The sequence below is a fragment of the Bacteroides zhangwenhongii genome, assembly GCF_009193325.2.
In the GTDB taxonomy this organism is placed as follows: Bacteria; Bacteroidota; Bacteroidia; order Bacteroidales; family Bacteroidaceae; genus Bacteroides; species Bacteroides zhangwenhongii.
The window spans coordinates 2304930-2362600 of the sequence record NZ_CP059856.1 but is presented as its reverse complement, the minus strand read 5'-3'; the positions used below and the strand labels follow the sequence as shown (position 1 = coordinate 2362600).

51 protein-coding genes, 2 tRNA genes and 1 pseudogene (1 of these 54 only partly in view) are annotated in these 57671 nt (G+C 41.6%); 25 read left to right on the top strand and 29 right to left on the bottom strand.

Annotated elements, in window-relative coordinates; translation table 11 throughout:
- The 3 genes from GD630_RS09620 to rho form a co-directional block, all read right to left on the bottom strand.
- Window positions 1-1518 carry the 5' portion of a sensor histidine kinase gene (locus GD630_RS09620; RefSeq protein WP_143866572.1) on the bottom strand. It extends 330 nt beyond the left edge of the window, so the window shows 1518 of its 1848 coding nt (coding positions 1-1518); its start codon is at window positions 1516-1518; the stop codon falls past the left edge of the window.
- 84 nt (window positions 1519-1602) lie between these two features.
- A complete protein-coding gene (locus GD630_RS09615; RefSeq protein WP_182505746.1) occupies window positions 1603-3075 on the bottom strand; it encodes a sulfatase family protein in 1473 nt (490 codons plus the stop codon).
- A 255-nt stretch (window positions 3076-3330) separates the two neighbouring features.
- The gene (rho, locus tag GD630_RS09610) at window positions 3331-5526 is read right to left on the bottom strand and encodes a transcription termination factor Rho (RefSeq protein WP_143866570.1); all 2196 of its coding nucleotides are present in this window, start codon (window positions 5524-5526) and stop codon (window positions 3331-3333) included.
- Between the two features lie 236 nt (window positions 5527-5762).
- Between rho and GD630_RS09605 the strand changes: the two genes are divergently transcribed.
- Complete coding sequence (locus GD630_RS09605) at window positions 5763-6599, top strand: 4Fe-4S dicluster domain-containing protein (RefSeq protein WP_143866568.1); 837 nt, start codon at window positions 5763-5765, stop codon at window positions 6597-6599.
- Here the strand turns inward: GD630_RS09605 and tilS are convergent.
- Complete coding sequence (tilS, locus tag GD630_RS09600) at window positions 6584-7864, bottom strand: tRNA lysidine(34) synthetase TilS (RefSeq protein WP_143866566.1); 1281 nt, start codon at window positions 7862-7864, stop codon at window positions 6584-6586. The genes GD630_RS09605 and tilS overlap by 16 nt on opposite strands.
- A 164-nt stretch (window positions 7865-8028) precedes the next feature.
- On the opposite strand from tilS, the gene feoB reads away from it, so the two are divergent.
- The 3 genes from feoB to GD630_RS09585 all read left to right on the top strand — a co-directional run bounded on the left by feoB (window position 8029) and on the right by GD630_RS09585 (window position 10853).
- Window positions 8029-10515: a ferrous iron transport protein B gene (gene feoB / locus GD630_RS09595; protein WP_143866564.1), complete on the top strand. Its 2487-nt coding sequence runs from the start codon at window positions 8029-8031 to the stop codon at window positions 10513-10515.
- Window positions 10512-10727, top strand: a complete 216-nt coding sequence (locus GD630_RS09590; protein WP_143866562.1) for a hypothetical protein — start codon at window positions 10512-10514, stop codon at window positions 10725-10727. Before feoB ends, GD630_RS09590 begins: the two co-directional genes overlap by 4 nt.
- A gap of 51 nt (window positions 10728-10778) precedes the next feature.
- Window positions 10779-10853: transfer RNA gene (locus tag GD630_RS09585), tRNA-Cys, on the top strand.
- Between the two features lie 44 nt (window positions 10854-10897).
- Here GD630_RS09585 and GD630_RS09580 read toward each other — a convergent pair.
- Window positions 10898-11380, bottom strand: coding sequence for a GNAT family N-acetyltransferase (locus GD630_RS09580; RefSeq protein WP_029425791.1), 483 nt, complete (start codon window positions 11378-11380; stop codon window positions 10898-10900).
- Window positions 11381-11566: 186 nt separating this feature from the next.
- On the opposite strand from GD630_RS09580, the gene GD630_RS09575 reads away from it, so the two are divergent.
- Window positions 11567-12445 (top strand): DMT family transporter, encoded by an 879-nt coding sequence (locus tag GD630_RS09575; RefSeq protein WP_143866560.1) that lies wholly within the window; start codon window positions 11567-11569, stop codon window positions 12443-12445.
- Window positions 12446-12509: 64 nt separating this feature from the next.
- Here the strand turns inward: GD630_RS09575 and GD630_RS09570 are convergent.
- A tRNA-Thr gene (locus tag GD630_RS09570) sits at window positions 12510-12583 on the bottom strand.
- Between the two features lie 102 nt (window positions 12584-12685).
- On the opposite strand from GD630_RS09570, the gene GD630_RS09565 reads away from it, so the two are divergent.
- Window positions 12686-13288: a TlpA family protein disulfide reductase gene (locus tag GD630_RS09565; RefSeq protein WP_143866558.1), complete on the top strand. Its 603-nt coding sequence runs from the start codon at window positions 12686-12688 to the stop codon at window positions 13286-13288.
- Window positions 13289-13385: 97 nt separating this feature from the next.
- Here GD630_RS09565 and GD630_RS09560 read toward each other — a convergent pair whose 3' ends face one another.
- Entirely contained in the window at window positions 13386-14117 is a 732-nt protein-coding gene (locus tag GD630_RS09560; protein ID WP_143866556.1) for a class I SAM-dependent methyltransferase, read from the bottom strand.
- Between the two features lie 96 nt (window positions 14118-14213).
- On the opposite strand from GD630_RS09560, the gene GD630_RS09555 reads away from it, so the two are divergent.
- Window positions 14214-14399 (top strand): hypothetical protein, encoded by a 186-nt coding sequence (locus GD630_RS09555; RefSeq protein WP_143866554.1) that lies wholly within the window; start codon window positions 14214-14216, stop codon window positions 14397-14399.
- Window positions 14400-14456: 57 nt separating this feature from the next.
- On the opposite strand, the gene GD630_RS09550 is transcribed toward GD630_RS09555, so the two are convergent.
- From GD630_RS09550 to GD630_RS09525, 6 genes are all read right to left on the bottom strand, one after another.
- Window positions 14457-14834: a VOC family protein gene (locus GD630_RS09550; RefSeq protein WP_143866552.1), complete on the bottom strand. Its 378-nt coding sequence runs from the start codon at window positions 14832-14834 to the stop codon at window positions 14457-14459.
- A gap of 13 nt (window positions 14835-14847) precedes the next feature.
- Window positions 14848-15990, bottom strand: a complete 1143-nt coding sequence (locus GD630_RS09545) for a DUF4468 domain-containing protein (RefSeq protein WP_143866550.1) — start codon at window positions 15988-15990, stop codon at window positions 14848-14850.
- Between the two features lie 13 nt (window positions 15991-16003).
- On the bottom strand, window positions 16004-16735 hold the full coding sequence (locus tag GD630_RS09540; protein ID WP_143866548.1) for an MBL fold metallo-hydrolase: 732 nt from the start codon (window positions 16733-16735) through the stop codon (window positions 16004-16006).
- A 67-nt stretch (window positions 16736-16802) separates the two neighbouring features.
- Window positions 16803-17453 (bottom strand): pyridoxamine 5'-phosphate oxidase, encoded by a 651-nt coding sequence (gene pdxH / locus GD630_RS09535; RefSeq protein WP_143866545.1) that lies wholly within the window; start codon window positions 17451-17453, stop codon window positions 16803-16805.
- Window positions 17450-18154 carry a pirin family protein gene (locus tag GD630_RS09530; RefSeq protein WP_143866543.1) on the bottom strand — a complete coding sequence of 235 codons (705 nt, stop codon included), beginning with the start codon at window positions 18152-18154 and terminating at the stop codon, window positions 17450-17452. Before GD630_RS09530 ends, pdxH begins: the two co-directional genes overlap by 4 nt.
- A 60-nt stretch (window positions 18155-18214) precedes the next feature.
- Complete coding sequence (locus GD630_RS09525) at window positions 18215-19216, bottom strand: 2-hydroxyacid dehydrogenase (protein ID WP_007765742.1); 1002 nt, start codon at window positions 19214-19216, stop codon at window positions 18215-18217.
- A 210-nt stretch (window positions 19217-19426) separates the two neighbouring features.
- On the opposite strand from GD630_RS09525, the gene GD630_RS09520 reads away from it, so the two are divergent.
- Window positions 19427-20821, top strand: coding sequence for an OmpP1/FadL family transporter (locus tag GD630_RS09520; RefSeq protein ID WP_143866541.1), 1395 nt, complete (start codon window positions 19427-19429; stop codon window positions 20819-20821).
- 87 nt (window positions 20822-20908) lie between these two features.
- On the opposite strand, the gene GD630_RS09515 is transcribed toward GD630_RS09520, so the two are convergent.
- Window positions 20909-22198, bottom strand: coding sequence for a DcaP family trimeric outer membrane transporter (locus GD630_RS09515; RefSeq protein WP_143866539.1), 1290 nt, complete (start codon window positions 22196-22198; stop codon window positions 20909-20911).
- A gap of 163 nt (window positions 22199-22361) precedes the next feature.
- Here GD630_RS09515 and GD630_RS09510 point away from each other — a divergent pair, with 163 nt between their 5' ends.
- A complete protein-coding gene (locus GD630_RS09510) occupies window positions 22362-22868 on the top strand; it encodes an RNA polymerase sigma factor (protein ID WP_143866537.1) in 507 nt (168 codons plus the stop codon).
- A 132-nt stretch (window positions 22869-23000) separates the two neighbouring features.
- Here GD630_RS09510 and GD630_RS09505 read toward each other — a convergent pair whose 3' ends face one another.
- On the bottom strand, window positions 23001-23846 hold the full coding sequence (locus GD630_RS09505) for a hypothetical protein (protein WP_143866535.1): 846 nt from the start codon (window positions 23844-23846) through the stop codon (window positions 23001-23003).
- A 496-nt stretch (window positions 23847-24342) separates the two neighbouring features.
- Between GD630_RS09505 and GD630_RS09500 the strand changes: the two genes are divergently transcribed.
- The 5 genes from GD630_RS09500 (at window position 24343) to GD630_RS09480 (ending at window position 27595) form a co-directional block, all read left to right on the top strand.
- Window positions 24343-25023, top strand: coding sequence for a queuosine precursor transporter (locus GD630_RS09500; RefSeq protein ID WP_007765749.1), 681 nt, complete (start codon window positions 24343-24345; stop codon window positions 25021-25023).
- A gap of 9 nt (window positions 25024-25032) precedes the next feature.
- Complete coding sequence (gene queC / locus GD630_RS09495; RefSeq protein ID WP_143866532.1) at window positions 25033-25692, top strand: 7-cyano-7-deazaguanine synthase QueC; 660 nt, start codon at window positions 25033-25035, stop codon at window positions 25690-25692.
- A gap of 507 nt (window positions 25693-26199) precedes the next feature.
- Entirely contained in the window at window positions 26200-26655 is a 456-nt protein-coding gene (gene queF / locus GD630_RS09490; protein WP_143866531.1) for a preQ(1) synthase, read from the top strand.
- An 83-nt stretch (window positions 26656-26738) separates the two neighbouring features.
- Entirely contained in the window at window positions 26739-27041 is a 303-nt protein-coding gene (locus GD630_RS09485) for a DUF6922 domain-containing protein (RefSeq protein WP_238482980.1), read from the top strand.
- Window positions 26996-27595: a nucleotidyl transferase AbiEii/AbiGii toxin family protein gene (locus tag GD630_RS09480; RefSeq protein ID WP_143866529.1), complete on the top strand. Its 600-nt coding sequence runs from the start codon at window positions 26996-26998 to the stop codon at window positions 27593-27595. The genes GD630_RS09485 and GD630_RS09480 overlap by 46 nt, the downstream gene beginning before the upstream one ends.
- Window positions 27596-27612: 17 nt before the next feature.
- Here the strand turns inward: GD630_RS09480 and rlmH are convergent, their stop codons facing one another.
- A complete protein-coding gene (gene rlmH, locus GD630_RS09475) occupies window positions 27613-28086 on the bottom strand; it encodes a 23S rRNA (pseudouridine(1915)-N(3))-methyltransferase RlmH (protein WP_007765755.1) in 474 nt (157 codons plus the stop codon).
- A 128-nt stretch (window positions 28087-28214) separates the two neighbouring features.
- On the opposite strand from rlmH, the gene GD630_RS09470 reads away from it, so the two are divergent.
- The 7 genes from GD630_RS09470 (at window position 28215) to GD630_RS09440 (ending at window position 33392) form a co-directional block, all read left to right on the top strand.
- The gene (locus GD630_RS09470; RefSeq protein ID WP_143866527.1) at window positions 28215-28607 is read left to right on the top strand and encodes a DUF4783 domain-containing protein; all 393 of its coding nucleotides are present in this window, start codon (window positions 28215-28217) and stop codon (window positions 28605-28607) included.
- Window positions 28600-29448, top strand: a complete 849-nt coding sequence (gene nadC, locus GD630_RS09465; RefSeq protein ID WP_143866525.1) for a carboxylating nicotinate-nucleotide diphosphorylase — start codon at window positions 28600-28602, stop codon at window positions 29446-29448. The genes GD630_RS09470 and nadC overlap by 8 nt, the downstream gene beginning before the upstream one ends.
- 206 nt (window positions 29449-29654) lie before the next feature.
- Window positions 29655-30206, top strand: coding sequence for an RNA polymerase sigma factor (locus GD630_RS09460; protein WP_143866523.1), 552 nt, complete (start codon window positions 29655-29657; stop codon window positions 30204-30206).
- Entirely contained in the window at window positions 30190-31239 is a 1050-nt protein-coding gene (locus GD630_RS09455) for a porin family protein (RefSeq protein ID WP_143866521.1), read from the top strand. The genes GD630_RS09460 and GD630_RS09455 overlap by 17 nt, the downstream gene beginning before the upstream one ends.
- 11 nt (window positions 31240-31250) lie before the next feature.
- Entirely contained in the window at window positions 31251-31775 is a 525-nt protein-coding gene (locus GD630_RS09450; protein WP_029425789.1) for a DUF4943 family protein, read from the top strand.
- 38 nt (window positions 31776-31813) lie between these two features.
- On the top strand, window positions 31814-32419 hold the full coding sequence (locus GD630_RS09445; protein WP_007765767.1) for a DUF4858 domain-containing protein: 606 nt from the start codon (window positions 31814-31816) through the stop codon (window positions 32417-32419).
- A 37-nt stretch (window positions 32420-32456) separates the two neighbouring features.
- Window positions 32457-33392, top strand: a complete 936-nt coding sequence (locus GD630_RS09440; RefSeq protein WP_007765770.1) for an NAD(P)H-dependent flavin oxidoreductase — start codon at window positions 32457-32459, stop codon at window positions 33390-33392.
- A 170-nt stretch (window positions 33393-33562) separates the two neighbouring features.
- Here GD630_RS09440 and GD630_RS09435 read toward each other — a convergent pair whose 3' ends face one another.
- From GD630_RS09435 to GD630_RS09425, 3 genes are all read right to left on the bottom strand, one after another.
- Window positions 33563-34246: a WG repeat-containing protein gene (locus GD630_RS09435; RefSeq protein ID WP_143866519.1), complete on the bottom strand. Its 684-nt coding sequence runs from the start codon at window positions 34244-34246 to the stop codon at window positions 33563-33565.
- 317 nt (window positions 34247-34563) lie between these two features.
- A complete protein-coding gene (locus GD630_RS09430; RefSeq protein ID WP_143866517.1) occupies window positions 34564-35466 on the bottom strand; it encodes a helix-turn-helix domain-containing protein in 903 nt (300 codons plus the stop codon).
- A 7-nt stretch (window positions 35467-35473) separates the two neighbouring features.
- On the bottom strand, window positions 35474-36379 hold the full coding sequence (locus GD630_RS09425) for a helix-turn-helix domain-containing protein (RefSeq protein WP_143866515.1): 906 nt from the start codon (window positions 36377-36379) through the stop codon (window positions 35474-35476).
- 285 nt (window positions 36380-36664) lie between these two features.
- On the opposite strand from GD630_RS09425, the gene GD630_RS09420 reads away from it, so the two are divergent.
- Entirely contained in the window at window positions 36665-37741 is a 1077-nt protein-coding gene (locus tag GD630_RS09420) for an alpha/beta hydrolase (protein ID WP_238482979.1), read from the top strand.
- Between the two features lie 81 nt (window positions 37742-37822).
- Here the strand turns inward: GD630_RS09420 and GD630_RS09415 are convergent, their stop codons facing one another.
- The 3 genes from GD630_RS09415 to GD630_RS09405 are packed head-to-tail and all read right to left on the bottom strand — an operon-like array spanning window position 37823 to window position 45175.
- The gene (locus tag GD630_RS09415) at window positions 37823-39169 is read right to left on the bottom strand and encodes a RagB/SusD family nutrient uptake outer membrane protein (protein ID WP_143866513.1); all 1347 of its coding nucleotides are present in this window, start codon (window positions 39167-39169) and stop codon (window positions 37823-37825) included.
- Window positions 39170-39181: 12 nt separating this feature from the next.
- Entirely contained in the window at window positions 39182-42511 is a 3330-nt protein-coding gene (locus GD630_RS09410) for a SusC/RagA family TonB-linked outer membrane protein (RefSeq protein WP_143866511.1), read from the bottom strand.
- Between the two features lie 30 nt (window positions 42512-42541).
- Window positions 42542-45175 carry a zinc-dependent metalloprotease gene (locus tag GD630_RS09405; RefSeq protein ID WP_143866509.1) on the bottom strand — a complete coding sequence of 878 codons (2634 nt, stop codon included), beginning with the start codon at window positions 45173-45175 and terminating at the stop codon, window positions 42542-42544.
- Between the two features lie 186 nt (window positions 45176-45361).
- Here GD630_RS09405 and GD630_RS09400 point away from each other — a divergent pair, with 186 nt between their 5' ends.
- The 3 genes from GD630_RS09400 (at window position 45362) to GD630_RS09390 (ending at window position 50547) form a co-directional block, all read left to right on the top strand.
- Window positions 45362-47017 carry a M23 family metallopeptidase gene (locus tag GD630_RS09400; protein WP_182505745.1) on the top strand — a complete coding sequence of 552 codons (1656 nt, stop codon included), beginning with the start codon at window positions 45362-45364 and terminating at the stop codon, window positions 47015-47017.
- Window positions 47018-47040: 23 nt separating this feature from the next.
- Entirely contained in the window at window positions 47041-48678 is a 1638-nt protein-coding gene (locus tag GD630_RS09395) for a C69 family dipeptidase (protein WP_143866507.1), read from the top strand.
- 123 nt (window positions 48679-48801) lie between these two features.
- The gene (locus GD630_RS09390; protein WP_143866504.1) at window positions 48802-50547 is read left to right on the top strand and encodes a phospho-sugar mutase; all 1746 of its coding nucleotides are present in this window, start codon (window positions 48802-48804) and stop codon (window positions 50545-50547) included.
- Window positions 50548-50906: 359 nt separating this feature from the next.
- On the opposite strand, the pseudogene GD630_RS09385 reads toward GD630_RS09390, so the two are convergent.
- The 7 genes and pseudogenes from GD630_RS09385 to GD630_RS09355 all read right to left on the bottom strand — a co-directional run.
- A pseudogene (locus GD630_RS09385) lies at window positions 50907-51026 on the bottom strand (DUF418 domain-containing protein); the annotation flags it as partial.
- Window positions 51027-51136: 110 nt separating this feature from the next.
- Window positions 51137-51973 carry an NAD(+) diphosphatase gene (nudC, locus tag GD630_RS09380; protein ID WP_262890833.1) on the bottom strand — a complete coding sequence of 279 codons (837 nt, stop codon included), beginning with the start codon at window positions 51971-51973 and terminating at the stop codon, window positions 51137-51139.
- 47 nt (window positions 51974-52020) lie between these two features.
- Window positions 52021-53655 (bottom strand): ABC-F family ATP-binding cassette domain-containing protein, encoded by a 1635-nt coding sequence (locus tag GD630_RS09375; RefSeq protein ID WP_143866500.1) that lies wholly within the window; start codon window positions 53653-53655, stop codon window positions 52021-52023.
- A gap of 322 nt (window positions 53656-53977) precedes the next feature.
- A complete protein-coding gene (locus GD630_RS09370; protein WP_143866498.1) occupies window positions 53978-55351 on the bottom strand; it encodes an FAD-dependent oxidoreductase in 1374 nt (457 codons plus the stop codon).
- A 99-nt stretch (window positions 55352-55450) separates the two neighbouring features.
- On the bottom strand, window positions 55451-56032 hold the full coding sequence (locus tag GD630_RS09365) for a DUF417 family protein (protein WP_143866496.1): 582 nt from the start codon (window positions 56030-56032) through the stop codon (window positions 55451-55453).
- A gap of 88 nt (window positions 56033-56120) precedes the next feature.
- The gene (locus tag GD630_RS09360; protein WP_143866495.1) at window positions 56121-56960 is read right to left on the bottom strand and encodes an AraC family transcriptional regulator; all 840 of its coding nucleotides are present in this window, start codon (window positions 56958-56960) and stop codon (window positions 56121-56123) included.
- A gap of 2 nt (window positions 56961-56962) precedes the next feature.
- Entirely contained in the window at window positions 56963-57445 is a 483-nt protein-coding gene (locus GD630_RS09355) for a cytidine deaminase (RefSeq protein ID WP_143866493.1), read from the bottom strand.
- Between the last annotated feature and the right edge of the window lie 226 nt (window positions 57446-57671).

Below are 57671 nucleotides of genomic sequence, written 5' to 3'. Positions count from 1 at the left end.
TTGTTGTAATCTGGCATTGTCTGTGGTCAGTTGGAGTGATTGAAGGATAGAGGAGAAACGTACTTCTGCATTTGTTTGCTTAATCTTTTCAACCATATCGATTACATTCCTACATATTGCCACTGCGTCACATTGTTCGTAGTTGAATGCCATTTTACCTACCTCAAGATTAGACAGATCAATAACATCATTGATCAGTTTAAGTAGCAATTCGGAATTTTGTAAGATGATATCGCTGCATTGTTGCCGGGTTTCATTATCGATAGTTTCTTCTGTTAAAATAGAAGAGAAACCGGAAAGTGCGTTGAGTGGAGTACGGATTTCATGGCTCATATTAGATAAAAAAAGACTTTTGGCACGGATAGAGTTCTCTTCTTGTTTCCTGGCTATTTCCAGTTCTTGCTGTGATTGCTGCAACTTTTTGTTACTTCGTTTAATCGAAATGATGAATAATATAATAAGTATAACAATACACGAGATCATGAGCCAACTCCAATAGAGAATTGTTTTTTGCCTGTTTAGGTTGTCCAGTTCATTTTTATCAATTTGGTAAAGAGCATGAAGCGCATTGATTTGCCGGATATAATTCGTTGTATCCAACGAGTCTTTGAGTGTGTTAAGGGATTCGTAGGCTTGGCATGCCTCTTCATTCTTTCCCATCAATGCCAGTAACTGAGCTCGTTCTTGTAGTATGAGAAGAGATTTGTATGAACCGGCTGTTTGAGTGTGTGATAAAATCGTATCGAATATATTTAATGCTTTAGCGTATTCTTTTGATTCGGTATAGTAACAAGCATACAGATATTCAATCATTAAAAAGAAATAGGAATGTTGGCATTGTCGGTTTATAGACTCGGTTTGTTGCAAATAATTAAGGGCTTCAGGTAGGTGATGCGTCTGAATATTATAGAATGCCTGACAATAATTAAGATAAAAAACATCTCCTAGATTCTTGTCTTTGTTTGAAAGAGATTCCAATTGCTGGATATCTGCTTCTATATTTGTCATTTGCCGGAATTTAAGCTTTGTCAGAATAATACAAGTTAAAATCGTCTTGGCATATTGGTTTGCATCAGGTACTTTGGAGATGATCTCTAATGCTTCTTTATAAGATTCGATTGCCGCTAAAGGCGTTGATGAATTTAAGTAAGTATTTCCGATTGCTTGCAGCGAAAGTGCTGTTCCTAGTGGGTAACTCATCTCTTTCGCTTTTTGATACATCGAGTTCGCTTTGTCTATGGCCAAACTGAAATGACCTTCTGTAATCAATGCCCGGACAGTCAGTAGTTTTAGTTGGAATAAAAGTGAATAATGTTGTTGTTCTTCTAATTCGGGTTCCAGTAGTTTCTCCCATACAGTGATACTGTCGGTAGAAATCTCGGTACTGAATGGTGTATTGTATTTGAATAATGGTTTTAGCAGAAACAGGCGCTCTTGGTTGGTGTGTGCTGAATATAGGGTAACCGATATAAAAATGGCTACAGCTACTGCTATGATATGATGTTTGTGCTTATTCACTTAATAATTAGCTGCTTGCTCGTTAGTTCATCTGCAAAAGAAATAAAAAGAGCGAAGATTACAAAACAATCCTCGCTCTTTTTATTATTTTATTTTCTTTTTGAGAATTTCGCGTGCTCCGGGACCTTCGTGATTGGGATAACCTGGAGTATGTTTTCTGCAACGTGGGTCAGCGTCCACTTTCAGAGTACGGTAATCATCTTTGCTATGTTTGATATAGTCATTGAGCATTGCACGGTGTTCTGTAAGAACTTTGACATATTTAGGATCTTTAGCGAGATTTTGACGTTCTCCCGGATCTTTCTTCATGTCGTAAAGTTCTTCTCCGTTACCTTCCAAATAGTGGGTGTATTTGTATCTTGGTCCACGTACCATGCGTCCGGGAGTAGTGATATATTCATATTCGCTGTGCCATTCGGATACTACATACGGATGAGTTTTCATCTGCTTTTTTCCCTTTAATGTCGGGGCAAGGCTGATTCCTGCTTTTTCGGCTGGGACGGGAATTCCTGCTAAATCACAAAGGGTAGGCAAGAGGTCGAGTGTCGGTTGTGTGAGAAGATGGTCTACGGGCTTCTTCTGGTGTTTGATACCGGGTCCTGCAAAGATAAACGGAACATTTGTCATTTCATCGTAGAAACTGATGTGTTTAGTTACCATACGGTGGGAGGCCATTCCGTCACCGTGATCGGCTAAGATGACTATAATAGTATTCTTACCGGCAGGTGTGGAATAGAGTGCTTTTAAAACGCTGTCTACTTGCTTGGATACCATTTTTGTATAATGTTGGAAAGCGGCAATGTAATGACGGTAGTTTTCTTCACTCCAATGTGAGGCTTGTGTCATTCGTCGATGGCTGCAACAAATATATTGTACCGGAGTAGGTATGTTGTTCCAATCTTCTACGTCGAAATTGGCAGGTAGTTCGGGGAGAGTACCACTAATAGGACGATCGGTGTGTACTCCTTCGTTTGCTCCTACAAATCCGCATATATTGTGTGGATTTTGGAAATCGGCAATACAAATAAAAGGCTTTTGGGGAGGATTACTTAAATAGGCTACTGCATCTTCACAAGTTCCTACATCCAGGAAGCTGTCGTTGTTGACTGGAAATTCCGGATCGGTAAATGGCTTGGCTACCGGTTCTTTATGTTTAAAACCTCTTAGTGAGCCCATGTCGTGAGTCTTTCCAAAGTGTACTGCATCATAACCGTTTTCGGAGAAAAGGCTTCCTAATGTCGGTATGTTTTCCGGTATGCGTGTGTTGATAGGTTCACTGGAATTGGAACGTACATTTGTTTCGTGAGGCATCATACCACTCCATAACGCTGCACGTGAAGGTTGGCTGAGGGGACAGCCCACATAGGCATTGGAGAAGATCACTCCTCTGGAAGCAACTTCGTCCATAGGGAGGGTGCAACCTTGTGTTTGTCCGTAAGCTCCTACGACACGTTGTGTTAAATGGTCGCATTGGATAATCAGGAAATTGGGCTTTTCTTGTGCCTGAGCCGCTACGCTACATAAGGCTAATCCCATGAATGGATAAATCGTTTTCATTTCTGGTTAGAATTAAGTAATAATTGATTTGGAAGCAAAAGTAGCAAAAAAGAGAATGCAGAAAAGACTAGGGGAGCTGTTTTGGACGTCAGTGATAGTAATTTGTACAAAAATGGAATAGTGCCGAGTAGGGGAGAAGTAGAATGGGCTGTAATTAAAATGCAGATTAACACAGACTGGACAGATAATAAGAATTAATCTGCGGCAATCTGTGTTAATCTGCATTCTTAAGAATTATATTTGTTGATTCCCTTTTTAGCTGTTCATACTCATAAGGAATTCATCGTTGTCTCTGGTTTTTTCCAAACGGTCTTTTACAAAATCCATAGCTTCAATCGGATTCATATCTGCAAGGTATTTACGTAATATCCACATACGGTCAAGAGTTGTTTTGTCAAGTAACAAGTCGTCGCGACGAGTGCTGGATGCAGTGATGTTGACAGCTGGGAAGATACGTTTGTTAGACAGGTTACGGTCAAGCTGCAACTCCATGTTACCTGTACCTTTAAATTCTTCGAAGATAACTTCATCCATCTTAGAACCGGTGTCAATCAGGGCAGTAGCAATGATAGTCAGTGAACCGCCGTTTTCGATGTTACGCGCAGCTCCGAAGAAACGTTTCGGTTTGTGAAGTGCATTTGCATCAACACCACCGGAAAGTACTTTACCTGATGCTGGAGAAACTGTATTGTATGCACGTGCCAGACGGGTGATAGAGTCCAAGAATATTACTACGTCATGACCGCATTCTACCAAACGTTTTGCTTTTTCCAATACGATACCCGCAATTTTCACGTGACGTTCTGCCGGCTCGTCGAAAGTGGAAGCGATAACTTCCGCGTTTACACTGCGTGCCATGTCGGTTACTTCCTCCGGACGTTCGTCAATCAGCAACATAATCATGTATACTTCGGGATGATTGGCTGCGATTGCGTTGGCGATGTCTTTCATTAAGATAGTCTTACCTGTCTTAGGCTGAGCAACGATCAATGCACGTTGACCTTTACCGATCGGAGCGAAAAGATCTACTACACGGGCAGACATAGAATCAGAATAACCGCCTTTGCAGAGTTTGAACTTTTCATCCGGGAAAAGAGGGGTTAAGTGTTCAAAAGGAACACGGTCGCGGACGAAAGCAGCGTCACGTCCGTTGATTTTCGAGACTTTAACTAGCGGAAAATATTTTTCTCCTTCCTTAGGCGGACGAATCACTCCTTCTACTACGTCGCCTGTTTTCAAGCCAAATAATTTGATTTGAGATTGCGATACATAGATGTCGTCCGGAGAGGAAAGATAATTGTAATCGGACGAACGGAGGAAACCGTATCCGTCCTGCATAATTTCCAAAACTCCTACTCCGTTGAGGATGTCATCAAATTCGTAAGGTTTCTCACGCTCAATCACTTTACGCTCTTGCGGTTGCTGTGCCGGAAGGTTTTCGCTCGCATTGTTTTGCTGCGTAGCGCGTGGCATTGGCAAGCGTTGTTGGTGCTGATTCTGATTTTGGCCTTGATTTTGGTTGTTGTTACGCTGGAAATTATTATTAGCGTTATTGTTTGCATTGTTGTTGTCGCGTGGACGGACAATGCGTGGACGTTGTTGTTGAGATTGAGACTGTTGCTGCTGAGGTTGGGCTACTTGTTCGGGAGCTGATTGCACGGGCTCTGTCTTTGTTGCTTCAAACTTACCGAAGAGTTCTGTCGGAAGTTCAATCTTTTCAGACGGCAGATCTTCAATTGGAATGAAATCATCATCGTCAGCGCCGGTCAGGATATTACTTTCTTCGTCGATAACCGGTTCAGCTTTCTTTTGCGGTTTGGCAACCACCTTTTTTTCTACAGCTTTTTCTGCGGCGGGTTTATCTTTTTCCACAGCAGGTTTGCTAGGCTTTTCTTTCTTCTCGGTAGATTGTTGCTGCGCCGGAGCTGTTTTTTCCGTTGTTTCGGGGGCTTTCTCCGCAACTACAGGTTTCGCTTCGACACTGTTGGAAGCTACCTGCTTCGTTTCTTCAACTTCTTTTTTATCAGTTGTATCTGAATTTTTGCGCGGACGGCCTACTTTACGTTTAGGAGCAACAGCGTTTTCAGCTTTGGCTTCAACAGCAGGAGTTGCTTTTTCTTTGTTTGTTGTTTCTTCTTTGGGAGCTTGCTGGGCTTTTGCAGGAGCAGCTTCTTTTGTTTTTGTTACTTCTCCGGTCTTTGTTGCGGAAACCACTTTGTCCTCTTTTTTAGCCGGAGTTACACGTGAGCGCTTTTTCTTTTCTTCCTTGCGTTCTTCCTTGAGTTTGTCTGCGGCTACTTTCTTGGTGGCTCCTACAATAGCTTGTTCATCGAGTATTTTGTAAACAAGGTCTTCTTTCTTGTATGAGTCTGTTTTTTTTATGCCTAGTTCTTTGGCAATAATTTGAAGTTCCGACAGATCTTTGTCGTTTAATTGGATAATGTTATACATATAGTATGGTAAGTTATTAATATTTCTTTTTTGCTGAATTATGGACAGTATTGCTATAGCTCATGGCCATAGATATGCGAGCATATATGTTTGTTCTTTATTATGAATTAGGGATGTATATGTTGAATCGTAGAATGTTTCAACGGGGCAAAGATAATAATTTTTTTTGGATTCATATACAATCAACCGTTTTTTTCCACGTAAAAGTGTATCTTTGCTAGATAAAAGAAAATAGTATGACAGTAAATGAAGCTTATTTAATTTATTTTTCGCCCACCCATACTTCTAAACAAATAGCGGAAGCGATTGTTCAAGGGGCAGGCATAAAAAATATTTTTCCTATAAATGTAACTCAGCAAGTAGCGGAGGAAGTTGTGATTCCTACATCTGCATTAGCCATTGTGTCAGTTCCTGTATATGGAGGGCATGTCGCTCCTTTAGCGATGGAACGTTTACGGAACATTCGTGGTTTGGATGCTCCTACGGTGTTGGTGGCGGTCTATGGAAATCGGGCTTATGAAAAGGCTTTGATGGAGTTGGACGCTTTTGCCACACCTCATGGAATGAAGGTGATTGCCGGGGCTACTTTTATAGGGGAGCATTCGTATAGTACTGACAAGCATCCGATCTCAGCCGGACGTCCTGATGATTCTGATTTGGCTTTTGCTGCGGATTTTGGAAAAAAAATAATGGAAAAGGTGCAGGCTGCCGAGAATATGGATAAACTTTATCCGGTAGATGTGCGCGCCATCAAACGTCCGAGTCAGCCTTTTTTCCCTTTGTTCCGTTTTTTAAGAAAGGTTATTAAGTTGCGCAAAAGTGGTATGCCTCTTCCCCGTACTCCGTGGGTAGAAGATGAGAGTATGTGTACTCATTGTGGATTGTGCGTGACGCGTTGTCCGGTAGGAGCTATAACGAAAGGAGATGAATTGCATACGGATGAGACTAAATGTATCAAATGTTGTGCCTGTGTGAAAGCCTGTACTAAGAAAGCGCGAATCTATGATACTCCTTTTGCAGCTTTGCTGTCTGACTGTTTCAAAAAACAGAAACTTCCTCAGACCATTCTATAGATAATCACCCGTTTGGTTGTTTCGTCAATACGAAAGCGGTTATCTGTTCGTTCACCTATCAACCATGCGATGCGTTCTCCGCAGCAGAGTACCCATTGACGTTCCTTTTGGCTGATAGAAAACTTGCGGTCGGTCAGATAATCGCTTATTTTTTTCTTTCCTTTCATTCCGAAGGGCACAAAGGTGTCACCGGTCTGCCATTTCCGGCAACAGATTTCTTCATTCAGTTTGTCTGCATCGAAACAGGCTGTTTGTTTCTCTTGTGGAATCTGAAAGTCGGAAGTATATTCTTGTTCTTCTCTGATCAGTTGAAAAGGAGGAGTCGCTTTGTTTACAGATTGAACGGCTTCCAATAACAAGAATTCTCTATCTTTTATTATTTTCCATTCTTTACAGCAAAATTGCTTTCCCGGTTGACTGTGGAGCGAACTGGCGATGTCTTTTATTTGTGTAGAGTTGAAGCCTAATGGATGCAACACCTCAAAAAGGATTGCTTCGGGGGCTGGCTCTTTTAGCAGAGAACTGATCCGTATACCTTCTGCTGTAATGATTTTTGTCTTGGCTTCTTCTATATATTTATTATATAGAGTGGCTACATCATTTAAGTAATTGCTGGTTTCTATCAAGTTGTTTTTGACGGACGGATTGATCGTCTGCATGAGTGGAAGAAGGTTGAGGCGTATTTTATTGCGGGTGTATTCATCTTCCAGATTCGTGCTGTCGGTTACGTATTCCTGTTGGATACTTTGGAGGTAGTGAATGATTTCTTCCCTATTAATACAAAGTAAAGGGCGTACGACTACTCCGTTACGGGGACGGATTCCTAACAAACCAGTGATTCCTGTTCCTCTGATGAGATTCAGCAATATTGTTTCTACGCTGTCATCTTGATGATGGGCGACGGCGATGACATCCGCCTGGCAATCCTTCCTCGTTTTTTCAAACCAATTATAACGTAGTTCACGGGCGGCCATTTCGATGGAAATATGTTTTTCGGTTGCGTGTCGGGTAGTATCAAAATCAATGGTATGCAGGTTTATTTTATATTTTTCGCATAATTGGCGGACGAACTGCTCGTCTCGATTTGATTCTTCACCGCGCAGGTGGAAATTACAATGCGCAGCTTCACAACGGTAACCTGCTGTATGCAGGATGCATAACAATGCAACTGAGTCGGCACCACCGCTCAATGCCACCAGAATCTTATTTTCAGAAGAGAATAAACCTTCTTTTTCTATATATTGTGTAACCCGATGTTGTATCATATTTTGCAAAGATAATGGTTTATTGAAGTATCTCAAGTGAATGTCGCTTGTTTTTAATGGCAGATGGACATTTTGTGGATGAAAATATCTGTTATTTAAAAACAATCTAAATAATTTGCGTGCTCCAAAGTTATGAATTATCTTTGCCGAAAATTTTGAGAGTTATGCGTTTGTCCGAATTAAAAACAGGCGAAAAAGGTGTCATCGTTAAAGTATTGGGGCACGGTGGTTTTCGTAAACGTATTGTGGAGATGGGCTTCATTAAGGGAAAAACGGTTGAAGTGCTGTTGAATGCTCCACTAAGAGATCCCATTAAATATAAAGTTTTAGGTTATGAAATTTCTCTTCGTCGTCAGGAAGCCGAAATGATTGAGGTGGTCAGTGAAGAAGAGGCTAAGAAATTGGCTGAAGAGACTATTTACCACGAGGGACTGCCTGAGGATATTTCTGTAAAAGAAGAAGATATGAAACGGCTGGCGCTGGGTAAACGCCGTACCATTAATGTCGCTTTGGTCGGCAATCCAAACAGTGGCAAGACTTCTTTATTTAATTTAGCTTCCGGTGCTCACGAGCATGTGGGAAATTATAGTGGTGTGACCGTGGACGCCAAAGAAGGGTATTTCGATTTCGAAGGTTATCATTTCCGGATCGTTGATTTACCGGGAACATACTCTTTGTCTGCTTATACACCCGAAGAAATTTATGTCCGTCGCCATATTATCGACGAAACTCCGGATGTCATTATTAATGTGGTGGACTCTTCCAATTTGGAACGGAATTTATATCTGACTACCCAATTGATTGATATGAATGTCCGCATGGTCGTGGCTTTGAATATTTATGATGAATTGGAGAACAGTGGAAATACATTGGACTATCGTTTATTGAGTAAATTGTTCGGAGTGCCTATGGTGCCTACTGTCAGTAAGAAAAATCGTGGATTGGATACCTTGTTTCATGTCGTTATAAATCTTTATGAGGGAGTCGACTTCTTTGATAAACACGGAAATATGAATCCGGAAGTTCTCAAAGATTTGACTGAATGGCATGATTCTTTGGAAGACCGGAAACACCATGAAGAGGAACATCTCGAAGATTATGTGCGGGAACATCGGAAGACCGGACGTGTCTTTCGCCATATTCATATTAATCATGGTCCCGATTTGGAGAGGGCTATTGAGGCTGTGAAAGAGGAAGTATCAAAGAATGAATACATTCGCCATAAATATTCCACTCGTTTTCTTTCTATTAAGTTATTGGAGAATGATCCGGATATAGAACGTTTTGTACGTACTTTGCCGAATGCTGAAAGCATTATCGGTATTCGTGATAAGATGGTGAAACGCATACAGAGCACGATGAATGAAGATTGTGAGTCTGCCATAACAGATGCGAAATATGGTTTCATCAGTGGTGCATTGAAAGAAACATTTACTGATAATCATTTGGAACAGACGCAGACGACCAAAGTGTTGGATGCTATCGTTACTCACCGTATTTGGGGGTATCCTATTTTCTTCCTGTTTATGTATTTGATGTTTGAAGGGACATTTGTACTCGGCGAATATCCTATGATGGGGATTGAATGGCTGGTTGAGCAGATTGGTGATTTGATTCGTAATAATATGTCTGAAGGGCCATTGAAAGATATGCTGGTTGATGGTATCGTTGGCGGAGTAGGAGGTGTGATTGTTTTTCTGCCGAACATCTTGATTCTGTATTTCTGTATATCGTTGATGGAGGACTCCGGATATATGGCACGTGCTGCATTTATAATGGATAAGATCATGCATAAAATGGGGCTGCATGGCAAATCGTTTATTCCGCTCATTATGGGGTTCGGATGTAACGTGCCCGCTATTATGGCTTCCCGTACGATAGAGAATCGAAAAAGTCGGCTTATTACCATGTTGGTTAATCCGTTGATGTCTTGCAGTGCTCGTCTGCCTATCTATTTATTATTGGTAGGAGCATTTTTCCCGAACAATGCGAGTCTGGTCTTGTTGGGTATTTATGCAATAGGTATATTTTTGGCGGTCTTGTTAGCGAGACTGTTTAGTAAGTTTTTGGTGAAAGGGGACGATACTCCGTTTGTGATGGAGCTTCCTCCGTACCGGATGCCGACAGCAAAATCTATCTTCCGTCATACATGGGAGAAAGGGGCGCAATATTTGAAAAAGATGGGAGGAATTATTATGATTGCTTCTATTATCATTTGGTTTCTGGGATACTATCCGAATCATGATGCGTATGAGACGGTAGCCGAACAGCAGGAAAATTCATATATAGGTCAGCTTGGGCGTGCGATAGAACCGGTGATTAAGCCTATGGGGTTTGATTGGAAACTGGGTATCGGTCTGATTTCGGGAGTAGGAGCGAAAGAGTTGGTGGTAAGTACTTTGGGGGTTTTATATGTGGATGATCCGGAGGCTGATGAGGCTAGTTTGGCTGAACGGATTCCGATAACACCGTTGGTTGCATTCTGCTATATGTTGTTTGTTTTGATTTACTTTCCATGTATTGCGGCATTGGCAGCTATCAAACAGGAATCCGGAAGTTGGAAATGGGCGCTTTTTGCAGCTTGCTATACTACGGTATTGGCATGGATTGTGTCATTTACTGTTTATCAGATTGGAGGATTGTTTGTATGAATAATTGGCAGGAATGGATAGTGGGAGTACTGGTTGTACTCTGCATTGCCCGATTGGTATATGGTATTTATACTTTTTTTCGTCGTACGCGAGATAGTGGAAATCCTTGTGACAGTTGTGTAAGTGGCTGTGAACTAAAGGATATGATGGAAAAGAAAAGAAAGGAGTGCGGTGTAAAGAAAAAAAGTACAAAGAAAAATTGCTGTGGATAGTTGGTAGTTTCAAAATTTGTACTACCTTTGCAACCGCAAACGAGAAAAGACGGTTCCTTGGATGAGTGGCTTAGTCAGCGGTCTGCAAAACCGTGTACGGCGGTTCGAATCCGCCAGGAACCTCCAATTGGAGAAGGATTAGAAAGTAATTTCTAGTCCTTCTTTGTTTTTTAAGCATTCAAGGTCTTTTGCATCCAAAAATTAGTCAGACTTAATTTATTAGCCTGTCGTTTCTGCTCCTTTTCCACAGTATACCCTTGTCTTTCGAAGAATGGGCGGGCAGTTAAACTCACTTCTGATGTAATTCGTTCCATTCCCTGTTCAATAGCATATCGTTCTATTTCTTTCAAAAGTATAGTCGCAATGCCTTTACCTTGAAAGTCTTTGTGAACGAACATTGAATGTAGATATCCTTGCGAAGTGATAGAAGAGAAACCTACGATTTGTAATTGCTGGTCAACGGCAACAATAAAGTAATGGGTTTCTATCATTTTCTCTATTTTAGAAAGATCATTTCCGCATGAAGCCCAGTCTTCAACTTCTTCCTGTGAATAATCACGTCTGTTTATTATAAGTACGGTATTTTTGTACAAATCTCTTAGTTCAACACTGTCGGATTGTCGGGCTGTTCTGATCGTAAAGTTCGTTTTCATATTGCATCTCAAATTCATTTTTCCTATATTAGTCGTCGCAAATATAGGAAAATAAACAATACAGTCTATCATGCCATCAAGAAGAAAATAAAGTCAATCTTTCCGTTTTATCTTTGCACTTAAAGAAATATCAGTCTATCTTTGTAGTTGTAAATAAACGATTAAAACAGAATAGTTAAAAACCTCATGAATCGCATAAAAGGTATACTCTATGCGGCGGTATCTTCCTCCACTTTTGGGCTGGCTCCGTTCTTTTCCATCACTTTGTTAATGATTGGATTTTCAGCTTTTGAAGTACTTTCCTATCGTTGGGGGGTAGCATCAATTGTGCTGACTGTGTTAGGCTTATTTTCCGGGTGTAACTTCCGCTTATCCGTAAAAGACTTCAAAGTTGTCTTTGGCTTAAGCCTATTGCGGGCGATCACTTCATTCAGTCTGATTATTGCCTATCAGAATATAGCCAGTGGTGTGGCTTCCACCATTCATTTTATGTATCCGTTGGTGGTTGCTCTGGCAATGATGTTTTTCTTTCGGGAGAAGAAGTCGCTTTGGGTTCTATTTGCTGTTTTGATATCTTTGTTAGGTGCGGCTCTGCTTTCATTAGGAGAGTTGGACGCAAATAATGGTAATGCGATGGTTGGCTTAGTGGCAGCTTGTGTTTCTGTATTCTCATATGCGGGGTATATCATCGGAGTGCGGACCACACGAGCTGTGAGAATTAATTCTACTGTATTGACTTGCTATGTCATGGGGCTGGGAACTCTTTTTTATCTGATAGGTGCTTTTACCACTTCCGGTTTTCGTTTGGTAACAGACGGATATATATGGCTGATTATTCTAGGACTTGCATTACCGGCTACGGCTATTTCCAATATCACTTTAGTACAGGCAATAAAGTATGCAGGGCCTACTTTGACATCTATTTTGGGTGCTATGGAACCGTTGACAGCCGTCGTGATCGGTGTTTTTGTATTTGAGGAGTTTTTCACTGTCAACAGTGCTATTGGGATTATCCTGATTTTGATAGCTGTTAGCTTGGTTGTATTCCGAAAGCAAAAAAACTAGAAAAGAATTTTCTTTAATGAAAGAAGCTGCTTATCGGTATGATAAACAGCTTTTTACTTTGAAGAGCCTCTTGTCGGATTCGAACCAACGACCCCGAGATTACAAATCACGTGCTCTGGCCAACTGAGCTAAAGAGGCGTTATTTTCTTTTGCGGGTGCAAAGGTATGAATTTATTTTAAAAATGCAAATACGTCATGTGCTTTTTTTATATTTGCAATCTCACTAATGATTATACGAAGATGAAAAAGAAAATTATGAATGTGTGTGGTATGGCTTTCTTAGCCATAAGTGTATTGGCGTGCTCCGGTCAGAAAAAAGGAGCGACGGATACTGTGGTTTCGGCAGATAGTACAAAAGTGATTGCTGATGTAATGACTTCGGAAGCAGATAGTACAGGATATATTGTTCGGGTAGGAGAGACAGCTCCGGATTTTACAATCACACTGACTGATGGAAAACAAATGAGTCTGTCTTCTCTCCGTGGCAAGGTCGTAATGTTGCAGTTTACAGCAAGTTGGTGCGGTGTTTGTCGTAAAGAAATGCCGTTCATAGAAAAAGATATTTGGTTGAAACATAAAGATAATGCGGAATTTGCATTGATCGGCATTGACCGGGATGAGCCACTTGATAAAGTCCTTGCTTTTGCCAAATCTACCGGAATCACTTATCCGTTGGGATTAGATCCGGGAGCTGATATTTTTGCAAAGTATGCTTTGCGCGACTCCGGAATAACAAGGAACGTATTGATAGATAAAGAGGGAAAAATAGTAAAACTAACTCGTTTGTATAATGAAGAAGAATTTGCTTCTTTGGTGCAAATGATTAATGAAATGCTGAAATAAATAGAGAATTTATAAAAAGGGGAATGAGGGTATGTTGAAACGCAAATTTACGCTGATTATGATTCATTACGACATACCCCGTGTTTTTGTGAGTTTTCTAAGCAAGGCTGAGTTTTACCAGGTAATCGTAGTGTTTTCCTTCTTTTACCAATTCAGCCTTGAAACCGTATTCGGAAGCATATAAGTTAAGTGTTTGGAAATCTACATATAACCAGTCGAAAGTATCTCCTTTTATATCCTTATATTGCATCTGAAAATCAATTTCTCCGTAATAATCTCCTGCCAAGTCGATAACTATACTTCCGTCTTCTTCTTCAAAAAGATAACGTAAGTCGCTTGAATCCATCAGTATACACCCTTTAGGACGGAGCATGCGCTTCATTCGTTGGAAGAAATCCGGCATATTGTTTAGTTTTCCGATAATGCCGGAACCATTCATTAGCATTAAAATCGTATCGAACGTCTCATCGAATGTTTCGTCAAACAGATTGGTAAGACGAACATCATTTACTCCACGTTGTTTCATTACTTCGACAGATAGCGGAGAAATATCAATGGCACACACCTCCTTTTTCATCGCTTGGAGGGCCAAGACATGACATCCACTTCCTGCTCCTACATCCAATATCCGTCCTGTAGCCATTTCTAAGGCTGTGCGTTCCAATGCGGGCATAGATTGAATCGTACGGAATAACTCTTTGACAGGAATTTCATCCTCCTCAAATTGAGAAGAAAATACTCGTAAGCGATCGGCTTTGTGATGAGTGAAATAATCATAAATAGCGGCTCCCATCGGATCCTTTTCTGCAGGAAGAATTGTTGTTGCCATTAGTGGTTACGTATTGTTTTGGTTGGCAAAGATAAATAAATCCGTAGAAAAGGATTATATTTGTAGCCGGAAAAGTGAATATTAATAAATGATTGTATGAGTATAGAAGAAGCAATACAGGGCGGAATCGTCTTTAAAGGCAAGAAAGATAAGCCTAAGGAAGAGGTAAAGGTGAAAACGAAAGCGAAGAAGGCAACCTATATTCGTGGACAGCATGGTTCGGGTGCCGCAAAGATGAAAGCGGATATCCGGAGAAAAAGGGCAAATCGACATAAAAAATAAGTCTATCATAAAAAAGACGGGGCAGGATGATTATCCTGCCCCGTCTTTTTTATATGCTTACTTTTGTGGAAGTATCTCAATCCAATAGTCATCCGGGTCATTGATGAAATACAGCCCCATAGCTGTATTCTCGAAACATACACAATTCATTTCTTTATGATAAGCTCTGACGGCATCATAGTCACCGGCCACCCGAAAACAAAGATGACTTTCATTCTCCCCAAGTTCATAAGGAGCGGCATGGTCTTTTAGCCATGTCAGTTCCAGAAGAAATCCTGTTTCATTGTCTGTTAGGTAAACCAGCGTGAACGAACCGTCGGAAGCCTCTTTTCGATGGTGTTCTTTCAAACCGAGCGCTTTTTCATAAAAGGCAATACTCCGTTCCAAGTCCGTGACATTGATATTGAAATGGTCAAATTTACTTTTTATTTCCATTGTTGTAATCTTCTTATTTTTTCATTAAGAGCTTCACAATCTCTCCGACGTATGTGCGGGGTTGTCCGGCTTGCGGAGTAGTCTGTGAAGGCAATTTCTTACATTCTATAACAGCCGAAGGAGTTGTTTGGTTCGGAGCATAGAGTTTCAGCGTATAATTGTCCGCTTTTTCTATGGCATCATAAGACTGATCGGGGGAAAGAGTGCAATAAGCTACAGCCTTACCGGACTGATATCCCAACGCACCACCAGCGTTTGCAGTCATATTGGTCATGTTAAACTCGTCCTTTCCGATACTGATAACCAGCTTGCCGCTTCCCATCAGAGCATATACCTCACCCGGAATTTGCTTCAAGTCAATTTCTACGTAACCCGGCATATCCGATGAAGCTTTACCAACCGGAGTAGCGGGAGTAAGAGTGGCAGCAGGAACTGTATTGGCAGGTTCGGCAGTCGTCACCTTTATATCGGTCTTTTTATCTGTGCCGCCAATGACAATCGGACCTGCGGCTGCGACAATTGACGGAGTTGTCTTCTCTTCCTCTTTTTTCTTCTTTTCGGCTTTAGGACGAGTATCCGGTGCTCCGAAAGCGACGGCTACATCCATAAATATATCATCTGCGAAGTCTACCGTTTTTCTACGCCATTTAGCCAGACCACGTACCAACTTGGTCTTTGCCTTATTAAGCGCATATTTATCGGTAATCCATTCTTCTGCCTTATATTTTTCTGTTTCGCGATAAGTAAAACGGATTTTTTCCAGTTCTACCAGGCAGTTACCGGGTTTACAGGTAACGGTAATCTGGTAATTGATGAGTGTACGGTCTAACGACAAAGCACTGGAACTGAAAACAATCCATTCCTCTCCGATACCGGCAACCGTACCTTTAGCTTCATCGGAGAAAACTACCCGACTTTCAATATTCTTATTCTCTTTCAAGCGTTCTTGCATCCATTTCATAATAGTGCCGTAGATTTGCGCCTGACTCATTCCCGGAATTTGAAATTCTTTGGAAAATACGACCTTACCATCAACTTCAGGAACAGCTCCTGTAAGGTATCTGGTGTCGTCTCTTTTTTCTTTTGCAGATTCTGCCTTCATTGCCACCGGCAATGCAAGAAGCAGGGTAAGAAACAGAATTGTAAATTTATTCATAATTATTATGTGTTTATTTGGTAATCTCAAAACTTTCGCCCCGATGGGTGATGTTGACGAAACGGCAACCTGCATTTTCGGCAAAATTACGAAGCGCATTACCGCCTTCATAATCTTCACTGAAATGCATGGGCACAAATATAGTAGTTTTTATTTGTTCGATGAACTGTTTTGCTCCTTTCATGTAATCTTTTCCCATTCTTCGATCTACCGGAAACAGCACTAAATCAATGTCCGACGCTTTTTCTTTTAAATATTTAACTTCTGCAAGGAAATCACCGTTGGCTTTTCGTATCTCTTCTTCGGTAGATTCTTCGCTCCAATGCCAGTTATTTAAATCACCGGCATGGAAAATACTCCAGTCTTGGAGGTGAAGCAGAAATGAACTGCCGACATCCGTCGAACCGAATGCATCGATTCGTATCGTATCATCTTCGTACGCTTCTCCTTTTTTTATGAAGAAGGCGTCTTCGCTTTTGGCACGGTGTGATTTCAGAATATCTTTGGAAAAGATGTACTGAATATCGGGCCGTTGCTCTTTCCATGTCAATATTTCACGGTTAAAGTGATCGGGGTGGAAGTGTGTAGCTAGTACGTACAATTTGCCCGGCCTTTGTAAAAGGTAATCATGTACGATTCCCCGATTATTATCAGTCTCGGAAGAATCTTTATAGTAATCGATGATAACGGTTACCCCTTCTGCTTCGATGGCGAAACCGCTATGGTATATATAATCCAGTATCATAAGCTGAATATTTTAGAATTGCAATATTAAGTATTCTAGTTGAAGTTGCCAAGAAAAATCGACGAAATCAAGGAGCAAGACGACTGATTTCCCATTCTCCATTTAGTTGTAACGTATATAGGAAGCGGTCATGTAGACGGTTCGGCCGTCCTTGCCAAAACTCAATTCTGGTAGGAACAACGGCATATCCGCCCCAATTATCAGGCCTTTCTACTTCTTTCCCTATCCAACGTGCCGCCTCTTTGATGAAAGCGCGTATCAACTGCATTCTGCTTGAAATCGGTTGGCTTTGCGGGGAAACGCGTGCACCGACCCTACTCTTATAAGGGCGTTTCCGGAAATATTCGTCCGACTCTTCCGGAGCCACTTTGTTTGCTATTCCTTCTATATGTACTTGCCTTTCGAGTGTATGCCATACGAAAGAGAGGGAAATATATGGATTTTGTGCCAATTGTTTTCCTTTACGGCTTTCGTAATTTGTGTAAAAGACGAACTTGCCGTCGTGGAGCCCCTTCAGTAATACGGTACGTGTGGACGGCTTTCCTTCGGGAGATACAGTACCAACGATGACAGCGGTCGGTTCATCTACTTTTGCGTCGATGGCTTCTTGCAACCACTGACTGAAAAGCGAAAGCGGGTCGTCGGGAAGTTCATTTTCCCGCAATCCGCTTTTAGTATATTCTTGCCGGATATCGGCTATATTTCCGTAATTTCTCACATCGGTACTTCTATTAATAGAATATGCGAGTCTTTCAAAGTTTCCAATTCAAAACTATTAGTTTCGTAGATCCCCATTCCGTCACGACGTTTCAGCACTTCGCCTTCTACTGCAATTTCTCCTTCAATAAGGAATATGTATACGCCTGCATGACTTTGATGCATATGATACCCCAGTTTCTTGCCGGCCTCTACTTTGCCTATTGAGAACCAGGTGTCTTGCAAAAGAGATGCGGGAGTACTGCCGTCAGGTGATACGATGACTGCCAGCTCGTTGGGACGTTCCAGCTCACTGATATTGAAATCCTGATAAACGGGGCGTGTGTTCCGTTCTCTCGGCATAATCCAGATTTGCAGGAACTCAACCGGTTCTACGGGACTGGCATTCACTTCGCTATGGAAAATTCCGGTTCCGGCACTCATAGTCTGGATTTCTCCGACGGTAATAATCCGGCTGTTTTTCTTGCTGTCTCCATGTTGCAGATGTCCTTTCAGAGGAATGGATACAATTTCCATATTCTTGTGAGGATGTGTCTGGAATCCTTCTCCGGGCGCCACTTTGTCATCATTCAATACGCGAAGAGCACCGAAATTGATACGGTTGGAATCGAAATATTCATCGAAACTGAAGGTGTGATAACTATCCAGCCAATCGTATTGGGAATGCCCTCTTGTATCAGCTCTATGTATTACTTTTTTCATAAATAACTCCTTTTTCTTGTTGTTTATATGCTTCGTAAACAAAGTGGGAGGATAAAAGGTTTATCTCTTCACTTCATTTAGCAGAGGCTTGTGATTGATAAAATCTTTTATATTTTGTAAAGTTGTCATAGCTATGTTTTCCATTGCTTCACGTGTGAAAAAGGCTTGATGAGAAGTGACGATAACATTGTTGAACGAGAGCAAGCGGGCAAGCACATCATCGTCGATGATACGGTCGGACTGGTCTTCATAGAAGTATTCGCTCTCTTCTTCGTAGACGTCCAATCCTGCCGATCCGATTTTCTTGTTTTTCAGACCTTCAATCAGTGCATTGGTGTGAATTAACTGTCCGCGGCCGGTATTGATAATCATTACACCGTCTTTCATTTTACTGATAGAATAGTCGTTAATAAGATATTTTGTTTCTTCAGTAAGCGGGCAATGCAGAGAAATGATATCCGAACTATGATACAGTTCGTCCAACGAAGTGTAGACAATTTGTTCTTCTCTGGCAAAGTTATAATCCGGATAAAGATCGTATGCCAGCACATTCATTCCGAAACCTTTTAGGATATGAATCAGGATTTTTGCTATTTTCCCCGTACCGATGATTCCGGCTGTTTTTCCATGCATATCGAATCCCATCAAACCATGAAGGGAGAAATTTCCGTCTTTCGTGCGCCAGGATGCACGGGGGATTTTCCGGTTCAATGATAACATCAGAGCTACGGTGTATTCGGCAACGGCATAGGGGGAGTAAGCGGGAACACGTACTACGGTGATTCCGGCAGTAGCCGCCGCATTCAAATCTACGTTATTGAATCCCGCACATCGCAGTGCCAGCAATTTTACTCCGTTCTCTGCCATAATGCGGATGACTTCTGCGTCAGCGACATCATTCACAAAGATGCAGACCGCATCTACGCCTTGTGTCAGCAGTACGTTATTCTTATTCAGATGTCCTTTATAATAACGTATTTCAAATCCGAACTCTTTGTTTTTATCGTTAAACGACGATTCGTCATAAGGCTTTGTGCCGAAAAATGCAATTGTATAGGCCATAATATTCTTCTATAATTTACTTATAATATAAACGTAAAAGCCGGTCGATTTGTTTGGACTTTATTAAGTGATAAATATAGATTGTTTCACTAGAAACAGTTTGCTTTTTCAATTAAAATAGGGGCGTAATAGAAAATAAATGCACAAACATATATTTCGTGTGCAATAATGTTATATCTTTGCGCCCGAAATAATTTAAAAAAGATTTAGATGAGAAAAATTTCCTTGATTGGACTTGTGATGTTAATCGTTTCAATTCCAACTTTTGCCGGAGGGCTTCTGACAAATACTAATCAACATGCCGCTTTCCTTCGTATGTTATCTCGCGGTGCTACTTTTGAAATAGACGGTGCTTTGTCTAATCCTGCCGGTTTAGCTTTCTTGCCAAATGATGGTTTTCATATTGGATTGAGCATTCAGAGTGCTTTTCAAACAAGAAATATTGATGCGAGCTTTTTGACATATGAAAAATTTGGTGGTATTGATCCCAATACTCAAAGGCCAATTTTAAAGCCTTCAGATAATCCATTTACTAAATATTATGAAGGAAAAGCTGCTGCCCCTATTATTCCTAGTGTGTTTGCTGCCTATAAAAAAGGAGATTGGACTATTTCCGGTTTCTTTGGAATTACTGGTGGAGGTGGAAAGGCTTCATTTGATAGTGGTCTTCCTATGTTTGAGTCGGTAGCTATGGCGGGTATTTTCCAGGAAAGTTTGAAAAAACACTTGACTTCTGGTGGTACAAGCCCTCTCGCTACCCCTAATATGTATGACATTAACACCGCTATGGATGGTAAACAATACATTTATGCGTTGCAATTGGGTTTGTCTTATAAAATAAATGAATGGCTTTCTGCATTTGCGGGTGGACGTATGAATTATTTCACCGGAGGTTATGTCGGCTTCTTGGATGCTAAATTGAAGGCAGATTTAGGAGGCGGGGATTTGATGCATTTGGCATTGGATTGTGACCAGACCGGTTGGGGATTTACTCCTGTTATCGGTGTGGATGTGAAGTTGGGTAAACTGAATATCGGTGCTAAATATGAATTCAAGACTAACCTTAATATTGAAAACAATACAAAAAAGATTGAGGCTTCGGTAGATACAGATGCATTGGATCCTTTTAAGCATGGTGTGAATACTCCAAACGATATACCTTCTATGCTTTCGGTTGCAGCGGCTTATGAGTTTCTTCCGGTATTGCGTGCATCCGTAGAGTATCATTTTTATGATGATAAGAATGCAGGGATGGCCGGTGACAAACAGAAATATTTGACAAAGGGTACAAATGAGTATTTAATGGGTATTGAATGGGATGTAATTAAAAGACTGACATTGAGTTGTGGTGCTCAAATTACAGACTATGGATTATCTGATAACTTCCAAAGTGATACTAGCTTTTCTTGTGATTCTTATTCTGTAGGATTTGGAGCAAAACTTCAATTGAGTGAAAGAGCAAATCTGAATGTTGGTTATATGTGGACTACTTATGAAGATTATACTAAAACTTCCCAAAACTATAATGGTACAGGGTTGTCCGGAACTAACGTATATAGCCGCACTAATAAAGTATTCGGTCTTAGCATTGACTATAAATTCTAATTGCGCATAATCCGTTACTATTTTCTATAACAGAAGCCGTCTCAAACAACTGTTTTGAGGCGGCTTCAAACTTTTATACCGATTTAATTAGAAAGAATACTGTACCAGCATATTTAACCGGTTTGCGTGACGGGTTGAAGAGCTGAAATCTGTACGCCATCCTCTCAGATATTCAACTCCGACCTGCATATTGTTGCTGACATTCCAGAAGGCGTTGGCTACTAAATACTGGCCTTTGCGGTATGATTCCGGATTTCCGCTTGGGTATCCGTTTTCGGAATATAGTCTGGACAGGCTGTACGTTCCGGAAACAAAGAAGTTTGGGCAGAAGTTGTACTGTAATCCTGCATACCATCCTAACATAGGAAGAACCTGCATTTTACCTTCATTGTCCGGGTCGGGGACGATATCTACATTCAGATTACTCAAGTCGTTAAGATAAGAGCCGATTCCCTTGCCATAGTTGAACTGTCCGTAAGCCTGTAATTTTTTTGTGACATTGAATGTTGTAGACGCTTGCAAACCGAATCCGGTTTTGGAATAAGCTTTGTCGTACACATTACTTGAATAAGTCATGCTACGTATAATAGCGCTTAGTTTGATATGGCTGCTGCTGTTCCAGTTATATTGTGCGGAAGTAGCAAAGTCCGGCATACGTTGCGTGTTGATGGAAACATCACTGTTGGTTGTACCGTCTACCGAAGGCATTTCCATAGCGACACCGAACTTCCAGTTTTTCAACTTATCGTACATATAGCTTAATTGCGTAGTACGGTAGAATGCTGAACCGTTAGGGCCTGCAAAGTCGATAGTGGGAGGGAGAGCGGCGAGGTCCATGAACGAACCGTAACTGTAACCGATGGTGAAACCGAGAAATTGTGCATAAGCATTTTGTAATTCAAACGTTTTCCCGTCTCCACGAAAGTTTCCGGCAGTATAGACAACAAAGTCTCCGAGATGCTTCGTACGTCCTACCAATTTAAGGAAGAGGGTAGAAGTGGTGATGTCCATCTGAAACTGATTTTTGGCGAAATTTCCGCTTCCCCGTTGCGGGATCAACGCCGGGTAGAAATCCACATCGTCTACGATACCGCCAAAGTCATATTCTGCTGTCGCACGGACGTAGCCTCCGATACCTAAAGCGAATTTTCCTTTCTGGTCAGTCAGCAGGAAGCGGGGAGCATTCGGATCATGGAAACGCAGTTGCGAACGGTCGTTCATAATCCGGATGATCTCGTCTCCTGCTTTGTCACGGGAGATAAACATGATGGAATTAGGTTCCTCGTCTTCGATGATTACCTTTTTCTGTGCATTGGCACAGAGGGGGAAAATTCCCATCCCCAGTAGCATTGCTACCATTTTAAAACTAGTTTTCATTATCAGTTAAGTTTTAGGTGAATGCCCAAAGAACAACTAAAAAAAGAAATGGTTGAGAGGGGCAAAGGAAAAATTGCCAAACTAATCGGAAGAATTGCTATTTATAATCATTCTAAAAAGACGGATCTTTGTACCGTAGTAATCAGATAAAGAAAATACGACGATGGAAAAAGTAGAATTTACTCAAGGAATATTAGCGATACAGCCGGATTTACACCGCTTTGCATATAAGTTGACGTCGGACCGTGATTCTGCCAATGATTTGGTGCAGGATTGTGTGTTGCAGGCATTGGATAATCAAGAGAAGTTTACGTACAGTAAGAACCTGAAGGGGTGGATGTATACACTGATGCGCAACATTTTTGTCAATAACTATCGTCGTACCGTTCGCGAAATGAATATCATGGATGATAATTATTCTATCAATCAAAAATATCAGATTGAAGATGAAGATGCGGACAGATTTGAATTTACATACGACATGAAACATCTGTATCGTGTGATACATTCGATACCGGAAGAAATGAAAGTTCCTTTCCAGATGTTTGTGGCAGGATTTAAGTATCGGGAGATTGCCGACAAGTTAGGGTTGCCGATGGGAACGGTAAAGAGCCGTTTGTTTTTTATCCGCAAACGGCTGAAGGAGGAACTTAAAGACTTCTCTGCTTAAAGCAAATTCTTGATTTAGAGTGGTGTGTTTTAAGGTCAAAGTGATTAGCCTTCCTGCCCGAGAATGAAAATCGGCAGGAAGGCTTCTTTGTGATAATCTTTACGTCTCAATAATTATCTCCTTTACGTTTTTTCATTCATCCAAATATTTATATAGATAGCATCCTTTTTCATCATCAAGGATATTCAACTGTTGCAGTCGGTTGATTACCCTGTTTACTGAGGTAGGGCCTAAGTGTGGTAGTTTATTTATTCTGTTCCATCCGTATTTATAGGTAAGTTTTAATAAATCCCGAAGTGTCCGTATACCATTTTCGCCTAGCACTCGGCTAGGCCTTGCGTCAAACTCAAAGCCACTAATAGGAGTATTGAGCACATGGATGGCATTTTCCTTTTCTTGGATTGCCGGACTTTCTTCTTGTATACTATCGTTTCTTCTGAATAGATTTCTGCCGAAGTTCATTTCGTACAGTCGCAGCGTTGCTTTGAGGTGTGTCATTTCGTCTTTGTATGTCTTTAGAAATCCGATTCGGGATTGAATATCCCGAATAAGTATCTGAAACTCTCTTTGTATATAATAAAAGTCTTGACAGGATTCTTTTGCGTATTTTTTGAGACTACCTTCCAGTGTAACAAATAAGAACATACGCCTTCTGTTTTCATCTTGAATCATTCCGGCAAGCTCTTTTATTATCAGGCGCATCATCGGGGTAAGTGGCTCTAACGATTGGAGAATAAATAGGTTTTCTTCGTTTTCTCTTATGAGTTTTTCTTTGCGTCGTTCAAACTCTTCTTTGGTAAGGTTAAGCTGTATGTTTCGTTCGATACATTCCAGCAAACTGTTTTCATCCAGCATCAGATAATGACCTATTTCTGAGAAAGTGATTTCTTGTCTTTTACACCACGTATTGATACGTCTGATAGATACTTGATACTTTTCTGCGGCTTCTTCAATGCCAATCCATTGTTTTGTTGTCATACCTCGTTTGTTTTTTAATGTATGCGCCGCAACCGGATTATAATAAATAAAAGGTACGAGCGATACATATATTCCAAACCCGAGGTAGTCGCATACCCAGCAGAAGAAAATATAGTATGCCCGTACCCAAACTTATATTTGAAAAGGATATAAGCTTAGCACGGACATCTATTTATCCTTCGCTTTGAAAATGCGACTTTTCGGGTTAGATAAATTAATGTCCTAAAACATGGAGATTGGCTGTCAATAGTGGTCCAATCCTCGCTGCAAATATAAATATTTTTTCGAGAAGGAAGGCTACGGGTAGAATGTTTTTTGTCAATCTCATAGAAAATAAATCGTTTGACTAGAAAAAGGGGGATGTTCAAAATGTTGTTCTTATCTTTTTGCCCTCTCACTTTTTTCTTCTATCTTTGCACCCCGAAAGATAAAAATAAAGTATGATGCCGTGAATAGCGGTCGTGTATTCTAGAACACCACGTAAAAAACAGGAATTATGAAAGAAAAAGTATCCGTACCTTTTATGCTGCTGGGCATTTTATTTAATGTATGCCTTATTGCGGCGAATCTTCTTGAGACAAAAGTAATCCAGATTGGTAGTCTGACCGTGACTGCAGGATTATTGGTTTTCCCGATTTCTTATATTATTAATGATTGTATCGCCGAAGTATGGGGATTCAAGAAAGCCCGCTTGATAATTTGGAGCGGTTTTGCCATGAATTTCTTTGTTGTCACTCTCGGGCTGATAGCCGTAGCCATTCCGGCTGCCCCTTTCTGGGAAGGAGAAGAACATTTCGATTTTGTATTCGGTATGGCTCCCCGTATCGTAGCTGCCAGTCTGATGGCTTTCTTGGTTGGCTCGTTTCTCAATGCGTATGTGATGAGCAAAATGAAAATTGCCAGTCAAGGGCGTAACTTTTCCGCTCGTGCCATTTTGTCAACCGTTGTAGGTGAAACGGCGGATTCGTTGATATTCTTCCCGGTGGCTTTCGGTGGAATCATCGCTTGGAAAGAGTTGCTTATTATGATGGGTATTCAGATTGTGCTGAAGTCCATGTACGAAGTGATTATCCTTCCGGTAACTATCCGTGTGGTGAAAGCTATTAAGCAAATAGATGGTAGCGATGTTTACGATACCGATATATCCTACAATGTACTGAAAGTCAAAGATATTTAAGATAGATTTATGAATAGAGAAGCAGCATTGGTTGTGTTCAGTGGAGGACAAGACTCTACTACGTGTCTGTTTTGGGCAAAACGCAACTTTAAGAAAGTGTATGCTCTGAGTTTCCTGTATGGTCAGAAACATCAGAAAGAAGTAGAGTTTGCACGGGAGATAGCCCGGAAAGCGGAAGTGGAATTTGATGTGATGGATGTGTCTTTTGTCGGGCAACTTGGACATAACTCTTTGACTGACACTACAATGGTGATGGATCAGGAAAAGCCCGCAGATAGTGTTCCCAATACTTTTGTGCCGGGACGTAATCTGTTTTTTCTGAGCATTGCAGCGGTATATGCCCGTGAGCGCGGTATAAACCACTTGGTAACAGGGGTTTCCCAAACCGATTTCAGCGGTTATCCTGATTGCCGTGATTCCTTTATCAAGTCTCTCAATGTAACGTTGAACTTGGCTATGGATGAACAATTTGTGATTCATACTCCTTTAATGTGGATTGATAAAGCGGAAACATGGGCTTTGGCCGACGAACTGGGTGTGCTGGAGTTGATTCGTAACGAGACTTTGACGTGCTATAATGGCGTTCAAGGGGATGGCTGCGGACATTGTCCGGCTTGTAAGTTGCGTCGGGAAGGATTGGAGAAGTATTTAAAAAGTAAGAATCAATAATATCTCTACACAGAGATTAAAATGTATTTTTGCTGTCATCTGTCACATTCTTATAGATAAACAATTGATTATAAATTGTATAGCTTGTGACAGCAAGCAGTGACAGCAGTTGAATTTGAAGTTTTGTTGTCACATCTGTTGTCACCGGTAAGCTCCGGCTAGCAAGTGATAGTAAGCTTTGTATCTACGGTAGTTTTGTCCGGTAAGCGGCGGTTTAAATTAGTTTCAACAGCTTGAAACTGTTGTTTCATCGGTAAGAAACTATCTGTTCTCCAGTGTGAAACATTCTGTTTCATGCCGTGAAACACACCGTAACAAGTAAGATGAGGATAAAGCAAACGTGGGCTGGGAGTTGATGGTGATAGGTGATAGATGTGGTGATAGGTTGTAAAATGAATCATTCACCACTGAAACATCGATGAATAAGGCATTTGAGGCTTGTCGGTGATAGGTGATAGAGAAAATACGTTTTTTTGTTTAGTGTAGAGGTCGTAACTAGTAAGTGCAATGACTGAATTAAAAGACCAGCTTTCCTTATTGGGAAGAAAAACCGAGTATAAGCAAGATTATGCCCCGGAAGTATTGGAAGCCTTTGATAATAAGCATCCTGAAAATGATTATTGGGTACGTTTCAACTGCCCGGAGTTCACAAGTCTGTGTCCTATTACCGGACAGCCGGATTTTGCGGAAATACGTATCAGCTACATTCCCGATATAAAAATGGTAGAAAGCAAGAGCTTGAAACTCTATCTTTTCAGTTTCCGTAATCATGGAGCCTTTCATGAAGATTGTGTGAATATCATAATGAAAGATTTGATAAAGTTGATGAATCCCAAATACATTGAAGTAACCGGAATCTTTACTCCACGTGGTGGTATTTCCATCTATCCGTATGCTAATTACGGTCGTCCGGGAACAAGGTTCGAACAGATGGCGGAACATCGGCTGATGAATCGGGAGTAATTTGTGAAATAAATATAGCTATTAGCTTGCATTCGATTCATTTTTATGCCTATCTTTGTCATATAAGGATTATAGTACGATAGATGATGGAGAAATATATTACTCAATTTTCGGCATATCTTTTTTGGGATGTCAATAAAGACGATTTAGATATGGAGAAGCATTCACGGTATATTATAAAGAGAGTGCTTGAATATGGAATGTTACAAGATTGGAATATTGTAAAGCAATATTATGGAATTACCAGAATTGTTGAAGAGGCTAAAGGGTTTCGTGAATTGGAGCCTAGGGCTTTAGCCTATCTTTCAGCCATTTCACAAACTCCTAAAGAACAGTTCAAATGTTATACTTATCAACGGTTGAATCCACAACATTGGAACTTTTAAAAAGGTTACAACAGTTACCTGTACTTAGTAATACTCGTTTGGTTGGTGGTACTGCATTAGCTTTGCAATTAGGACATCGGAAGTCGATTGATTTGGACTTTTTTGGTCAGATTAATGTAAACTCTCAAGAACTGCGGGAGGCTTTGCAGACACTTGGGATGCTGACTGTCTTGAGTGATTCTAAAAATATACACATTTACGTATTGAATGGAGTTAAAATAGATATCGTAAATTATACTTATCCTTGGATTGATGATGTTGTATGTAAAGATGGAATACGCTTGGCGAGTCCTAAAGATATTGCAGCCATGAAAATTACTGCAATTGAGGGGAGAGGTACTAAGAAGGATTTTGTAGATATCTATTTTTTGTTGAAAACGTATTCATTGAATAATATATTGGATTTCTATGCTCAAAAATATTCCGACTCATCTTCTTTTATGGCAATGAAAAGTTTAGCCTATTTTGAAGATGCGGAGGAGGATCCAATGCCTTATATGTTTGTAGATGTGTCTTGGGACGAGATTAAAAGATCCATATTATCTCATTTATAGTATATGAGATAATGTTTTTATTCGTGATGATACGGCCCTCCATTCAATATAGTCATCGCCCGATAAATCTGCTCGACGAATATCAACCGGATCATCTGATGCGAGAAAGTCATTTTTGACATTGAAATCTTTTCGTGTGCCGCTTGATATACTTTTTCCGAAAAGCCATACGGTCCTCCGATAATGAAAACCAGTCGTTTGTTCACCGTATTCATTTTCCGTTTCATATAATCGGCAAATTCAAGGGAACGCATCTCTTTCCCGTGCTCATCCAATAACACCACCACATCACCCGGTTGAAGGGCTTTCAGAATCAGCTCCCCTTCCTTTTCTTTCTGCACCTCCATCGAAAGACTTTTTGTATTTTTCAGTTCGGGGATCACTTCCATATCAAAAGTGATATAACGTTTCGTACGCTGTATATAGTCGTTGATAGCTGTAATATAATGCTGTTCTACGGTTCGTCCTACGACGAGCAAGGTTGTTTTCATATCTCTGCAATTGTATTTAATTGCACAAAAATAGGCATTTTTTATGTTATTCTGCAATTAATGCTTACCTTTGCCTATCATTAGTTGAAAGTCTAAACCTTTAGACTACAACTTAAAAGCTTGTATTTATGAGAAAACGAGTGCTCGTAGGAATGGCCGCTTTGCTTCTTTCCTTCTCGTTGCTAATGGCGCAGGAGATACCGGCAGGAGTGATTACGGCATTTAAAAGAGGAAGCTCACAAGAGCTGAGTAAGTATATGGGGGACAAGGTAAACCTGGTGCTCCAAGGTAGCTCGACAAACGTTGACAAACAGAAAGCGACCGCTGTGATGCAAGACTTCTTCACGAAGAATAAAGTCAATGGGTTTACAGTGAACCATCAGGGAAAGCGGGACGAGTCAAGTTTCGTTATCGGAACGTTGGCCACAACGAACGGAAACTTTCGTGTGAACTGCTTTCTGAAAAAAGTACAGGATAAATGTTTAATACACCAAATAAGAATTGACAAAATCAATGAATAAGGAAAAAGAACTGATCGACAAACTGATCGATCTTGCTTTTGCAGAAGATATAGGCGATGGTGACCATACCACCCTTTCATGTATTCCCGCTACGGCAATGGGAAAATCAAAATTACTTATCAAGGAAGCCGGTGTGCTGGCCGGTATCGAAGTGGCTAAAGAAATCTTCAATCGTTTCGATCCGACGATGAAAGTCGAAGTGTTTATCAATGACGGTGCGGAAGTGAAGCCGGGTGATGTGGCAATGGTGGTGGAAGGTAAGGTGCAATCCTTGCTTCAAACCGAACGCCTGATGTTGAACGTGATGCAGCGCATGAGCGGTATCGCGACCATGACACGCAAATATGCGAAGAAACTTGAAGGCACTCATACCCGCGTATTGGATACCCGTAAGACAACTCCCGGTATGCGTATCCTTGAAAAGATGGCAGTAAAGATTGGCGGTGGCGTAAATCATCGTATCGGGTTGTTCGACATGATTCTGTTGAAAGACAATCATGTGGATTTTGCCGGAGGTATCGACAAGGCCATCACCCGTGCCAAAGAATACTGCAAGGAAAAAGGTAAAGATCTGAAGATAGAAATAGAAGTCCGCAACTTCGACGAACTGCAACAAGTGCTTGATTTAGGTGGTGTAGACCGTATCATGTTCGACAACTTCACTCCCGAAATGACTACAAAGGCAGTAGAAATGGTGGCAGGCAAGTATGAAACCGAATCTTCCGGCGGTATCACCTTTGATACTCTTCGTGATTATGCCGAATGTGGCGTTGACTTTATCTCCGTCGGGGCTTTGACGCATTCCGTGAAAGGACTGGACATGAGCTTCAAAGCGTGCTGATTTTTTTTCACCACAGAGGACACAGAGGAATAATGATAGGAAATTTTTCCTATAAAGTAAGTTTAAATCCTCTGTGTACTCTGTGTCCTCTGTAGTGAATCTGTTTAACTTCTTTTAGCAATATTCCTTGCAGCATTCCTCAAATTTTTGCGTCTAATGAGTAAAACGACGCAGACATACGTCCGATTTTAAAAAGGTAATTGACTTTGGAAAACGAGATAGAACTGATAAAGGGCTGTCGGGCAGGAAAGGATTCAGCCCGAAAGGAACTTTACACCCTCTATTCCAAACAAATGCTGGCGGTATGTTTCCGCTATACGGGTGATATGGATGTAGCGCACGATGTACTGCATAACGGTTTCATCAAGATTTTTACCAATTTCTCCTTTCGGGGCGAGTCTTCGCTCTGTACATGGATAACCCGAGTGATGGTGACTCAAGCACTCGATTACCTGCGGCGGGAGAAACGGGTAAATCAGTTGGTGGTGCATGAAGAGCAACTTCCCGATATCCCCGATATATCAGATTCGGGAGGAGGGGCAGGCATCTCCGAAGAGCAATTGATGACATTTGTTGCCGAATTGCCGGATGGTTGTCGAACCGTTTTCAACCTTTATGTGTTTGAGGAGAAGTCACACAAGGAGATAGCCAAGCTGCTTCATATTAAAGAGCACTCGTCTACTTCGCAGTTACACCGGGCCAAATATTTGTTAGCAAAAAGAATTAAAGAGTATAGGAACCATGAAGAAAGAAAATGATGAAATAACCGCTCTGTTTCGCGCACGTCTCGCCGATACCGGGATGAATGTACGGGATGGTTTTTGGGAAGAGCTTTCGCAGGATATTCCTGTGGCTTGTCAACATCGTCGTCGGCTCCTGCTCTTCCGTGTGGCGGCTGCGGCGTCCGTACTGCTTGTTCTGGCAGCTTCGTCAGCCACTTTCCTGTATTTCTCACCTAAAGAAGAGATGGAGGAAGCGTTTACCAAGATAGCCGCGACGAATGGAGGGCAGATGGACGGAGACGGGATACGTGTCAATCAACTGCCGCTATCGGTAGAACCGGTATTGCAGAAACCGGCTCCTCAGTCATTCGGAATGTTGTCGCAATATACGGAAGATGAGGACTCGCTTGCCTTTACTTTCTCGATGTCGTTCTCTTTCTCGTCCACGGCTACAGGGCATGAGCGCCCTTACGGTAACGAACGCCATAGTGGTTATTGGCAGGCAGCGAATAGAAATACGGAAACTTCTGCCGACCGGGAGGAAGAACGGGCGGATTTACCTGTGACTTCGGAGAAAATAATGAAGAAACGTTGCTGGGCTGTGAAAGCTCAAGTGGGTATGGCGCTTCCGGCAGAGGACGGTACTTACAAGATACCTGTTTCCGCAGGAGTAACAGTAGAACGAAAGTTGAACGACTATCTGGGGATAGAAACCGGACTGCTTTATTCAAATCTTCGTTCGGCCGGACAGCATTTACATTATCTGGGTATACCCGTGCGGGTAAACGTGACACTGGTAGATACGAAGAAAGTAGACCTTTATGCTACCGTAGGCGGAGTGGCGGATAAATGTATAGCCGGTGCGACGGATAACAGTTTTAAGGAAGAACCTGTCCAATTGGCGGTAACTGCCGGTATTGGAATCAATTATAAGATTAATGACCGGCTTGCGGTTTTTGCCGAGCCCGGTGTTTCGCATCATTTCAGTACCGATTCGAAACTGGCTACGGTACGCACGAAGCGGCCGACTAACTTTAACTTGCTCTGCGGACTTCGCATGACGTATTAACCCTTATGAAAATGAAAAAAACACTATTAATGCTGTGGATGGCTGTTTGCCTGATTGTATCTTTTGCGGGATGCAGCAGCGAAGAAATGGATTATAACAATCCGGATGTTGATCTCTTTGTGAAACAATTGAAGGCGGGTACATATAAAATGAAGAATGATAAAGGAGTGGTGGAAGTGCCTCATTTCATGGAGGAGGATATTCCCGAACTTTTGAAATATGCGGAAGATCTGACAATTATTCCTTCGTTCCCGTCGGTCTATAATACGAACAACGGTAAGATCCGTTTGGGTGAGTGTATGCTTTGGGTGATCGAGTATATCCGTCAAGGTACACCTCCGTCGTTAGGCTGCAAGATGGTGCTGGCAAATGCAGAAAATTATGAGGCCATCTATTTCCTGACCGATGAGGAAGTGCTCGATGCAGCTGCCTGTTACCGTAGCTGGTGGGAGGAACGGCAATATCCTAAAACCCGGTGGACGATTGACCCGTGTCATGATGAGCCGCTTTGTGGAACAGGCTATCGTTGGTGGTAAAAAGGGGAGAGCCTTCGGAAGATAAAAAACAATAAAAAATGAGGAAACGTTTATTTATATCGGCAGTCTCACTGCTGCTGACAGGGGTATGCTATGCCCAATGGTCTGCGCAAGATTCGCTCAAACTGCAAAAGTTGTTGGAAGGCAGTGAAGAACTGAAGCTGAACCCGAAGGCGGTCAAGCAGATTGATTTCGGCGGTGCGGTGGGTACTCCCCGTATGTCGGAGGAGAAGCGTTGGATGTTGCCCGATGAGTCGCTTCCCGAAGCACTGCCTAAACCGAAAGTTGTGTTGACTCTTATGCCGTATAAGGCAAATACCCGCTATAACTGGGATCCAGTTTATCAGAAAAAGATCAGAGTGAACAAGAATACATGGCGGGGAGATTCTTTCTACGAACTGCGTCGGCAGAGATTCTATACGAACCGGACACGTAACCGGAAAGCGAATGAAATACGGATAGGGGAGAATGTCTCAGTTTGTGGCGGAACTATTAGCGGGCTTGATTTGATGGCTGCCTTTACGAAAGAATTCTGGAACAAAACTGGAAGAGATAACCGTATCCGCACGTTGGAAGTGTTGAAAACTTATGGAGATTCAACTACCGTGTTGATAAATAAACCTATCGAACAGATTACCCGGTAAAAGCGTTATATAAAATGTATTGATACATTTATTTATTATGAACAGAATAACTTCTCTTCTAGGGATTCGGTATCCCATTATTCAAGGTGGTATGGTTTGGTGTAGCGGTTGGCGACTGGCTTCCGCAGTGAGTAACGCGGGTGGCTTAGGACTGATCGGTGCCGGATCCATGCATCCGGAGACTTTGCGCGAGCATATCCGTAAATGCCGTGCGGCAACGAGATTTCCTTTTGGGGTGAACATTCCTTTGATGTATCCTCAGATAGAAGAAATAATGAATATTGTGGTGGAGGAAGGAGTAAAGATTGTCTTTACTTCTGCAGGAAATCCGAAAACGTGGACAGGATGGCTGAAAGAACGTGGCATTACGGTGATTCATGTCGTTTCTTCTTCCCGTTTTGCAGTGAAATGTGAGGAAGCGGGAGTGGATGCGGTAGTTGCCGAAGGTTTTGAAGCCGGCGGGCACAATGGACGTGAGGAAACAACGACTTTCTGTCTGATTCCGGCCGTGCGTGAAGCTACTACATTGCCGTTGATTGCGGCAGGTGGCATCGGTACGGGGGAAGGTATTCTAGCAGCTATGGTGTTGGGAGCCGAAGGAGTGCAGATCGGAACCCGTTTTGCCCTGACGGAAGAAAGCTCTGCCAGTCCGGTATTCAAAGACTATTGTTTGAGTCTGGGTGAAGGAGACACGAAATTGCTGTTGAAGAAACTGGCTCCGACACGTTTGGTGAAGAATGCTTTTCGGGAAGCTGTGGAGAAAGCGGAGGATAGTGGTGCTACTCCCGAAGAATTAAGAATCTTGCTCGGACGCGGTCGTGCCAAGAAAGGTATATTTGAAGGTGATTTGGAAGAGGGTGAGCTGGAGATCGGTCAAGTATCCGCCATTGTATCCCGCAGACAGTCAGTATCGGAAGTCATGACGGAATTGGTGGAGGCTTGGCAACGGGCGGCGGAGAAGAAATATTTCTAGTAAGGCTGTATCATAATTCATCACAGATTTACACGGATTTTCTCAGATTAGATTTTAATATATCAATAATCAATATTTATTATCTGTGTAAATCCGTGTAATCTGTGGTGAAAATGAGCGTTAAGGCAGAATACTGTAGGCTGAGATGAAATGAATGCCGGAGTGGTTGGTTACAGACATTCGCTGCCCTGCTTATTGATTTTCATGCTTTTTCCATAGAGACCCACTCGGGCTATGTTGTTATAAAAGGGTTCTGCTATATCGTATTTAAAAGGAAGTATTTCTTGATTTTCTTTGTCTATGTATCCCCATTTGGCGGATTGTTTTTCAATGCAGACGGCTGCTAGTCCTTCAGAAAAAGGACAACCGTTGTCATATTCTAATGGAATGACGACTTTGCCTTTCATGTTGATGAATCCCACCTTACTATAAAGAGAGACGAGTGCCAGTCCTTCGGTGAATTGCTCTATCAGACTGTATGTTGGTGGAAGAATATAATTGCCTTGTCTGTCGATCAGCCCCCATAATCCGTCATTGCATACTCGTGCACATTCTTGTTCGAACGAATGGGCTGCTGAAAAGTTAAAAGGAATTTGTATATGTCCTGTGCGGTCGATATATCCATATTGGGAGTCGCGTACTACCATAGCTAAGTTCTCTTTGAAGGAAAAAGCCCGTTCATATTGTAAAGGAATGATGATATCATATCCTTTGTTGATGTATCCCCATTGTATTTTGCCTCTGGCCGGAGCTAAGCCCTCAGAGAAATGACCGATTGCCGAAAAACGCTTTTTCTTATTAGCTACCCCGTAGGCTAATAAAGATGCAAAGAACTTTGTAATAATGTTGTTCATTTTACGATTGTTTGTTGTGGTAGTATGCGTCCGGATACCGTATATATACAAAAGAAGCGTGGACGTCGTTAGTTCATCCTGTTCAGGGCTCTGGTAAGCCTAACGGTGAATGAACAACAGAGTCCACGCCCTTGCATATAACAAAGACGTGAACGCTTAGTTGCCATTATCCCACCGTTAATGAATTTACCAGATTCTGAACAGAGATAATATTCTAAACGCTTCTACGTTATTAATCGTAATAAGTGGAAACAAAGATATTGTTTTCTTGTTGAATAACAATGCTTTTGGAGGATAAATATGAAAAAAGAGTAGTTTTAATTCACCTGTTTTGGATAATCACTTGGTGACATACCTGTTATTTTCTTGAATATAAGGCTGAAATGCTGTACATTCGGATAGCCTAATTGACGGGAAACGGCAGTGGGTGTGGCACCGTCTTTCATCAGCATTCGTTTAGCAGTCTCCAATCGTTTGAGTTGGAAATACTGTTCCAAAGTCTTGCCTGTTTCAAATTTCAGCAGGTCTGTAAAATAAACAGGAGAAAGATTGAGCCTTTCCGCCAGATAGTCGGGTGTAGGAAGTTTGCCATTTTGTAATTTCCCCAACTCTATATAATCCTCAAGCAACTGTTCCATTTTTCTGAGAATTGCCTTATTCCTGTTTTCGCGGGTGATAAACTGACGTTCGTAGTAACGAGTGCAGTAATCCAGTAATAGTTCGATATGCCGTGAAAGGATAGTCCTGCTATGTGTATCAATCGAATGATGCAGTTCTTCCTCTATATTCCATAGACAGCAGGTGACTTTCTCCGTTTCACGCTGCGATAGATGCAATGCCTCTTCTTTGTGATAGTGGAAGAAGGTGTAATTATTGATGTGGTTCTTCAATGTGGTCTGAAACAGCAAGTCCGGATGAAACACCAGCAAAAAGCCTTTGCTGGGTAAGGTCTTTTCCTTGCTCATTCGGAAAACTTCACCCGGTTTAAGAAAGACCATTGTCGCATTGGAATAATCATAATACTTCCGGCCGCAACATGAACATTCGTCCGGACAGTCTTCTATCAGTAAGATAGCGTAGAATTCGAACTTGACAGTATCCTGCTCCAGACACGGATTTTCCAAGTTAATAAGACTCACCTGAGGATGCAATGTTTTGCAGTCCAGACAACGATTGCATTCATGCACGGTATTTAAGTCCAATGTATTTTTCTGTTTCATATTCTTTTCACAGATTATTCTGTACACGGTATTCGTTAGGAGTACATCCTACCCGTTTTTTGAACAGGCGGCAAAAATGCTGCGGGTACTGGAATCCCAGTGAGTAGGCAATCTGGCTGACTGTATCTTCTGTGCCGACCATACGTTCCTTTGCCATTTCGATTACTTTTTCCTGAATATGTTCCTGTGGTGTCCTGCCGGTTTCTTTCTTTACCATATCGCCGAAGTAATTGGGGGAAAGGCATATTTTGTCAGCGAAATATTTGACAGTAGGTAAGCCGTTTTGTTCTGCAAAAGTTCCTGAAAAGTAGTTGTCAAGTAATTGCTCGAAACGTGTCAACACATCATGGTTCGCTTTACTGCGGGTGACGAATTGTCGTTCATAGAAACGCATACAGTAGTTAAGGAGCAGTTCTATATAGTTTACGAGCAATGTTTTACTATGCTTATCCACTCCGTGCTCTAGTTCAAGGCGGATGATTCTCAGGCAATCCATAATAATATTCCGTTCCTCTTCAGAAAGATGAAGGGCTTCGTTTACTTCATACGAGAAGAACGTGTATTTCTTGATTGTCTTGCCAAGTGATGTTCCTAGTAATAAATCCGGATGAAAAAGTATGCCAAGTGCATTCACTTGCACGCGATCTGTGATCAATGTCGTTTCCGCATCCTGTCCGGGAGCAAAACATACAATGGTTCCTTCTTGATAATCATAATTTTGCCGCCCGTATCTGATGTCACACGCTTTTTCGAGTTTCAGGTAAAGTGCATAGATACCATAATGCCAGTGTGCATAATTCATCTGCCGGGTGGCTTTATTTAAATCGATCACACTGACCAACGGATTCAAAGTTTCAAGGCCGTACAATTTATTGTATTGGTCTACACTGTCCAAGTTGAATATCTTGTTCATAATTATTGCTGTTTAATGTTTTAAAAGCACTTCCGTCGTATATCGTTTACAAAAATACGGGATAATTCTGTCATTCTAACAACTTTAATTACGGATTATATAACCTCAGTTACGGATTCCACCTTACTTACAGCTTCCGTCAGTATTATAAAATCTGTAATTAAGGTTATGATTGAGATGTAACATCAGTAATTTGTCTACCGGGGTTAGGCATAAATCTATCTAATTTTGCAACATTCCTAAAAGGGAATAGAAAAATGGTTGATAACATAAATAATAGAATGTATGAGACGAACATTGAATTTTTCGCGTGTAGTAATGACAGTATGTCTTTGTATTGCAGGCAAGCTGTTGTCAGCAAGTAATCTTTCTGACAGAAATAATAAGTTTACGGAAAAGAAATTAAACCTGATTCAAGAGTGGGACAAGACGTTTCCCGAAAACGATAAAGTACGTCACTCGAAAGTTACTTTTCACAACCGTTATGGTATCACGCTTGCTGCTGACTTGTATATCCCCAAAAATGCAGAAGGTAAATTGTCGGCAATCGCTATTAGCGGGCCGTTTGGTGCGGTGAAAGAACAATCTTCGGGACTGTATGCCCAAACGCTGGCAGAAAGGGGATTCTTGACGATTGCTTTCGATCCGTCTTATACAGGTGAGAGTGGTGGTGAGCCTCGTTATGTGGCTTCACCGGATATTAATACGGAAGATTTCAGTGCAGCGGTGGATTATCTTGCCAACCGTGACGATGTGGATACGGATCGTATCGGTATACTCGGTATTTGCGGTTGGGGTGGTATGGCGCTTAATGCAGCGGCTATCGATACTCGAATCAAAGCAACAGTAACGGTTACGATGTATGACATGAGCCGTGTGAACGCTAATGGTTACAATGATATAATGGATGCCGACGCCCGTTATGAATTACGCAAGCAACTCAATGCTCAGCGAACCGAAGACTACCGCAATGGTTCTTATACACTTGCCGGAGGGGTGATTGATCCATTACCGGATGATGCTCCACAATTTGTGAAAGAATATTACGACTATTATAAGACCGAACGCGGTTACCACAAACGTTCACTCAATTCTAATGATGGTTGGAATAAGACTTCTTCGCTTTCGTTTATCAATATGCCTATTCTGTCCTATAGCGACGAGATACGTAGTGCAGTGCTGATGATTCACGGAGAAAAGGCTCATTCCCGTTACTTTAGTGAGGATGCGTTCAAGAAACTGAAAGGTGACAATAAGGGATTATTGATTATTCCCGGAGCCAATCATGTAGATTTGTACGATAATCTGCAAGTAATCCCATTCGATAAGATAGAACAGTTCTTCAATAATAATTTGAAATAACAGAATAAATATGATACAATGAAAAAACTCCCTTTGCTGATGAGTTTGCAAAGGGAGTTTATAGTGAATATCAGAACAACTCTAATTGGAGAGATTCGGATTAGCTTCAATAGCACTTTGAGGAATGCGTAAGGTATAGCGTTCGTCATTCTGTTCCAGAATGACAGTTTGTCCACCCAATAGAGTCTTTTCTATTCTCGGTCGGGTGGTGCGACGTAAATCAAACCAACGATGACCTTCAAAGGCTAATTCGCGGGCACGTTCATCCAATATTTCAGAAATTAGACTTTCTTGGTTCATACTGTTTATTTCATTCTCCTTTAACAGGTATCCTTCCGGACTATATCTTTTTTTCATCAATTGCAGTAAGCGGTTACGAGCCTCTGGCAGATGGTTTAGACGGGCAGCTGCTTCTGCAGAATTCAAGTAAAGTTCACCAACACGGAAACTGCACTTGAATGAAGATGTATTGTCTGTTTTAATAATGGGATAATTACCCGCTTCGTTTATTGCATCAAAATATTTTGTAGATCGAAGATCACCTTCTTGAAACATTTGGAAAAATGCAGGAGTAGCTTGTGAGGCTTCCATTGTAGTATTACTATAAACGTTCTCGTATGCAGTAATAGATTCTACAGACTTATATTGGTTCGGAAGTTGAAAAGTTTCCTCAGGGTTGTTATAGTCTTCAAGTGTTGCTTTCTCCGCCAATACACGTTCCGCAGCATCGTAAGCAGTTTGCCAGTTACCCATATATAGATTTACGCGTGATTCGAAAGCGTATGTTGCCAGCGTACTGAAACGGTAATTGTAACCTGTTTCCCATTCCTTTTGACTGATGAGCCTATGCGCTTCTTGGATATCCGAAAGGATGGAAGTGTAAACTTCCCCGACTTTGTTACGGGTAGGGAACCCCTCTAAGTCGAGATTTAGTTTCAGCGGTATGGCTTTTGTCTCCGGTGCTCCCTCTTTGGTATAAGGTTGTCCGTAAAGGTTTACGAGTAAAAAATGCATATAGCCTCTCATGAAATATGCTTCTCCCACAAGTTGGTCTATTTCTTCTTGGCTGCCTTCTGTCATTTCATCCTGTTTGTCTATAATGGCATTAGCATAATAAATATTCTCATAATACGGTCCCCATTTAAATTCATAACCGGTAGCGTTATTGGAAGACCACTTCTCTATATTTCCGAAGTCACTTTGCGCTTGTGATTCATCCGAAACTGTAATATCGCTTGTTTGCATGTCACATACACTTCTATCTGTCAGTGAATTTGCGTATGCTTCAGTCATAAGTGCCCTGTATTCCTCCAATGTATTTGGTATGACTTTTCCCGTAGGTTGTATGTCTAGGAAATTACTACACGAGGTTGTAAGGAGCCCTCCTGCAAACATGAAAAACGTATATAATTTTTTAAAATGCTTCATATTCGTTGTACTTTAAAAGTTAAGACTGAGATTGAAGGTTACCGATTTTTGTACAGGTGTAGAATAAAGATTGCTCATCGATTCCGGATCCATGTAGTTTTTGTAGCTGGAACCGAAAACGAATAAGTTACGACCTTCTACGGCGACAGTTGTTCCGTTAATTCCAAATTTCCGTAACCATTCTTGTGGTAAAGTGTATGCTAATCGTACATTTTGCAATCGTACATAACTAAGCCGTTTCACCCACATATCAAGATTCTTGTAGACTGCTATTTCATTCTGGAAGAAACTATAGTCAGCCGCATAATTGTGTCTTCCTAATAGAGCAGGAAAGCTCCCGTTATGGTTTTCTGGAGTCCAACGGTTGAGTATATCTTGGTTAGTATTGTGTCCCGGATCTAAGTCTGTAATATTGTATGACGGGCTGGTACGTACGTGTGCTCCTATGTTATAGGCGAAGTTTAAACTAAACTCCCAGTTATGATAATTTAAAGTATTGATGAATCCACCTGTGTAAGGTGCATCGCTTGTTCCTGCATATTCATATAAGTTCCGTTGTAAATCAGCGTCTTTGTTATATGTGTAAAGCCCAAAGCCGGAATCATCTTTGGCATCGAATAACTTTTCAACGCTGATAGCTTCGTCACTTCCTTTAGGATAGATGAAGATACGTCCGGTTTCCGGATCTACTTTGCTTTTTATAGCAAAGATTGCTCCTACCGGATATCCTTCTCGTCCGGGTGTCTTGGAATTGGAAGGAGTTAGTTCCTTTAAAACTTTATTACTGTTATAGGCAAAATTGAATGTTGTATACCAGGAAAAATGCGGGGTGGTTATGTTACGCGTTTGCAGATTAATTTCCACTCCTTGGTTTTTCATACTTGCCCAGTTGATAGTCATACTGTTGAATCCATTCTCCAATGGTAGGTTTTTAACACCGATAAGATCGGTCCCTTTTCTATGGTAGTAGTCTATACTTAGGTTAATGGCTGATTGAAGAACAGAAAAATCAATTCCTACATTGTAAGACGCTGTTTTTTCCCATCGTAATTTGTCATTGGGAGCACTTGATATGCTAATGCTGGTTTCTGTATTTTCAGGAAGAAGTGTCTGTTCACCATATTTACCGATAAGAAATGGAGATGTGTTTTTATCGATGTTTCCCTGCAAACCGTAAGAAAGGCGTAATGCCAGGTTATCTATCCAGCTTGTAGCCGGTTTAAGGAAAGGTTCGTTGGAAAGCCGCCATAAGCCACTCGCGGAGTAGATCGGAAGAAATCTGTATTTTTTATCTACTCCAAATAGGTCGGAACCATCCATACGGACACTTGCTCCCAAAGTGTAACGTCCCATAAGGGTATATGAACCGTTAGCGTAGAATGAGGCAAAAGCATTTTCCGTATAAATCTTTGTATGCAGGGGATATTTCTTGGCGTCATCATCATCTCGAATTGTGATTGGTTTGGTAGTGAGTGTTTTAGGATTATATCCGTATGCATTGGAAGTCAAAGATTCATACCAGTTTTTGCGTATTTCAGAACCAGCCATTATTTGTACTTCATGTATATCGGCAAAGCTCTGATTCCATTCTCCCTGTAATTTCCATGTGATTTGTGATGTCGTGGAATTGGATACCTTATGTCTGCCTCCTTCGGGAATACGGTATTTTTTGCCACCGTCATATTTACTATCTTCACGTATGTCACGCATGGTAAATGTGTTTTCACCGGTATACTCTTCCAATTCGACCTGATCCCATTGAAGACCGACTTGAGAAGTCAGTTTCCATTGGTCGTTGATGCGCAAATCTGTATTGAAAATGGCATTGATAGCTGTTGTTACGGTTTCTTTATCAGTGTTGTCTCTCTCTTCAAATATGTTGAATCCTCTTTTGGGATCGGATACCTCTTTATTGGAGATGTCATAATCATAAACATAATTGCCTTGAGCATCGTAAGGGTTGAGGTAGGGATTAGCTGTTCGTGAATAATAGATAGGGTTTGCGTAACCATATTTATCCGCTACGAAATCTGTATTCTTTCGACGGTTGGCAAAAAGTGACACGCCTAATTTTAACATACGGTTTACCTGATATGAGGTTTTACTTGTCAGGTTAAAACGGCTCATGCTTACTCCCGGTACATTACCGTTTTCTTTGGAATAACCAAGAGAGTTGTAGTAAGTCACTTTTTCTCCTCCACCGGATATACTGAAATTGTACTCTTGCGTAAACGCGTCTTTAAAAAGTATATCATTCCAGTCTGTATTAATTGTTTTCAATTGATTGATTGCAGCTTGCGCTTCGGGAGTTAAGCCGTCCCATCCATCTTTTCTGTATGCATCCGTTAGGTCATATTTCTTTAAGATAGAAGCGACAGCACCTTTCGCATAGAAAGAAGGATATGTATCTCCCCATACTTCGTATGTGTCTTTCATCAATTCCAACTCCAAATTGATTTTCTGCTCTGAATTCAGCAGATTTAGGCGCGAAGTATTTAAATTGGGAGTGTAAGTCAATCTTGTATTGAAGTTGATAACCGGTTTACCCATTCGTCCCCTTTTGGTAGTAACAACAATTACACCATTTGCCGCACGTGCGCCATAAATCGCTGTTGCGGCGGCGTCTTTCAAGATTGTGATACTTTCAATGTCATTGGGGCTGATTCCGGCGATGGTAGATTGCTTCATATTTACAATATCATTATCCGTATCACTGTCTAAGTCCGGAATATCCGTCCCTTCCAATGGAATTCCGTCCAACACCCACAGTGGGTCTTGCGTTCCGTTTAGCGACGCTGTACCACGAATACGGATACGTGCAGGGGCACCCGGAGCACCGGAGGTTGTCGTAACGGATACACCGGCTATTTGTCCGGCTAATGCCTGGTCGATACTTTTTGCGGCACCTACCATTGCATCTGTAACATCTATTTTGGCAATGGAGGCGGTCAGTTTGCGGCGTTCCAACTCTTGATAACCGGTTACTACTACGTCCCCTAATGTATGTGATGAGGCTTGAAGTACAATACGGTAATTTTCTTTTCCGGACTGTAATGGTACACTTTGTTCTTCAAAACCGATGTAGCTACAATGAATCCGAGTTACTTTTTCCGGGACAGACAAGGAAAACTTTCCGTCTATATCTGTAATCGTACCTAGAGATGTTTGTGATACTCCGGCTTTTTTCAGTTCATCGGCTGATACGTAAACTGAGGCGCCGATGAGTGGCTCATTATCTTCACCGGAGATCACGACTCCGGTGATAGTGCGATTCGCGGCATTGGCAAAAAACAATGCGTTGGCGAAAAGGCATATCAAAATACAAAGATGTCTTTTTCTCATTAATTGTAAATGTTTAGTGATTGATTTGTTTTATTTGACTCCTAGAGCTGTGTTAATTCGTAAAATCATATCTTCATAATGGTAGCGTGTAGCCGTATCGGAAGTTCCGAGACGATTCTGCAACAGCTTCTTGATACGTAACAACTCACCGCGCTTTACTGAGATTGCATCTGAGATGCGGTTAAGTTGGCTACCGTAGAAGTTGAGCACACGTGGAGCTCCCATGCGGTCTTCTTGGCGAAGTGCCCGTTGTTCAGCTGTATAACAGCTACAGAACGGAGTGGCATGGTCAAGCAAAAAGTGCTCATCGGCAATCTTTTTGTTGATTTTTACTGCTTCGGGTTCTGCTGCGGCTGTCAGCAATGCATCAAGGAAATTCTTTTGTAAAGAACGTTCCATGACATTGGGGACACCTCCCCGTTCGGTAACTCCAAAAATATTTTTATGAAGTCCATCCATCAGTTCTACTACCGTAAAGGCCTTTTTCCCATTGACGGATTCATTTTCAATCATACGCATCAAGCGATTGTTGCCCAGTAAATCCCAAAGAATGTAAGCCTGTGCATTTTTGAGAATCTGAGTAGGAGCGTTCTCCTGTTTTCCCACCGGAGTATTACGCAGGAGATAGGTGTACTGTCCTACTTCCGTGTCAAACAACCATTTAGGATAGGTCAATACCTCATTCAACAGGAACTTAAGTGCGGCCTGTTGCTTCTCTTTTTCTACGAATGTATAGGTCTTGACGCCATCTCCCACAGTTGTATTTTCGATATAAATACCACCAATGTTGGCGAGTACATGATATAAGTAGTTGTTCCACTGATTGATGACAGCATAATAGAGGCGTGACGCTTCTTCATAAGTCTGTCCCTTTTCTCCGGTTGTAGTCCATTGGAGAATCTGTGGCACAATACGTTTCAGGTTCTCAATACCCAGTAGGGAGGAACGAACCGGGTCGTCACCTAAATCTTCATTTTGTGCGCGCGGATCTACTGCGTCACGAACATCTTGTGCTTCGCTATATTTATAGAGGCGGTCGGTGTGTTTGCTCAAAAAGTCAAATAAGAGAGCTTTTTCTTCTTCCGGAGTATTTTTCCCATACCAACGGTAACCGTATTCGATAGCGAACATATCGTATGGACCGATGTGCGGAGAAAGAACTTTCACACCGTCTCCCGGTTGGGCGATATAGTTGAAGCGTGCATAATCCATAATGGATGAAGCAGTAGAATTCATTCTGGAAGTGAATGTTTCGGAACGCAATGAATCCGTCGGGAAAGCCCACGATCCCATCATGTTATGGCGTAACCCCAATGAGTGTCCTACTTCGTGGCAGGCAACGAACCGGATGGCGTCTCCCATCAAGTCATCGGGCAGTTGTACTTTGCGCGCTTCGGGGCAAACGGTTCCGGTCTGTACCGTAATCCATTCACGTACCATAGAAAGCACGTTGTGCCACCACATGATATCCGCTTCCAGAATCTCTCCGGAACGAGGGTCCAGAAGAGAAGGTCCCATTGCGTTTTTCTTTTCCGAAGCAGCGTATGTCAGCACGGAGTAATTGACATCATCCATGTCTACGTGCATACTGTCCGTTATTTCTTTGGCGATAATCGCATTTTTGAAACCGGCTTTCTCAAAAGCGACCTGCCAATCTTCGATTCCTTTTTTGATGTACGAACGCCATTGGTAGGGAGTTGAGTTATCAATATAAAATACGATTGGTTTGGCAGGCTCCACAATCTGTCCTTTTAGGTAGGCTTCACGGTCTTCCGGTTTCGGCTCCATGCGCCAACGGGTAATGTATTGTGTCTTGCCCGTTCCTTGTTGGGCGTCGCTGAAGTTCAATAAAGGGTTGGTGAAGTATCCGACTTTCTGATTATCAAAACGTCCCATCATCGGCGTTTCGGGTAATAAAAGAATGGAAGAACTGACTTCCACTGTCACATACACTGTTGTAGTTCCTTCTGTCACTCTGGTTGTCAGCTCGGAAGTTGCCACGACATTGTTTGAGAAAGATTTGATAGACAGGATACGTGATAAATTCTTGATAGCCGATGTGCCCAGGTTGATATTGGTAAACACATTATTGATACTGGTTTCCGTGCCGTCATAAATATCATTCACTTTGATCACCAATGCAGTAGAATCGGCATTGACAGCTTCGATTTTGAATGCGGCAATCAATGGAGAAATAAAATTATCTTGTACCGAACGGAAAATGGCGTCAGTGCGGGGCGCAAGAGGTAACGGGCGTTGTTGGCGGAACATCAGTTTGCCACTTGCTTTGTCCCATTCCATGCAAACCATCTGATTCTCATAGTTTACTCCACGATTTACACCTGCCTCATTCAATTCGGCGGGAACCCGTTGCAGTTTATTGACAACCAATAAGTCGCGTCCTAAAAGTGCGGTAGGAATTTCAAAATAGAAATCATTTTTCTTTTGATGTACAGCAAACATTCCTTTTGTCGTTTTGCTGCCTTCCACTAGTTTCTCGTAGTCACTTTTACTCTTTTCTTCTCTCTCTTCTGGTTTTTTCTTTTTCTTCTTAAACCAACTCAGATTTTCTGTAGCGGGGGTAATTGCAAATGCCGAAAGGGCTTCTCCACTCAGCAATATACATGCAATGACCGCTGCCATTACTCTTACATACATTCTCATTGAGTTCTTTATATTTAATTATAATTAAAAAACGGACACAAAAATACGAATATAATGGATTTAAGACAATAATGAATCTAATAATAAAAGAATTATTAACTAGTCTCTTATTGCATCATTCTTCCCGGATATTTCGTAATTTAGTTGGAATAGTGTACATTTGCCGGAAGTAAAAAAGAGAATGGAATGATAAAACAATATATCACTGCTTTGATGTTGGCTTGCTGCATCGGAGGTTATGGGCAGGAAAAAAAGCAAGCGACTTTTGTACCCCCTTTTGATTTTCCTCTTACATTGAGCGGAAATTTCGGTGAAATTCGTTCCAACCACTTTCATGGCGGGTTGGATTTTAAAACAGGAGGTGTGATCGGCAAACCGGTTTGTGCCCTTGCCGATGGTTATATCTCGCGTATTCGGGTGACTAACGGTTCGGGGTATGTGCTTGATGTCTGCTATCATAATGGATATTCTACTATTAACCGGCATTTGAGTGGTTTTATTTCTCCCATTGCCGAAAGGGTGGAGGAACTTCAATATGAGAATGAGAGCTGGGAGGTTGAGATTATTCCCGAACCGGATGAATATCCGGTAAAAAGCGGACAGCAGATAGCTTGGAGCGGGAATACCGGATATTCTTTCGGTCCGCATCTTCATTTGGATATGTTTGAAACGGAATCGGGAGATTATATAGATCCTATGCCTTTCTTTAAATCAAAAATAAAGGATACACATGCTCCGAAAGCTGATGGCATTATGTTTTTCCCGCAGCCCGGTGAGGGAGTGGTAGACGGAAAACAAGAGATAAAAACGATACTCCCGAATAGCGAACGTCCGGTGGAGGCGTGGGGTGTGATAGGTACGGGCATTAAGGCATATGATTACATGGATGGCGTAAACAACCATTACGGAGTATATTCCGTTATTCTTACGGTGGATGGTAATGAGGTGTTCCGTAGTACAGTAGACCGTTTCTCTCAAGAGGAAAACCGGCTGATCAATTCGTGGACGTACGGGCAATATATGAAATCTTTTATCGATCCGGGAAATACGTTGCGTTTGCTGAAAGCCTCAAATGAAAATCGCGGTCTGGTCACGATTGACGAAGAGAGGGATTATCAATTTCTGTATACTTTGAAAGACGCTTTTGGAAATACTTCAAAATATAGCTTTGTCGTGCGTGGGCGAAAGCAGCCGATTGAACCTTTCAATTATCGGGAAAAGTATTTCTTTACTTGGGATAAAATCAATTATCTGCAAGAACCGGGATTGAGCCTGGTGGTTCCGAAAGGAATGTTATATAAGGATACTCCGCTCAATTATCAGGTAAAAGCCGATAGTGGGGCAGTGGCATTCACCTATCAGATTAATGATAAATCCATTCCGCTTCATGCGGGTTGTGAACTCCGTATCGGACTACGTAGGAAAACGGTTGCCGATACGACCAAGTATTATGTGGCACGGGTTACTCCGAAAGGAAGTAAGTACAGTGTAGGAGGAAAATACGAAGACGGATACATGAAGACGTCTATTCGTGAACTGGGGACTTATACTGTCGCTGTTGATACGGTTCCACCGGAAATTATCCCTGTCAATAAGAATCAGTGGGGAAGGAATGGAAAGATAGTCTATCGGTTGAAAGATAAAGGAAGTGGCATTGCTTCTTATCGGGGAACGATTGACGGAAAATATGCACTTTTCGGACGGCCTAATATTGTAAAGTCTTATTGGGAATGCAAACTTGATCCGAAGCGTGTGAAGAAAGGGAGAAAACATACTGTTGAATTTACGGTTGTCGATCATTGCGGGAATACGAGTATTGCCCGTGAAAGTTTTGTCTGGTAATTATAAAAAATGAATGATATATTATGAAGAGAAGTATTATTTTGTGTTTTGCCGTATGGATGACGGCTGTGGCGAATACTTTCGCCTGTACTAATTTGATTGTCGGAAAGAATGCGTCCGCTGATGGTTCGACCATTGTTTCCTATTCAGCCGACTCGTATGGCTTATTCGGAGAACTTTATCATTATCCGGCAGCTACGTATCCGAAAGGAACCATGTTGAAAGTGTACGAATGGGACACCGGTAAATATCTGGGAGAAATCGAGCAGGCTCGTCAGACTTACAATGTGGTTGGCAATATGAATGAATATCAGGTCACTATTGGGGAAACTACTTTCGGCGGTCGTCCCGAGTTGACGGATTCTACGGGTATTATTGATTATGGAAGTTTGATTTATATTGGATTGCAACGTTCGCGTACTGCTCGCGAAGCTATAAAAATTATGACTGATCTGGTACAGGAATATGGATATTATAGTGGGGGGGAGTCTTTTACCATTGCCGATCCGAACGAAGTATGGATTATGGAGATGATTGGTAAAGGTCCCGGCATTCGCGGAGCGGTTTGGGTCGCTGTCCGTGTGCCGGACGATTGTATCTCGGCTCATGCTAATCAAGCGCGCATTCATCAGTTTGATATGAATGATAAGGAAAACTGTATGTACTCTCCGGATGTCGTTTCTTTTGCCCGTGAGAAGGGATATTTTAATGGAGTAAACAAGGATTTTAGTTTTTCATTGGCTTATGCCCCTCTTGATTTTGGTGCACGCCGCTTTTGTGAAGCTCGTGTATGGAGTTATTTCAACAAATTCACTGATAGAGGAAATGAATATCTTCCTTATATCGAAGGAAAAACCGATACTCCGATGCCGCTTTTCGTTAAGCCGAAGCAGAAATTATCCGTGCAGGATGTGAAAAATATGATGCGCGATCATTACGAAGGTACTCCGCTTGATATCTCCAATGATTTTGGAGCCGGTCCTTATAAAACACCCTATCGCCTTTCTCCTCTGAACTTTAAAGTCGATGATAAGGAATATTTCAATGAACGTCCTATCTCTACTCAACAGAGCGGTTTTGTATTTGTTGCACAGATGCGTGCTCATATGCCGGATCCGGTAGGGGGAGTACTTTGGTTTGGTGTGGATGATGCGAATATGACTGTATTTACTCCTGTTTATTGTTGCGCTACTAAGGTGCCGGTATGTTACACACGTGTGGATGGTGCCGACTACATTACGTTCTCATGGAATTCCGCTTTCTGGATTTTTAATTGGGTGTCCAATATGGTTTATCCGCGTTATGATCTGATGATTGGGGATGTGCGGGAAACACAGAAAGAGATGGAAAGCACATTCAACACAGCACAGGCTGGTATTGAAGAAATGGCAGTCAAACTATTGGAAAAGGATAAGGATGCAGCAATCAATTTCCTGACAAATTATACTAACATGACCGCTCAAAGTACTTTTGATACTTGGAAGCAATTGGGTACGTTCCTGATTGTAAAGTACAACGATGGGGTAGTGAAGCGTATGAAAGACGGACAGTTTGAACGTAATTCTATCGGACAACCTGCAGGAGTGCTTCGTCCCGGATACCCGAAAGAGTTTTTGCAGGAGTATGTGAAACAAACTGGTGACAGATATTTAGTGAAATAGTTATTTAATGGATAATCGATAATTATCCATTAAATAACTAGGAATTGTAAACTTATTATTTTACATTTGTGTGCTCAAGAAAATAGCAATGAATAATTCATTAACCAATAAATAACAATCGAAATGGAAAATCAGGAACTAATTAAACAGGTCACTGAGAAAGCCGAAAAATGGCTGACCCCAGCTTATGATGCTGAAACTCAGGCTGAAGTGAAACGTATGTTGGAAAACGATGATAAAACCGAACTAATTGAAGCTTTCTATAAGGATTTGGAATTTGGTACAGGCGGTTTGCGCGGTATCATGGGGGTAGGTAGCAACCGTATGAACATTTATACAGTAGGTGCTGCCACTCAAGGACTTTCCAACTATCTGAAGGAGAACTTCAAAGATCTGCCACAGATTTCTGTAGTAGTAGGTCACGACTGTCGTAACAACAGCCGTTTGTTTGCTGAGACTTCTGCTAATATTTTCTCTGCCAATGGCATTAAAGTATATTTGTTTGATGATATGCGTCCGACTCCGGAAATGTCTTTTGCTATCCGTCACCTCGGTTGCCAGAGTGGTATCATTCTGACTGCTTCTCACAATCCGAAAGAATACAACGGTTATAAGGCATATTGGGATGATGGTGCACAAGTTTTGGCTCCGCATGATAAGGGTATCATTGATGAAGTGAATGCCATTGCTTCTGCTGCTGACATTAAATTCCAGGGAAATCCTGATTTGATTCAGATTATCGGTGAAGATATTGATAAGGTTTATCTGGATATGGTGAAAACCGTTTCTATTGATCCGGACGCTATCGCCCGTCACAAAGATATGAAAATTGTCTATACTCCGATTCACGGTACAGGTATGATGTTGATTCCGCGTGCATTGAAGATGTGGGGATTCGAAAACGTATTTACTGTTCCCGAACAGATGATTAAAGACGGTAACTTCCCGACTGTTATATCTCCAAATCCGGAAAACGCGGAAGCTCTTTCTATGGCTGTAAACTTGGCTAAAGAAATTGATGCTGACCTCGTAATGGCTTCCGATCCGGATGCTGACCGTGTGGGTATCGCTTGTAAGGATGACAAGGGCGAATGGGTACTGATTAACGGTAACCAGACTTGTATGATGTACCTTTATTATATTCTGACTCAATACAAACAACTGGGTAAGATTAAAGGTAATGAGTTCTGCGTGAAGACAATCGTTACTACCGAGCTTATCAAGAAAATCGCTGATAAGAATAACATCGAAATGCTTGACTGCTACACCGGATTTAAATGGATTGCCCGTGAAATCCGTCTGCGTGAAGGTAAACAGAAATATATCGGTGGTGGTGAAGAAAGCTACGGATTCCTTGCTGAAGATTTTGTTCGTGATAAAGATGCTGTATCTGCTTGCTGTCTGATTGCTGAAGTTGCTGCATGGGCAAAAGATAATGGCAAATCTTTGTATCAGTTGTTGCTCGATATCTACGTAGAATATGGATTCTCTAAAGAGTTTACTGTAAACGTAGTGAAACCGGGTAAGAGCGGTGCTGAAGAAATCAAAGCGATGATGGAAAACTTCCGCGCTAATCCTCCGAAAGAATTGGGTGGTTCTAAAGTGATCTTGAACAAAGATTATAAGACTCTGAAACAGACAGACGATAAAGGGATCGTAACTGTAATTGATATGCCGGAACCATCTAACGTTCTTCAATATTTCACAGAAGACGGTAGTAAAGTCTCTGTTCGTCCTTCAGGTACAGAACCGAAGATTAAGTTCTATATGGAAGTTCAGGGTGAAATGGGATGCCGCAACTGTTATGCTTCTGCCGAGTCTGCCGCCATGGAAAAGATTGAAGCAGTGAAGAAATCATTGGGTATCTGATTTTGTCTCTTCTGAAATTTCAGATATAGATCATAAAAAGATAAATAATAAAATAGCGCCTCCATCATCTTTTGAAGATTGTGGAGGCGCTTCTTTTTCTCTGTACATAGCTCTGATTCTGCCTATTTTCGGGTATTTTCCCTCACTTGGTACAGTTCTTTCATTTCCTTTGCATTCTTTAAGTCCACTTGCAAATCCTTCTTGCGAGAATCTTGTTGTATTGGCATCATCTCAATTTCAACAGGCAGGCTGCGGATATACACATGTGTTGTTGATGCTTTAGAGTGATACGTTCAGTTTCATATTCATAAGTTGTTCGTTTGTAGTTGTGCATATTTCGTAGCCTGCTTTTCTTCCTGTTATTTCTTGGTTCCTATCCAAGTCCATTTATGCCATATTGTTTCCAATGGTCCTTGTTTATGTTTAGACAGCCACCATTTGCAGAACTTAACCTGTAACAGGAAAAGAACGATACTTATTCTCCTGCGGGAAAGAAAGCGGCATTAAGAGTGGCAAATCCTCTAAGAGCATCTACTACTTCAATTCGGGGTGTTTTTGTTGATAATTTCATGGGGTTGATTTATGATTATTAGTTTGCCACATGTTCATTTGGATGCTCAATCCACCAATCGATCATCTTTCGTGCAAGACTAAGTTTCCTGGGAAGTTCAGGCAAATGATCCCTTGTGTAAAAGTCTCCCGAACTCAACTCTTCATCTTGGAGTGTGATTTCCCCTCCGGCATAATCTGCTATAAAGCCGACCATCAGACCGCTGGGATAAGGCCAGGGCTGGTTGCCAAAATAAGTGATATTCTTCACATCCAGTCCGGTTTCTTCTTTCACTTCACGGGCTACACATTCTTCTAATGTTTCTCCGGTTTCCAGAAACCCGGCAACGAGACTGTTGAATGTTCCTTTAAAATTGCGGGCATGCACTAAGAGCAGTGAGTCTTTTTTTCTCACTAATACAAGAATCGCTGTGGATATGGAAGGATATGCCTCCTGACCGCATTTGGGGCAACGTTTCATGATAGACTCTTTCTGTTCCATCGGCGTGCCACAGGCGGAACAGAATCGGCTGTTTCTATCCCAATGCAGAATCTCATGCGCTTTTCCTGCTGTCTGATAATGAGATAAAGGAAGATAATCATAAGAGGTACGAAGTCCTGTCATTGTCCATTGCTCTGATTCTTCAAAGGGAGAGGAGAGGGAGAAAGCTTTGCAGTTTCTCCCTTCCAGTGTTGTGATATTGTGTACTGTTGTTTTTTCTTTAATAATGATAGGAGAACTTTCTCCACATGGGACGGCATATTTACCATCCCCTTTTTTCTCAAGAAGCAGTTGATCTTTATAAAAGATAAACCACCATGATTGTACAGTCTGATCCATTTTGTTCCAATTCTTTTCTTCGCGCTGCGAAGTTATAAAAAACTAGGTTGATATTTAGACTTACCGGATAAAATATCAATAGACTAGCTTAATAAAATACGTTGCTCGATACCGATTTCCTGAATAAAATAATCGTCGTGTGAGATTGCAATTACAGTACCCGTATAGTTTTTGATGGTAGCAGTGATGATTTCAATGCTCTGTATATCCAGATTGTTGGTCGGTTCATCCAGAATAAACATATCGGGAGTATTGTTGCTAATCATCAGGCAGCAGAAAGCAAGGCGCATTTTTTCACCACCGCTAAGTTTCCGGCAGGATTTATCCCATTCGGAAGCGGGGAATAAATAACGGTTTAGAATAATCTTTATTTCATGCTCCGGCAGGTTCCGGTTATTGAAAGCGTAAGTCTGTTCCAGGATACTGTTCCGGTCGTCGATGATAGAATATTCCTGATTCAGATAGACATAGGTGAATTCCATTCGTGTCAGGTTTCCTTCTTGTGGCTGAAGCTGTCCGGTGATTAGCTTCAAAAGAGTTGTTTTCCCACTGCCGTTGACCCCTTCTATACGGAGGCGGTCCCCACTCTTTAGTTGGAAGCTGATGGGTGTTTGCCAAAGTTGCAGTTTGAAGTCACCATTATCCTGAATATCATTACTGTCTGAATTGGGATGATAACCGAAGTTAATTTCTTTTGCTGTCACCAATATCTTTCCGGTGTGGAGCGAGGAACTATTAAAATCGGTTTTTAGTATAGCGGTCGGGGAGAGCGAACTTCGAAGTTGGTTACGTTCGCCTGTTAACTTCTCGGCTTTCTCCTGATGGGTGCTGTTAAGTTTACTGGTACTTTTTTCCGATTTTCCTTGAAGCGCATTGAGCACAATACGAGGAACTCCCTTTTTTATATTATTCTTTTCTCCGCGCACATTTTGTTTGTCCCTGCGTTCGGCCGTTTCGCGTGCCACTTTGCGGGCAATGCGCAGTGCTTTCTCTTTTTCTTCGATACGTTGCTGCAATGCTTCCTGCATCAGCGTTTTTTGTTCTTTGTAGAATTCATAATTTCCTCCATAGTAATTGATTTGATGCTTTTCCAGCTCGCATATTTCGGGGAGAAGATTAAGCAGAGTGCGGTCATGACTAACCACTAACAGCGTGGAGCGACATTTCTCTACCCAGTCATATAAACGTTGTCTGCCGGAAGAATCAAGATGATTGGTCGGTTCATCCATAAGTATGACGGATGGGTGATGGATGTCCATCCCTGCCAGAAATACACGGGTCTTTTCACCGCCGCTAAGCAAATTCATCGGGTAGGATAGAGTAAACTGTCCTAGCCCCCATAAATCGAGAGCGGCAATGGAACGTTCTTCAATATTCCAGTCATCATCCAGAACGACGAAGTTTTCGTTTGAGGCATCTCCTGACAGGATAGCATGTAGGGCTTGTTGCTTACGTTCTATCCGGAGTGCCTGGGCGATAGTCAATGAATCATATTGCCCGAAATGTTGCGGGATATAATACAGGTTGTCCGGACAGACAATGACACCGGAAGAGGGTGAAAGTTGTCCGGCAATAATTTGCAGCAAAGTAGATTTGCCGCAGCCATTGTTACCGACTAATCCCAGTTTCTGCCCCTTACTGATGGCGAAATTGAGATCACTGAATAATACTTCTTTATCCGGATGGATATAGCTGATTTGTTGAATACTTATAGACATGATGATCTATTGGGTTTGAGGTTGATAATAGAGTGAAAGAAAATCACAGGATAGGGGAACGACAAACACAATACTGGCTAAACAACACGGATTTCGTGATGCTTAACAAAATAGAAAAAGCATATAAGAAAAGTGATGTTTACTTAGAAGTGTTGTCTTACTTACTAATTCTCATTGCGGTAGGTATATAGTTTAACTTGGTTGCAAAGATAACACTTTTTGTTAGATTTCACTCTATGGAGATGGAAAACTGTTTTTTGATTTAAATCATTCTCACCTTAGTGAGAACAATACTCATTACGGTGAGGATGATTGAAAATTTCTATATGTCAAATAATTGGTTTAATCCTTCACTCATGCTGGGGTGAGTAAAGATGAAATCGCGCAGGAAAGTGGCATTCTGCCCTGTCTTTATTGCCATAGCTACAATATTTATAATTTCCGAAGCGTCAGCGCAAAATAAGGTACATCCCATAATTTTTCCATTATGATTGTTGATGATTGCTTTCAGCATACCGTCCGTCTGTTGCAATGTACGTGAACGGACAACGGAAGTTGCCGGAAGCCGGGATACTTTGAACGAATAACCTCTTTTCAGTGCTTCTTCTTCGGTAATGCCGATATGCGCCAAAGGCGGATCAATAAATACAGCATATTGAACAGGATCCCTATCGCCGATATCACGCTTTTTATCTCCGAAGAGTTGATCGCGTATAATCCGAAAATCATCTAGTGAAAGATAAGTAAATTGCGGTCCGCCTTTTACGTCTCCCATTGCCCATACGTGAGGAACGGTGGTGCGCAACTGATCGTTTACAACAATTACTCCGTGTGCATCTACTTTTACACCTGCTGCTTGTAAATTCAATCCTTCGATCATCGGTTTCCGCCCTGTTGCGATAAGAATTGCATCTCCGTCTACAAAGTAAGGAGTGCCGTCAGATACATCCAAATAAGTCAGTGTCACTCCGTCACTCGTATCATGAATAGACTGTGCGCGTGTATTCAGATGAATCTCAATGCCTTTTTTCTCCATTACATCTTTGACATTGTTAGCGATATCTTGATCGTTGCGAGGCATAAAACGGTTGCCTCCTTCAAGAATCGTCACTTTACTGCCAAATCCGGCAAACATCGAAGCGAACTCCAAACCGATATATCCGCCGCCGACAATAATTAAATGTTTTGGCAGGACGTTCATATCCAAAAGTGTGGAGCTGGTGTACACATGTTTACTTTGTTGAATCCCGTCGATTGCCGGAATAATCGGAGTGGAACCGGTATTGATGAAAATCTCCTTTCCTTGCAGTTCAATATCTCCGTCGGGAAGCGCTACTTTTATAGTGTTAGGCGATACAAAGGAAGCTGTCCCTGTATAAATAGTCACATTCGGACGCTTGCTTAGATTCTCGTAATTAGTTTCCCGAAGAAAAGAGGTTAGCCTGTTCTTACGGGCAATAGCCTGCTTATACATATTAGTCTGCTTCAGAAAATCCCCATGGTATAGCAGTGAAGACATCTCTGCTTCATGTATCAATGTCTTTGTCGGGATACAGGCTATGTTAGGGCAAGAACCTCCGTACATCATGTTGGAGCGTTCTACGATGGCAACTTGCCATCCTCGATTGGAAAGTTCGGCAGCCAGGACTTTTCCTGCCTTGCCGAATCCTATAATAATTGCATCATACTGTTTCATAACTTCTTTGATTAACGATTTGTATTAGGCTATATAACACAGGGTAAAGCCTATTTGTTTCGTTATCTCAAGAAGTCGGAACTCCTTACGGCAGTCAGATTAGTCTTTTTTAATTATTTTGAGTACGCGTTGTGACGAGTCGGATAATAATACTACAGCACCAGCCAGGATCACAATGTCTTTAATCACAAGCCGCCCTGCACCGGAGAGTAATGGAAAGCCGAATTCTCCACTACCCAGATTAGGAACCCATACTTCGGGAGTCGTGACGAGAAAGGATAGTGTGCCGAGTGTCATGATAATGGCTAATGTGTCGCCTATCAGTCCTACTTTCGGAAAAAAGATTCCTAGAAATACTAGAATACCGATACTCATGATGAGCGCTCCTAATCCGTAGGAGAAAGTATATGTATTGTTTGCTTCGTGCCATGCACGATTCTCCGGTACGAAAGCACCTTCCGGATTTTTGTATTCTTTGTATTCGGATGCGTCTTTAGCATAGAAGAAACTCATGAAAGGACTGTTGGCAACGAACGGAACAATCCCGTCGGCTTCATAGTGAAAATACTTCAATCCGCCAATCCATACGAATACTACTAAGATAGCTACGCGGATAAATTTGATACCGAAATTCTTCAGACCGGATGTGAAGGTTAGTAGAGTGATAAATTTCTCTTTCATCTTGTTGGGGTTTTTATTGGTTTAACTTACACCGCAAAGATCGTGCTTTTCCAATACCTTTCCAATGGCAATACTTCCGTATCCCTTATCAATTTTTCCCTTCTTGTGTATTTCTAAATTGTACGGCACTCTGTCCGGTTATATTTTTAAAGAAACGGCTGAAAGAAGCCTGATCCTCAAAACCTAGAATATCAGCAATCTCCTTTGCACTTTTGTTGCTGTAAAGCAGGAGGCGTTTGGCCTCCGCTTCTACTCTCTCGTGAATCACGCGGAGCGGAGAGGGGAGCTTGCATGTGGAAAAGATATTCGATAGTGTTTTGGGGGATTTGTGTAACATATCGGCATAATCCTGAACCTGTTTCTTCGTACGGAAATGCTCGTCAACCAGATTGTAGTATTGGCGTACGATTTCAAAGCCGGATTCTTTTTCGCGGGTGATATTCATACGGTTGCGTGCAATGCGCGTACACTGAATGATAAACCGTTTCAGCAGGATACGCAACATTTCTTCCTGCAAACTGTCAGTTACGGTGAACTCGTTTTCCAATGCTTCGGTGATGGTATCCAATTCCTTGCGTTCTTGCTCATTCAGCATGAAGCGGATCAGATGGGACGAACCGTTGAATAGGAAACCGCTGCATGATACTTCATGGTCATTCCCATAAATACAATAGAAGTTGCTGTTGAATAGGAGGGTCAGGTATTCACCGTCGATTGATTTGAATTCGAGGTGTTGCAGATGGGTAAGTGAGATTACCTCATCCTTGACCAATACCATTTCCTGGTGGTCAATTTCTACCGTGATACTTCCGTTGCGCACCCATATAAACTTATAGAGTCCTTTTTCTCTTTGTAACGCTTTCTCTGTCAGATAAGAATCCGTGAGTGCGAGAGTACCTTTTAGTTTTGTGTGATATTGCTGTAACATACTTATTCCTCCATAGCTGATGCGTCAAATGATAGCGGTAGCAAATCACCTATATTCTTTATTTCGTAAATACATTCTTTGCCGTAGAGCAAGATACGTATCGGTTGCCCATAGCGTTTCTCCGTTTCCAGAATCACTTGTCGGCAGGCACCGCACGGAGGAATCGGTCGGTCTATAAAATCTTTTTCCGTTCTTGCTGCAATGGCAAGGGTAACGACCGGTTGGTCGGGATATTGGGAATTGGCATAGAACAGCGTGGTACGTTCCGCGCAAAGTCCCGACGGGTAGGCGGCATTCTCTTGATTTGTTCCTGTTACGACAATTCCGTTGCCGAGAAGTGCGGCGGCACCTACCGAAAAATGCGAATAAGGGGAATAACTGCGTGCTGTTGCATCTTTGGCGGTTTTAACGAGTGCCTGGTCGGCCTCATTCAGCTCATCATATTGATATACTTTAATCACTGCGGTAATTATGAGGTCTTTCATACGCGTTACGGTATTGGTTTCTACAATTAATGTTACAAAGTTAGGAAAGAGATTGATAATCCCAATTATTTTTCGGATTTTTAAAGTATACTGAAAAATAGACTATTATAATATTGGTAATCTGTGTTTGTTCTTTCTTGTATCTCTTAGAACGCTGCAAATATAGCCACAAATTATTATTTTGATATTCTTAAACTCGTGTTTTTTATTTATTGAATGAAAAAAA

What these genes read in the sequence shown, in the direction of transcription:
- GD630_RS09615 (WP_182505746.1), bottom strand. Translation starts at nt 3,075, where the DNA reads ATGAAAACGATTTATCCATTCATGGGATTAGCCTTATGTAGCGTAGCG.
- rho (WP_143866570.1), bottom strand. Translation starts at nt 5,526, where the DNA reads ATGTATAACATTATCCAATTAAACGACAAAGATCTGTCGGAACTTCAA.
- GD630_RS09605 (WP_143866568.1), top strand. Translation starts at nt 5,763, where the DNA reads ATGACAGTAAATGAAGCTTATTTAATTTATTTTTCGCCCACCCATACT.
- tilS (WP_143866566.1), bottom strand. Translation starts at nt 7,864, where the DNA reads ATGATACAACATCGGGTTACACAATATATAGAAAAAGAAGGTTTATTC.
- feoB (WP_143866564.1), top strand. Translation starts at nt 8,029, where the DNA reads ATGCGTTTGTCCGAATTAAAAACAGGCGAAAAAGGTGTCATCGTTAAA.
- GD630_RS09590 (WP_143866562.1), top strand. Translation starts at nt 10,512, where the DNA reads ATGAATAATTGGCAGGAATGGATAGTGGGAGTACTGGTTGTACTCTGC.
- GD630_RS09580 (WP_029425791.1), bottom strand. Translation starts at nt 11,380, where the DNA reads ATGAAAACGAACTTTACGATCAGAACAGCCCGACAATCCGACAGTGTT.
- GD630_RS09575 (WP_143866560.1), top strand. Translation starts at nt 11,567, where the DNA reads ATGAATCGCATAAAAGGTATACTCTATGCGGCGGTATCTTCCTCCACT.
- GD630_RS09565 (WP_143866558.1), top strand. Translation starts at nt 12,686, where the DNA reads ATGAAAAAGAAAATTATGAATGTGTGTGGTATGGCTTTCTTAGCCATA.
- GD630_RS09560 (WP_143866556.1), bottom strand. Translation starts at nt 14,117, where the DNA reads ATGGCAACAACAATTCTTCCTGCAGAAAAGGATCCGATGGGAGCCGCT.
- GD630_RS09555 (WP_143866554.1), top strand. Translation starts at nt 14,214, where the DNA reads ATGAGTATAGAAGAAGCAATACAGGGCGGAATCGTCTTTAAAGGCAAG.
- GD630_RS09550 (WP_143866552.1), bottom strand. Translation starts at nt 14,834, where the DNA reads ATGGAAATAAAAAGTAAATTTGACCATTTCAATATCAATGTCACGGAC.
- GD630_RS09545 (WP_143866550.1), bottom strand. Translation starts at nt 15,990, where the DNA reads ATGAATAAATTTACAATTCTGTTTCTTACCCTGCTTCTTGCATTGCCG.
- GD630_RS09540 (WP_143866548.1), bottom strand. Translation starts at nt 16,735, where the DNA reads ATGATACTGGATTATATATACCATAGCGGTTTCGCCATCGAAGCAGAA.
- GD630_RS09530 (WP_143866543.1), bottom strand. Translation starts at nt 18,154, where the DNA reads ATGAAAAAAGTAATACATAGAGCTGATACAAGAGGGCATTCCCAATAC.
- GD630_RS09525 (WP_007765742.1), bottom strand. Translation starts at nt 19,216, where the DNA reads ATGGCCTATACAATTGCATTTTTCGGCACAAAGCCTTATGACGAATCG.
- GD630_RS09520 (WP_143866541.1), top strand. Translation starts at nt 19,427, where the DNA reads ATGAGAAAAATTTCCTTGATTGGACTTGTGATGTTAATCGTTTCAATT.
- GD630_RS09515 (WP_143866539.1), bottom strand. Translation starts at nt 22,198, where the DNA reads ATGAAAACTAGTTTTAAAATGGTAGCAATGCTACTGGGGATGGGAATT.
- GD630_RS09510 (WP_143866537.1), top strand. Translation starts at nt 22,362, where the DNA reads ATGGAAAAAGTAGAATTTACTCAAGGAATATTAGCGATACAGCCGGAT.
- GD630_RS09505 (WP_143866535.1), bottom strand. Translation starts at nt 23,846, where the DNA reads ATGACAACAAAACAATGGATTGGCATTGAAGAAGCCGCAGAAAAGTAT.
- GD630_RS09500 (WP_007765749.1), top strand. Translation starts at nt 24,343, where the DNA reads ATGAAAGAAAAAGTATCCGTACCTTTTATGCTGCTGGGCATTTTATTT.
- queC (WP_143866532.1), top strand. Translation starts at nt 25,033, where the DNA reads ATGAATAGAGAAGCAGCATTGGTTGTGTTCAGTGGAGGACAAGACTCT.
- queF (WP_143866531.1), top strand. Translation starts at nt 26,200, where the DNA reads ATGACTGAATTAAAAGACCAGCTTTCCTTATTGGGAAGAAAAACCGAG.
- GD630_RS09485 (WP_238482980.1), top strand. Translation starts at nt 26,739, where the DNA reads ATGATGGAGAAATATATTACTCAATTTTCGGCATATCTTTTTTGGGAT.
- GD630_RS09480 (WP_143866529.1), top strand. Translation starts at nt 26,996, where the DNA reads ATGTTATACTTATCAACGGTTGAATCCACAACATTGGAACTTTTAAAA.
- rlmH (WP_007765755.1), bottom strand. Translation starts at nt 28,086, where the DNA reads ATGAAAACAACCTTGCTCGTCGTAGGACGAACCGTAGAACAGCATTAT.
- GD630_RS09470 (WP_143866527.1), top strand. Translation starts at nt 28,215, where the DNA reads ATGAGAAAACGAGTGCTCGTAGGAATGGCCGCTTTGCTTCTTTCCTTC.
- nadC (WP_143866525.1), top strand. Translation starts at nt 28,600, where the DNA reads ATGAATAAGGAAAAAGAACTGATCGACAAACTGATCGATCTTGCTTTT.
- GD630_RS09455 (WP_143866521.1), top strand. Translation starts at nt 30,190, where the DNA reads ATGAAGAAAGAAAATGATGAAATAACCGCTCTGTTTCGCGCACGTCTC.
- GD630_RS09450 (WP_029425789.1), top strand. Translation starts at nt 31,251, where the DNA reads ATGAAAAAAACACTATTAATGCTGTGGATGGCTGTTTGCCTGATTGTA.
- GD630_RS09445 (WP_007765767.1), top strand. Translation starts at nt 31,814, where the DNA reads ATGAGGAAACGTTTATTTATATCGGCAGTCTCACTGCTGCTGACAGGG.
- GD630_RS09440 (WP_007765770.1), top strand. Translation starts at nt 32,457, where the DNA reads ATGAACAGAATAACTTCTCTTCTAGGGATTCGGTATCCCATTATTCAA.
- GD630_RS09435 (WP_143866519.1), bottom strand. Translation starts at nt 34,246, where the DNA reads ATGAACAACATTATTACAAAGTTCTTTGCATCTTTATTAGCCTACGGG.
- GD630_RS09430 (WP_143866517.1), bottom strand. Translation starts at nt 35,466, where the DNA reads ATGAAACAGAAAAATACATTGGACTTAAATACCGTGCATGAATGCAAT.
- GD630_RS09425 (WP_143866515.1), bottom strand. Translation starts at nt 36,379, where the DNA reads ATGAACAAGATATTCAACTTGGACAGTGTAGACCAATACAATAAATTG.
- GD630_RS09420 (WP_238482979.1), top strand. Translation starts at nt 36,665, where the DNA reads ATGAGACGAACATTGAATTTTTCGCGTGTAGTAATGACAGTATGTCTT.
- GD630_RS09415 (WP_143866513.1), bottom strand. Translation starts at nt 39,169, where the DNA reads ATGAAGCATTTTAAAAAATTATATACGTTTTTCATGTTTGCAGGAGGG.
- GD630_RS09410 (WP_143866511.1), bottom strand. Translation starts at nt 42,511, where the DNA reads ATGAGAAAAAGACATCTTTGTATTTTGATATGCCTTTTCGCCAACGCA.
- GD630_RS09405 (WP_143866509.1), bottom strand. Translation starts at nt 45,175, where the DNA reads ATGAGAATGTATGTAAGAGTAATGGCAGCGGTCATTGCATGTATATTG.
- GD630_RS09400 (WP_182505745.1), top strand. Translation starts at nt 45,362, where the DNA reads ATGATAAAACAATATATCACTGCTTTGATGTTGGCTTGCTGCATCGGA.
- GD630_RS09395 (WP_143866507.1), top strand. Translation starts at nt 47,041, where the DNA reads ATGAAGAGAAGTATTATTTTGTGTTTTGCCGTATGGATGACGGCTGTG.
- GD630_RS09390 (WP_143866504.1), top strand. Translation starts at nt 48,802, where the DNA reads ATGGAAAATCAGGAACTAATTAAACAGGTCACTGAGAAAGCCGAAAAA.
- GD630_RS09375 (WP_143866500.1), bottom strand. Translation starts at nt 53,655, where the DNA reads ATGTCTATAAGTATTCAACAAATCAGCTATATCCATCCGGATAAAGAA.
- GD630_RS09370 (WP_143866498.1), bottom strand. Translation starts at nt 55,351, where the DNA reads ATGAAACAGTATGATGCAATTATTATAGGATTCGGCAAGGCAGGAAAA.
- GD630_RS09365 (WP_143866496.1), bottom strand. Translation starts at nt 56,032, where the DNA reads ATGAAAGAGAAATTTATCACTCTACTAACCTTCACATCCGGTCTGAAG.
- GD630_RS09360 (WP_143866495.1), bottom strand. Translation starts at nt 56,960, where the DNA reads ATGTTACAGCAATATCACACAAAACTAAAAGGTACTCTCGCACTCACG.
- GD630_RS09355 (WP_143866493.1), bottom strand. Translation starts at nt 57,445, where the DNA reads ATGAAAGACCTCATAATTACCGCAGTGATTAAAGTATATCAATATGAT.